Here is a 42,053-nt window from a genome sequence, read left to right as displayed (position 1 = left end):
ACCAGGACCACGGCAGCAGCCGCAGCCAACCCCGACCGCCAACGACGTCTGGATGGGGAGGTGGGACGAACCTCACCGAGGGACTTCATGGTCCGCTCCTTCGATTAGGGCCACACGTGCAGTCCGTGGATGCCGTGCGGATGTGCCGGCGTCGGGTGGTGGCGTCAGCACGTGGTGTCATGCGATCGGGTCGCCTGAATGGCCGACCAGCGTGACGACGTGCCCAGGTCGAGGCTGGCCGGCGTGCGACCACGGTGGGGAATCCGGCTCCCGGCAGCCACGAAACCCCATCCGTGACAGCGAAGTTAGCGTTAACGTCGTCATACGTCAAACGACAGAGGTCTATGCCTTGATCGGCTTCGCCGGGCCCGGTCCGACGGTCACGGAGTCCAGGACAGGTTCGGGTTGACCCGCCCGAACCAGTCGAAGACGGCCATGTTGTCCCAGCCGTTACCGGTTCCGTTGATGTCCGCCGGGTCCCATCCGTTGCCCCGGATCGCGTACCAGGTCGGCTCCCAGTAGAAGACGCCGACCGCGCCGGCGTTGCGCGCGGTGTTCTGCACCCAACTGAACTGCTGCGCCTGCCCCGACCAGGTGGCCGGGATGTCGTCACAGCGCGCGGTGCCGGAGATGACGTTCGGCTGTTGGTCGGCGTCGGCCGTGGTGAACGGGTACGCCGTCTCGGCGATCACCACCGGCTTGCCGTAGCGGGACCGCACGTCGGCGATCACGTTGTACAGATTGGCCAGCGTGCCGTGCCAGTGGCAGTAGTAGGACAGGGCGGTGACGTCCCAGGTGACCCCCTGCGCCCTGATCCCGTCGTAGAACCAGCGGGCGTTGGCGTTGCTGTCCGCGTTCGCCGTGTGGATCCACACCTGGGTGCCGCCGTGGCACGCCTTGGTGGCCCGGTAACCCTGCTTGAGCAGACTCGCCAGTGGGGCGAAGTCGTTGTTGACCACCCGCCCGGCGGGCCACAGCATGCCGACGTTGATCTCATTGCCGATCTGCACCGCGTCCGGCGTGGTGCCCTGCGCCCTCAGCGCGGTGCAGACGTCGTAGGTGTAGGCGTAGACGTCCTCCTGCAACCGACTCAGCGAGTGGTCGGCCCAGGCCGCCGGCGGGTACTGCTTGCCCGGGTCGGCCCAGGTGTCCGAGTAGTGAAAGTCGATCAGCAGCTTGAAGCCCTTGGCCTTGATCGCCCTGGCCTGCTGGAGCACCCGGGCCTTGTTGTTGTAGCCGCTGGCCGGGTTGTTCCAGACGCGCAGCCGCAGATAGTTGACGCCCTTCGAGGCGAGGATGTCGTAGGGATCGGCCTGCGCGCCGGAGGCGTCGTAGTAGCGCGCGCCGAGGTCGAGGCTGCGTTGCAGCGAGGAGACGTCGGCGCCGCGCATGGTGAGCGTGTTGGCCGCCTGCGCGGGGGCGGTCAGGGCCAGCGGGGCCGCGAGGACGACCACCGCCGCCAAGGCCCGGAGGGACGGTTTCATGGCGCTCCTTCACATCCAGGGATGCGGATGCCCGAGAGGTTCGGGCGTGTCCGGTGTGCCGCCGGACGGCTCGACACCAGGCAAGGTGGTGACATGTGTCGATGGCTTGGGTCGACAGTCAGCGTGACCCATGCCGGCCCTCGACGCCAGCCCCCAGTCTCGTAAGGGCCGCGCGGTGCGCCGCATAGCATCCGGTACATGACGGAGGAGCGCATACCCACGCGGTGGGACATCCTGGACGAGCGGTTCGCGGCGGTGGGCGGTGACCGCGTGGTGCGGCGGCTGTTCGACGGCGGGCGGTGGTTGGAAGGGCCCGCGTACTCGGCGGCCTGGCGTTGCCTGCTGTTCAGTGACATCCCGAACGACCGGGTGTTGCGGTGGGACGAGATCACCGGCCGCTGCGACGTCTTCCAGGCGTCCGCGGGCTACCCCAACGGCCGGACCATCGACCGTCTCGGCCGCGTGGTGACCTGCGAGCACGGCAACCGGCGGGTCACCCGGACCGAGCCCGACGGATCGCTGACCGTGGTGGCGGACCGGTGGCAGGGCAAGCGGTTCAACAGCCCGAACGACATCGTCGAGACCTCGGACGGCGCGTTGTGGTTCACCGACCCGAGCTACGGCATCGACAGCGACTACGAGGGGCACCGGGCCGAGCCGGAACTCGACGGCTGCCACGTCTACCGCTGCTCGCCGGACGGCCGGGTGGAGCGGGTCGCCGACGACTTCCTACGCCCCAACGGCCTCGCGTTCTCCGCCGACGAGCGTCGCCTGTTCATCGTCGACACCAGGCGTCGCCACCTGCGTCACTTCGACGTGGACCCGGACGGGAGACTGCGCGACCGGGGCGTACTCGCCGAGTGCGACGCCGGATCGTTCGACGGGATCCGGCTCGACCGGGAGGGCCGGTTGTGGGTCGCCGCCCACGACGGTCTGCACTGCTTCGACCAGCAGGGCACGCTGCTCGGCAAGCTCCGGCTGCCGGAGATCTGCTCGAACCTCACCTTCGGCGGCCGCAAGCGCAACCAGCTGTTCGTGACCGCCACGACCTCGGTCTACTCGCTCGCGCTCAACGTCACCGGCGCGGGCCCGACCGGTCGTTAGGCCGGGCCGCGACAGCGGCGTCCCGCTCACCCCGCCGGTGAGCCGCCGGGCAGGGAGACCACCAGCTCCTGGGGACGGTGGTCGGACACCGGGTGCCCGGTACCGAACCGGTAGGAGTGCACCCGCACGTCGGCCGACACGAACGCCCAGTCCAACCGCCACCACTGCGGCCAGCCGGGGCTGTCCGCCCAGCTCGCCGGGTACAGCGACGGCATCGCGTAGGCGGCGTCGCGCAGGCCGTCGGGCAGCTTGCGCAGGTCACCCATGGCAGGGCTGGTGTTCAGGTCACCGGCGAGCAGCTTCGGATGCGGGTTGGCGGCCACGTCCGCGGCCAGGACCCGCCACTGCGGTTCGCGCTGCGCGTACTGCTCGCGCAGCACCCGGTAGAAGGCCCGGTCGAACAGACTGTGGTCGGGTGACAGCTGCACGGGCAGGTGCAGGTTGTACATCGACAATACCCGACCGCCACCGACGTCCAGGTCGGTACGCAGGGTCTTGTAGCGCCACCCGTCACCCGCCCCGGCGACCTCCGGCGGCAGATCGTCGGCCAGCAGCGGCTCCTGCCGCAGCACCGGCAGGCGCGAGACGGTCACCAGTTCACCGACGGCCACCACGTGGAAACCGGGGAACTCGGCGCGCAGCCGCTCCAGGTCCGTCTCCGTCGGCCCGGCGGTCCGCGCGTACCAGTACTCCTGCAACAGGTAGACGTCGGCGTCGGCCTCCCGCAGCATCCGGTACATCGTCTCGGTCTGGTCGCCCTCGTCCCAGTAGTCGGTGTTCCACACGAAGACCCGTACCGCGTCGGGCGGCGCGACACCGTCACCGCCCTGCCACCGACGGATGTTGACGCCGGACTGGCCCGCGCCGAGCAGCAGCGCGACGGCGGCGAGCAGCGCCACCGTGCGCCGCCGTCGGCGCAGCACCGCCGCGCCGACGCCCAGGGTGAGGGGAATGAGGACGAAGGTCAGCGGCGGCACGGCGTCCACCGCGAGCCACAACCACCACCGCCCGCTGATCACCAGGTGCGTGACGGTGAACGCGAGCCACAGCGCGGCGGCGACGACCAGGAACGCCGCGGGCAGGCGACGTGGTGCCGCGCGGGTGGACGCGTCCGGTTCGGTGCCGGCCACGGCCACCGGCGCGGCCGTCGTCACGCCGACTCCCACCGGGGGGTGCTGTCGATCGGGAAGGAGGCGTCGTACAGCTGCCGGAAGGGCCGGGACAACACCCACTGCACGGCACCGGTCGCCACCCCGGCGCTGATGGTCACGTTGACCACGAAGTGCAGCGCGGCGAAGCCGAGCAGGGCCAGCAGTCCGTGCCGGCGCAGCACGAACCGGTACATCCCCGCGTCGCAGGCCAGCGACGTGGCGAGCAGGGCGACCGGGACGACGGCACCGACGGGGCCCAGCACCAGCGGTACGGCCAGCGCCGGCAGCGCGGCGAAGGCGGCGAGGCTGCCTCCGGCACGGGAGGCCGTCTCGAAGCCCTTGCTGAATCGCCGGGCCCGCGCGTACAGCGGGATCCGCAGCCGTCCCCGGTGGAACAGCTTGCGGAGCAACCCGACCAGTTCGTGATCGTGGTCGTGCCGGCCGCGTACCTCGGAGGTGAGCACCATCCGGTGCCGACGGGTCAGCCGGTAGCCGTAGTCGACCTCCTCGGTCTGCCGCAGGGCCGGGTTGAACGGCCCGACCTCGTCGTAGACGCTGCGGCGGATGACGCACATCGCCGGGAAGAGGAACGATATGTCGCCCTCGGAGCTGATCGACCAGTAGTGGTACTGCAGGCCCCGGTAGCGCGAGACGAGGGTGTCGTGGAGCAGCGGCTCGGCGTCCTGGATGCCGCAGACCGCCCCGATGGTCGGGTCCTCGGTGAGGATCCGCACCGCGGTGGCCACCGCGTCCGGTGCCAGGGCCAGGTCGGAGTCCACATAGCAGATCAGCTCGCCTCGGGTGTGTGCGGCGCCCACGTTGCGGGCGGTACCGCAGCCACCGTTGACGCCGGTGCTGACCACGTTCACACCGAGGGCGGCGGCCACCGCGACGGACTGGTCGGTGCTGCAGTCGTCGACCATCAGCAACTCGATGTTCGGGTACGTCTGGTCGAGAATGGACCGCAGGCACAGATCCAGTGACTCGGCGTAGTTGTAGTTCGGCACGATTATCGAGACCAGCGGCAGCTCGTTCATCGGGTCGCGACCTCCGGACGGTCGTAGAGCCGGCGGAACCGGGCCGAGGCCAGCCAGGCGGCCACACCGCACGCCGCGGCGACGGCGATGACTAGGTTGAGGAAGAAGTGCATCGCGATGAAGTAGATCAGAAACAGGGCGCCGCGTTCAGCCCACACGAACCGGTACATGGGCGCGTCGCCGGCGATGAACGCGATCAGCGCGGCGATCGGCACCAGGAGGAACAGCGGGCCGAACAGCAGCGGCAGCACGGTGGTCAGCAGCGCCAGCGGGGCGGCGATGCTCACCCAGGCCCGGGGGCCGCTGCGCAGGCCGCCGGGGAACTCCGGCTTTCGGGCGTAGAGCGGGATGTGCAGGGCGGTACGGGTGAACACCTTGCGCACCAGCACACCGAGTTCGTGGTCGTGGTCGTGCACACCGCGTACCCGGGGGGAGAGCAGGATCCGGTAGCGCTGCGCGAGCCGCATCCCGTAGTCGGCGTTCTCGGTCTCCCGCAGCTCCGGGTTGAACGGTCCCACCTCGTTGAAGACCCGCGCCGGGATGGCCAGCAACGCGGTGTACAGCGTCATGATCTGGCCCTCGTCGGCGATCAACCAGTAGGACTGTTGCAGGCAGCGGTACTCCTCCAACAGGCTGTCCCGGATCAGCGGCACCGGGTCGTAGTTGCCGCAGACCGCCCCGATCGTCGGGTCGGCGGTGAGCAGTTCGACCGCGTTGGCCACCGCGTCGGGCCGGGCGGCCACGTCCGAGTCGATGAAGAACAGGATCTCCCCCGCCGCAGCCGCCGCGCCCAGGTTGCGCGCCGCCGCCGGCCCTCCGTTTCGCGGGGTACGCAGCACCTGCGCCCCGTGTGCCTCGGCGACCGCGACCGAGTCGTCGGTACTGCAGTCGTCCACCACGATGATCTCCAGGTGGGGATATGTCTGCGCGCGCAGCGAGTCCAGGCAGAGGTGCAGCGCACGGGCGTAGTTGTAGTTCGGCACGATGACCGACACCAGGGGTTGCTTCATCAACTGTCCGTCCAGGTCAGCAGGTTGGGGTAACGGGCGATGATCTGGGCCAGCGCCAACGTGACACCGGCCAGCGCGGCGCACACGACGATGGTCCGGTCCCTCAGCAGGATCCGGATCGGGTCGCCGCCACCGCGCAGCACCAGGACGGCCTGGAGATAGCGGAAGGCGGCGAGCAGACCCAGCGGTACGACGATGGCCAGTGCGAGCGGCGGGTACGCGTCGACCGGCGCGTCGATGTGCAGGTACAGCAGGAAGGTGGTGCCGGCCAGCGAGGCGGTGAGCCCGAGCAGGTGGTCGGTGAGCAGCAGGTTGTAGCCGTCCAACGCCGGTCGGTGGGGTGTCCCCAGGGCAGCCAGCTCGTGGCGGCGCTTGCCGAGGATGAGCACCAGGCACCCGCTGAACACGGCGGTGAGCAGCAGGCTGGAGACCTCCGCGCCGGTGGCCGCGTACCCCTGCAACACCCGCAGCACGAAGCCGGCGGAGACCACACAGACGTCCAGCAGTGGCACGTGTTTGAGCCACCTGCTGTAGGCGGTGGTCAGCACCAGGTAGGTCAGCAGCGGCCACCAGTTCACGGCCGGTCCGGCGACGATCACCGCGACCAGCGCGACACCGAGCACGCCCGCGTACACCCAGGCCACCGCGACCGAGACGCGGCCCGCGGCGATCGGGCGGTTGCGTTTGCCCGGGTGTTCCCGGTCGCGGTCACGGTCGGCGATGTCGTTGACCACGTAGATCACCGAGGAGGCCAGCGTGAACGCGATGACCGCCCAGAGGCATCGCCACAGGGTCGCGCCGGTCCACACCGGGGTGTCGGCCAGCGCGAGCGGCACGGCGAGCAGGTTCTTCACGGCGTGGCCGGGGCGGGCCAGCGCCACCAGGGGTCGCAGCGGCGTGGGTAGGCGGGTGCTGCGCCGGGTGACCACCGGGGCGGGCGGCTCCACCGCGGTTTCGACGGACGTCATCGCGGCACCCCTGTCAGAAGAAGATCTTCGCGGCGGCCAGGGCACCCTGCTTCCAGGGGTCGCGACTCGTCCGTCCCTGCCGGGCGGGGCGGGCCCGCTGCTGTTCGGCGCGCCACCACTCGTAGGTGCGCAGAATGGCGTCCTGGTTGGACAGCTTGGGTTGGAAGCCCAGGCGTTGGCGGGCCTTCTCGGTGCTGACGTACGAGTCGGCCATCAGTTTGTGCAGCAGGCGGCCGTAGACCGGGGACAGCTTGCTGCGTTCGAGCAGGCTGAGGGCGGCCAGTGCGGGCCGGGCGGGCAGCGAGACCACCCGGCGGCCGTGGCCGGCGGCGTCCAGGACCGCCTGGAAGTCCTCGCGGAGGGTGCCGAAGCGGTCGGCGCCGAGGTTGTAGGTGTCGTTGAAGACGTCGTCCGGGGCGTTGTGGACGGTGACCACCGCGTCGACCAGGTCGTCGACGGCGAACATCTGGATCCGCACGTCGCCGCGGCCCAGCACGGGGAAGTTGCGCCCCTCCTCGGCCCATTCGAAGAGCATCGCGAACAGACCCATGCGGCCGGGGCCGAGGAAGGTCTTGGGGCGCAGCACCGCCACCGGCAGTCCCCGGGCGCGGTGCTCCTCGGCGATCTCCTCCGCTGCCGCCTTGGCCGCGCTGTAGGTGTCGACCGGGGTACGCGGGTGCTCCTCGGGGGTGGGCACCTGCTTGGGCAGTCCGTACACGGCCGTCGACGACACGTGCACCACCCGGGTGACCTGGGCCCGCTGCGCGGCGGCGAACACGCTGCGCGTGCCGTCGACGATGACCGACTTGATCTGGTCGTCGGGGTAGCTGGGCAGGGCCGCCGCGCAGTGGATGACCAGGCTGCTGCCGGCGAAGGCGCGATCCAGTAACCGTGCGTCACGAATGTCGCCGACGTCGGTGACGGTGCTCTCGTCGCGTAGGTCGACGCCGCGTACCTGATGGTTGTCGGCGGTGAGCCGTTCCACCAGACGGGAGCCGAGCATGCCGGCGGCGCCGGTGACCGTGATCACCACAGCGATCCCACCTTCTGCGCGACGAAGCGGGTGACCAACCGGGTCAGCCCCTGGTCGAGCACCTCGCCGAGGGCGTCGATGCCGCGTTGCACGTCGGCGGGCTCGGTGACCAGGGACGGTGCGATGATCAGCGGGTTGCGTCCGTTGAGGGCGTAGTAGGTGAAGATGTCGTGGTCGCGGTACAGGGCGTTGACCACGGCGGAGGTCACCAGCTTGGCCTTGAACCGAGGATCCTTGGCCACGCCGCTCGGGGCGAGTCGGGCCACCAGGTCGAGGACCTTCGGGCCGCCCTCGATCTGGACACCCCAGAGCGCCCCGGCACCGGCCACCCGGCCGACGGCGTCCGGGTACTCCTTGGCCAGCCGGTTCAGTCCCGGTTCGAGGACACGTTCCAGTTCGCGGGCCCGCGCCGGGTAGTCGTCCTCCACCACCACGTTGATCGCTTCGAGGGCGGTGACACACTCCTCCCCCATCCCGTAGTACGTGGTGCTGGTGCTCTGCAGCAGCGCGTCGGTCAGATTGTCGTACGCCCTGCGGAACACCGGTTTACGGGCCACGAAGGCCGAAATCGACGACTTGCCGCCACCGAAGGATTTGCTCGTGGTTAGCACATCCGGTATCAACCCTGGGTAGCGCATGAAGTAGAAGAGGCTACCCGTCTTACCCCAGCCGGTATAGATCTCATCGAAGATCAACACAATGTCATGCTGGTCACACAGTTCTCGCACCCCACGGAGGAACGATTCGTCACACCACTGAATGGTAGAGGCGCTGAACGGCTCGATGATGAGGGCGTAGACATCGTCCGGATGGGCGTCGATGGCCGACCGTACAGAATCTAGATCCCCGTAGGCGAAAGGGACGATTCCCGGAATTGTCGGAAAGTTGAAGTGCGGCTGCCCGGTGAGACCGCCGGAGGCCAGCAGCTTTCCGTGGAAAGCGCAGTCCGCGCGCAGGATGGTCCCACGCCGGCCACCGTGGTACTTGTAGGCCAGCTTCACCGCCCCCTCCACCGCCTCCGCCCCCGAGTTGGGCAGGAAGGACATCGAGAGGTCGCCGGGAAGCAGCTCCGCGAGATTATGACCTAGCGCCGCAAGGTAGGGCGAAAAGTACGTCTTGTGGACCTCCATCCGCTGGCGCTCGGCAAAGCGGCGGCGAGCCTCGATGATCCGTGGGTGGTTGTGCCCGTGGTTGAGCACCCCCACCCCGCCGGTCAGATCGAGGATCCGGCGGCCGTCACGTAATGTCAGGTAGGCACCCTCAGCCCGCTCGACCAATTCTCGGCCGAACCCGAACGAGGTCATCAGATTGACCTGGCTTGCGTTCACGTACCGCCGATAGAGGTCGTGCACCTCCCGAATGGTGAGACGTTCGCATTCCTCGACGCTGACCAGATTGGGCATGGCCGGGACGCTATCCATTGCCCCGAGATCTTTCCTGGACCGTTGCTGGATGCAACCTTGACTACGCAAGGCAACCCTTGCGGCAGCGCTGGCCGATCGTTAACTTGGTCGCAGTACAGAGAATTTTCTTCGTCAATTTCCTTAGCGCATTGCCCTACGTCCCGAAGGTGTTGAACATGCCGCCGACGGTCTCGGTCATCATCCCCACCCACAACAGCTCGAAGACCCTGGGTGCCTGTCTCGAGGCGGTTCGTCGGCAAGACCACCCGGTGACCGAGGTCATCGTCGTCGACGATGCCAGCACCGACGACACCCGGGACATCGCCCGACGTTTCCCGTGCCGACTGTTGGTCACCGACCGCAACGCCGGCCCGGCCGCCGCCCGCAACCGTGGCATCCAGGCCAGCACCGGCGATCTGCTGTTCTTCCTGGACTCCGACTGCGCACCCGAGCCGGACGCGCTGAGCAACGCCCTGGCGATCCTGCGCGAGCAACCCGACGTCGCCTGCGTCCACGGCATCTACGCGCTCACACCGCTGTTCGACGACGGGCCCGTCGAGGCGTACCGCCTGCTGCACGGGCACTACTGGCGGCTGCGCAACGTCGGTCGGGTGCGCACCACCCTCTTCGCGATCTGCCTCATCCGGCGGGAGGTCTTCGACGCCGTCGGCCTGTTCGACGAGAACCTGCGGGCCTCCGAGGACGTCGAGATCGGCGACCGGATGGGCGACCGCCACGGCATCGTCCTCACCGACACGGTCGTCTGCCGTCACGACGACGACAGCCAGCTCGGCGCGCTGCTGCGCAAGCAGTTCCGTCGCTCGCAGCTGCTGATCCCGGTGGCCCTCGCCGAACGCGGCCCGGCCGGCATCCGGGCAAACACCCCGGCGGGCCTGCTCACCGCCGCCCTGGTGCCGACCTCCCTGCTGCTGGCGCCGTTCACCGCCGGCTGGCCGCTGGCGACCCTGCTGGGTTTCGTGCTGTTCACCGTCGCCGAGCCCGCCCTGCTGCGCTTCGTCCTGCGTCAGCGGGGCCCCGCCTTCGCCGCCTTCTTCTTCGCCGTACACCTGACAGTCCAACTGGCCGTCGTCGCCGGTGCCGTGGTGGGCGGGCTGCGTCACCTCACCGACCGCAGCTTCGGGCCGACCCGGGTGCCCGCCGCGAAAACGTCCCGATGAACACCGGCCACGGGACGCTCGCCCGGATCCCCGCTCAGCTCTGCGCGCAGGCACTGCACTACCTGATGTTCGCCTACCGTGGCCGACAACTCCTGCGTCGCCGTCCGACCCTCGGCGGTCCACAGTGGCCCACGTTCGGCGTACCGGGTGACGACGTCGCGCTCACCATCGACGACGGGCCGCACCCGACGTGGACCCCGCCGATGCTCGACCTGCTCGACGCCCACGGCGTACGCGCCACCTTCTTCCTCATCGGCGACCGGGTACGCGAGCATCCCGAACTCGCCCGCCGGGTGCTGGCCGCCGGTCACGTGATCGGCAACCACTCCATGACGCACCCACAACCGTTCGCCGCACTGTCCCGCCCGATGGTGCGGGCGGAGATCGACCGGACCCAGCGGGAGATCGAGGACGCCACCGGGGTCAGCCCCCGGTTGTTCCGCGCACCCGGCGGCAACTGGTCGCCCACTGTTCTCCGGACCACTGTCGACCTCGGCCTCACCCCGGTCGACTGGACGGTCAACCCCAGCGACTGGCGCAGTCCGGGCGTCGACCGGATCACCCGGTCGCTGTCCCGTACCCGTCCCGGGCAGATCATGCTCTGCCACGACGGTGGCGGTGACCGGTCGCAAACCATCGCCGCCCTGACCGAGGTCATCCCGAGACTCATCGGCCAGGGGCTCCGCTTCGTCACGGTCGCGGACGACCGGTAGGTGGGGAATGCGCGAACCCCGTTCCGCAGCGGATGACCACCAGTCCACGTCAACCCGTCGACGCACCTGCCGGTGCCCATCCGCCCCGCGAAGCAGCGGGTGCCCCGCAACCGGCCGGAACCGTCGACACCGCACAAGCGCCGGAGCCGGGTCGTGACACCCGGCTCGAATGGGTGGGGGAGAAACTCTGATGTCGCACGATGACCTGTCCATACTGCTGCTCGGCCCGATCCAGGCCCGGCGAGCGGACACCCGCCTGTACCTGGGCACACCACGACAACGCGAAGTCCTCGCGGTGCTGGCGATGCGCAGCGGCATGGTGCTGTCCGTGGCCCAGATCGTCGACGCCATCTGGGTGGGTCGCCGACCCGATTCGGTGGAGAACATGGTGCACACCTACATCGGTCGGCTGCGCCGGGTGCTGGAGCCGCCGGGCCGACGTCCGGCCCTCGCCCGGGTGCTGCGCTCCACCCGTCCCGGGTACACCCTGGACGTGCCGCCGGACGCGGTGGACATCGTACGTTTCGAACGGGACGTCCGGGCGGCCCGCGCCGCCCGCTCCCGGGCCGACCTGCCGCACGCGCTCTACCTCTTCCAGCGCGGCCTGGCGCACTGGTCCGGCCAGGCGCTGCACGAGGCGACCGGCCCACTGGCCGAGGCCGAACGGATCCGGCTGACCGAGCTGCGTCAGGACGTACTGGAGGAGGTGACCGGATTGCGCCTGCTCCTGGGGGACGTGGAGGACGTGGTGGCCGAGTTGCGCTGGATGCTGGTCGAGCATCCGATGCGGGAACGGCTCTGGGAGTTGCTGCTGGTCGCCCTCGGGCAGACCTCCCGGCGCGCGGAGGCGCTCACCGCCTTCCAGGACGCCCGCGCCACCCTCGCCGACCGGCTCGGCGTGGAGCCGGGGCATCGACTTCAGGACCTGCACCGCCGCCTGCTGCGCAGCGAACCCGTGACGGTACGCCCGTGGTGGGAGCGGCGGGTTCCGGTCTGACCCGGCGCCCGGCGGCCCCAGGGCTCAGGTGCGGCGGGCCAGGCCCCCGGACCGACCCGGGGCCCCGGGCGGCCGCTCAGGAACTCGGCGCGGGCAGACGGTCAGGAACTCGGCGCGGGCAGACGGTCAGGAGCTCGGCGCGGCGGCCGGCGTCAGCACGAAGAAGGCTCCTGCGCCGCCGCCGTCGGAGTCCGTGGGCAGTTCGGTGGCCACGTCGAGCGCACACTCGCGGAACACCTCCACGAACTCCCGCGACCGCTGCACGTCGTAGATCTGCACGAGGATCCGCCCGCGCTCGGTGAGCAGGCTGGGCAGCCGGCGCAACAGCTGGGTCGCCTCCGGCACGGACAGGTAGTAGATGACCTCGCGCAGCAGGATCGCGTCGAACCGCTGCGTGGTGTCGTACGTCCGGATGTCGGCCACCTCGAACGACGCGTTCGGACGGTCGAGTGACCGGGCCACCTCGATCGCCCGTCGGCTGATGTCCACCCCGTGGTAGTGCCGGTGCCGACCCTCGGCCAGTGGCAGATTGGCGCTGGTGCCGCAGCCCAGGTCGAGGATCGTCGGGCGGGGTGCCCAGGTCTCGATCAGCGTCAGCGGCACCTCCCCACCGCCGGTGTCGTCCAGGTAGCCCCAGAACCCCAACGCGTACTGGGTGTCCCAGAGCATGGCCGTCAGCCGAGGGCTGCGCCGCACCAACGCCCGAACCGGCGCGCCGACCAGTCGGGCCATCGTCCGAAGTGGCGTGTTACCCATGATCTCCTCCGACAGGTAGGGATGGCCGTCAGCCGACGGGCGCGACCTGCTGGACCGGGTCTCGGCGACGCCGGTGCATGTACTGGGCCAGCAGCAGACCGCCGCCGCCGACCGCCACCTCGCTGAGGGCGCAGACCAGCCGACTGACCAGCACCACCGGGGTCGCCACGGCGACCGGCAGCACGGTGGCCAGGCCGATCATCAGCACCGCCTCGCGTACCCCGAGGCCGTCCGGGGCGATCATCACCGACAGGCCGGCCACCGTCGCGGCGGCGAAGCCGGCCACGCAGATCAGGTACGACCGGGCCGGCGGTGCTCCGGCGACCACCGCGAGCAGCCACAGGTGATGCCCGGAGACCAGCCAGGACAGCGACTGCGCGGTGACCGCCCGACGCACACCGCCGGGAGAGGCGGCGACCTGCGGTGGCGGTCGCCGAAACAGCCGGGCCGCCGCCGCCAGCCCCCGGTTCAGCAGGTCCGGGCGGGCCACCAGCACCACCAGCGGCACCGTGGCGACCAGCAGCCACCCGGCCGCCCCCGACAGCAACGCCGGCCCCGCCGCGAGGGCGACCGTCATCCCGGTCATCGCCACCACCGCCCAGCTGAGCAGGAAGACCCCGGCCAGCCGGACCGGGCCCACCTCGATCTCCTTGCCCATCCGCAACAGCACCGGCAGGGCGACGAAGCGACCGGGGACGAACTTGGCCAGGAAACCCACGAAGAACAGCCGGTACGCGGTCCACCGGTCGACCGGCGCGCCGAGGTCGATGAAGAGCGCCCGCCACGACGCCATGCCCAACAGCAGTCCGGCGGCGTTGATCAGCAGGGCCGCGATCAGTGCCGCCGTCACCCGCAACGGATCCAGTTGGCTGGCCAGCGTCGCCACCGGCGCCCAGTCCTGGGACCGCACGAACAGCACCAGACCGACGGTCAGGGCCACCACGAACACGGCGGTGAACACATGATTGGCCAGCCGCCACCACCGGCCGTTCACCGGCGGGACACCAGGCTCACCGGTCGGGACCGGTCGGCGCGGACCCGCCGCACCAGCGCGGCGCACACTCCCAGTCCCATCCCGACGAACTCGGTCAGGTGGGTCATCAACCGCAACCACGTCGCGTAGACCAGGAACCAGGGGCCCCGGTGCCGCAGGGCGAACGCCAGCAGGTCACGGTCGGCCACCACGGCGGCGGTGAGCAGGGCCACCGGCAGCAACCCCAGCCAGGGGGTGACGAAGACCAGCGGCATGGCCGCCACCGCCAGTCCGGTGGCGCCCATCCCGACCACGGAGCCCAGGTCGACCGGATGCGGCTGCCGCTCCTCGGCTTCGGTCTCGACGGGCGATCTCCGCCAGCGGGCCGCCACCACCGCGTCGGCGTAGGTCACCGCGCGGCGGAACAGCTCCGACAGGTACGGCCACAGCCGGTCCACGTCGTCGTGTCGGCCGACGATCTCGTCGCTGACCCGGATCTCGTACCGCCGGGGCAGCCGAGTGCCGAACTCCACGTCCTCGGCGTCCCGCAGCCGCTCGTCGAAGCCGCCCACCAGCTCGAACACGGCTTTCGGCACGGCCGTGAGCGCGAACATGGTGCTCGTCGTCACCCCGGTCGCCCGACGCCGCCAGTAGTGCTCGAACAACGTCTTGTACGCCTCGACCGGGCCGTCGTCGTAGAGCGGACGCAGGTCGTAGATGCCCTGCACCACGCCACAGTCAGGGTGCGCCTCCAGCACGCGTACCGCAGCGGCCAGCGCGTCGGGGGCCAGCGCGATGTCGGAGTCGACGAAGAACAACACGTCACCGGTGGCCCGCGCGGCACCGGCGTTACGGGCCGCCGACACGCCCCGGTTGGTGGGGAAGGCCACCAGCGTGCACCCGAAACCGGCCGCGATCTGCCGCGACCGGTCGGTGCTCGCGTCGTCGACGACGATCACCTCGGCGGGCGGCAGGGTCTGCGCGTACACCGCCGACAGGCAGTCGCGCAGGGTCCGTTCCTTGTTGAAGTTGGGTACGACCACCGAGACCCTCACCGGATCCCGCCCTCGATGGTGTCGGCGCGGTTCACCGTGGTTTCGTCCCTTCCCTCCGGTTGCGCGGCGGGAGTGGCCGCCGGTTCCGGCTGGGTGGCCGCCGCGTCGACGGACGAGCCGCCCGGACGCAGCGCCAGCCAGCCCAGTGCGGCCGTCCCGACGAGCACGTACGTGTTGGTGTGCAGCAGTTCCCAGCCCTGGAAGTGCAGGTCCGTCCCGCGTAGGCCGATGACCGTCCACCCGGCGCTGAGCACGAGCACGGCCCAGAGCGCCACGCCGAGCAGCACCGCGATCCGGTGCCCGGCCCGTCGTCCGCGTACCACCAGCAGCGTCAGGGCGGGCACACACCACACCCAGTGGTGGTGCCAGGAGACCGGCGACACGAGTAGCCCGGTGACGGCGCAGGCGAGCACACCGAGCAGCGGCTCACCGGCGCGGGCGCACCGGGCCGCGATCACCAGCCCGGCCACCGCTACCGCCGCCGCCAGCGGCAGCCAGACGGCCCGTACGTCGGCGGTGTCGCCCAGCCGGGCCAGCGCGCCGTGCAGCGACTGGTTCAGCACCGTGCGGGGATCTCCGGTGACCCGGTCGGTGTCGAGCAGGCCACCGCCCCAGAATCGGGCCGAGTCCTGCGGTCGCCAGGCGAACCCGATCCCGATGGTGGCGGCGAAGCCGGCCAGCGCCACGCCCGCGGCCCGCCAGCGACCGGTGAACACCAGGTACGCCACGAAGATCAGCGGGGTCAGCTTCACCCCGGCGGCGATGCCGACACCGAGACCGTGCCAGCGTCGGCCGGGACCGCGCAGCAGGTCCACCAACACGATCAGCATCAGGAACAGACCCACCTGGCCGACCTGGAGATGACCGGCCACGGGGAATACCGGCAGCAGCGCGACCGTGCCGGTCAGCACCGCGCCGGCGGAGGCGGCCACCCCGAGGGCGCGCAGTGTCACGCCGACCACGGCCGACAACGCGACGACCGAGACCAGCAGCCAGATTCCGACGCCCACCGAGGGGTCGACGTACGCGATCGGTTGCAACAGGAAGGCGGCGAACGGCGGGTAGGTGAAGCCCAGCACGATGCCGTCGGTGCCCTGGTGGGTGACCTCGTAGAGGTGACCGTCGCCGCGTGTGGCCGCGGCGGCGCCCGCCTGGTAGACGGCGAAGTCACCCCAGAACAGGCCGGTCGTCCGGTGCACGGCGGCAGCCGCAACGGCCAGCAGTATCGGTAGCAGCACCAGGGCTGTCCGGTGTGCTGCCAGCCACCGTCTCACGCCCGGCCGGAGGGCTGGTGCCGGAGAAAGGGCCATCACCGTCTCCCCCTTCAGGCGTCGGCGCAGGAACGGTAGCAATCGATCCATCAACGGATCCTGTAACCGATCTGGATTACCGAGGGTCCCGAAGGGAGGTGGTGTCGAGATCACCTGAGGCCCTGGCCCGCGAGGCGGGCTGATCTCTGCGTGGGCTGATCTCTGCGGCCACTTCCAGCATATCTATCGGTCAAGTCGTGCGAATCGTCCTGGATGTCGATTTTCTGGGTCTGGCCGGTACATATTCTCGTCCGGTCCCGTGTGGCGGCATCCGGCAGACCAGGGAGCGGCGTGTCCGAAACAGAGCGGCAGCTCGCCATCGAGCAGCAGGTGGTCGACAGGGTCTACGCGCGCCTGGAGGTCATGCGCGCCCAGGCGCGAGAGCTGGAGTCGGAAGGTCGCGGCCGCGCCTCGGCCGGGCCGTCGACCGGTTTGGTCGAGCGCGACGCGATGGTGCTGCGCGCCGCGACCAGACTGTCCGACCTCGACGGCCAGGAGGAGGGGCTGGTCTTCGGCCGGTTGGATTTCGACGACGGCGACACCTACCGCGTCGGCCGGTTGGGCGTACGCGACGAGAACCGGGAACCACTGGTGGTGGACTGGCGTGCGCCCGCCGCCGCGCCGTTCTACCGGGCCACCCCCGGTGAGCCACTGGGCGTGCTCCGCCGCCGGATCATCACCTGTGCGGGCCCCCGGGTCGTCGGTGTCGACGACGAGGTGCTGTCGAGCGGTGACGTCGACGGGGTGGTGGGCGAAGGCGCCCTGCTCGCGTCGCTCACCCGGGCACGCGGCCCGCACATGCGCGACATCGTCAGCACCATCCAGCGCGAGCAGGACGAGGCGATCCGGGCACCGGCGACCGGTGTCACCGTGATCACCGGTGGTCCGGGGACCGGCAAGACCCAGGTGGCCCTGCACCGTGCCGCCTACCTGCTCTACACCGACCGGGGGAAGTTCGCCGACGGCCGGGTGCTGGTGGTCGGTCCGTCGACGGTGTTCACCGAGTACATCGGCAAGGTGTTACCCGGTCTCGGCGAGGACAGCGTCCACCTGCGGGCGATCGGCGAGTTGTACGACGGTGTCGTGGCGACCCGCCGGGACCGCGCCGAGGTCGCCAGGTCGAAGGGCGACCTGAAGATGGTGCGGGTGCTCACCGAACTGGCCTGGGACACCCCACCGAACGCGCCGCGACGCCTGGGCAGGCTCGACGCCGACGACCTGGCCAAGGCCCGCCTCGACATCCGACGGCGGTGTGAGGCCCGGGGCATCAAGCCCAACGGTGCCCGCGCCGAGGCGGCGAAGGTGCTCTCGGAACTGCTCAACGGCCGGGAGATCCCGGCGTCCTTCCTGCACGCGTGGTGGCCCACGCTCACCCCGCAGGACGTGCTGCCCGCACAGGACGGGCAGTGGTCGGTCGACGACGTCCCGCTGCTCGACGAACTCGCCGAGATCCTGGGCGAGCCGGTAACGCCGACGCCGACCAGGAGCCGGTGGCAGGTACGGGAGTTGAGCAGCGGTCCGCGTCTGGCGGAGGAGTTCGTGCTCAGCCTGAGCCTCAACGACGGCTGGCAACTCTTCGCACCCGGACTGTCCACGCCGATCGCCGTCTCCGGTCAGTCACTCGACAGCTCCGACACCTGGTCGGCGCAGCGCTGGGCGGCGGCGATCATCCTGCGGGAGGGCCACACGGTGGTGGGCTGGGCAGACGGCTTCGACCCGTACGGCGAGGAGGGGTACGTACCGGAGCTGGCCGAGCCGCTGCCGGTCGCCGCGGTCCCCGAGCCGGTCGAGGACGCGTACCTGCACGTCATCCTGGACGAGGCCCAGGACCTGTCGCCGATGGAGTGCCGCATGATCGCCCGCCGAGCCGCCCACGCCTCGATGACGATCGTGGGTGACCTCGGTCAGGCCACCCATCCGCTGGCCGCCGGCAGCTGGCCGGAGTTGGTGCGGCAGCTGGGCAAACGCGGGGCCAGGATGCTCGACCTGCCCACCGGTTACCGGGTACCGCAGGTCATCGCCGACTTCGCCGCTCGGGCGTTGGCGCCCGGGATCGCGCCGACCCGCTCGTTCCGGCCCGGTGGGAGCCTCACGATCCGCCAGGTGGACGACCTGCGCGCCGCCCTCGCGGCGGAAACCGGTGCGATCATCGCGCCGGACGCGATCGCCGACTCGCTGGGGGCGATCCCGGTCACCCAGGTCAAAGGACTGGAGTACGACCGGGTGGTGCTGGTGGAGCCGGCCGACATCGTCGCCGCCGAGCCCCGGGGCATGAACCGGCTCTACGTCGCGTTGACCCGGGCCGTCGCCGAACTGGTCATCCTGCACACCAAGCCGCTGCCGGAGGCGCTCAGTTCATGATCGTCGGTCGCGACCGCGCATGATCGTCGGTCACGACCGCGCAGGTCGGAGGTTGACGGCGGCCACCGCACCGACTCGGCGACCCGCGCCACATCCGGGCGGGGCGGGAGTCGATCTCGGTACTGTTGGGTAGGAACGAGCTGTACCCAACCAGCGTCCTGCGAGGTAGCCATGCCCGATGAAGCACCCGGCCCCGTCGACCTCGCCCGCCTTCAGGACCTGCTCGACGGCCCGTGGGCCGAGGTCCGTAACGCCCACCGCAGGCACCTCGACGAGCGTTTCCTCCCGGTGTACGGCGAGACCGGCGACCAGGCGCGTGAGCGGGTCACCCGGCTGCTCGGCGAGCTTCCCGTCAAGCTGGGTATCGCCTCGGCCTTTCCCACCCAGTACGGCGGTGGGTCCGACGTCGGTGCCTCGATCATCGCCACGGAGATGCTGGCGCAGGTCGACCTGTCGCTGATGGTGAAGGCCGGCGTGCAGTGGGGGCTGTTCGGCGGCGCGGTGGCCGCCCTGGGCACCCGACGTCACCACGACGCCTACCTCCGGGACATCATCTCCGGCCGGCTCCTGGGCTGCTTCGCGATGACCGAGACCGGGCACGGCTCCGACGTCCAACAGCTGCGCACCACCTGCGAGTACGACCCCCGGACGCAGACCTTCGACCTGCACACGCCGTACGAGGCGGCCCGCAAGGACTACATCGGCAACGCGGCCCGGGACGGGCGGATGGCGGTGGTCTTCGCGCAGTTGATCAGTAATGGGCAGCGGCACGGCGTCCACGCGTGGCTGGTGCCCATCCGCGACGAGCAGGGCAGTCCCCTGCCCGGGGTGACCATCGGCGACGCCGGTCCCAAGGCCGGTCTGCACGGGGTGGACAACGGGCGACTGAGCTTCGACCACGTGACGGTGCCCCGGGACATGCTGCTGGACCGGTACGGCCAGGTCGCGCCGGACGGTACGTACTCCAGCCCGATCGAGAACGACTCGCGGCGCTTCTTCACCATGCTCGGCACGCTGGTCCGGGGCCGGGTCAGTGTGGGCGGTGCGGCGTCGGCCGCCGCCAAGGTGGCGTTGACCATCGCGGTCCGCTACGGCGACACCCGCCGTCAGTTCAGCGCCCCCGACGCCGATCGCGAGGTGCTGCTCAACGACTACCTGGCTCACCAGCGGAAGCTGCTGCCCGCGCTGGCCACCACGTACGCGCTCCACTTCGCCCAGGCCGAGCTGATCGCCGCGGTGCACGAGGTGCAGGGCGGCGACGGCCCGGTGGACGAGCACCGGCAGCGGGAACTGGAGTCGCGCGCCGCCGGGCTCAAGGCCGCCCAGACCTGGCACGCCAGCCGCACCATCCAGCTGTGCCGCGAGGCGTGCGGCGGCGCCGGCTACCTGGCTGAGAACCGGTTGCCGGGGCTGCGGGCCGACACCGACGTCTTCACCACCTTCGAGGGCGACAACACGGTCCTGCTGCAACTGGTCGCCAAGGGGCTGCTCACCGGCTACCGGGACGAGTTCGGCTCGCTGGACGGCTGGGGGCGCGCCTCCTTCGTCGCCGAGCAGGTGCGAGAGATGGTGCTCGAACGCACCGCCGCCCGGTCGGTGATCCAGCGACTGATCAGCGCCGTGCCCGGCCGCGACGAGGAGGTCGCCGTCACCGACCGGGGGTGGCAGCTCAAGATCTTCGAGGACCGCGAGAAGCACCTGCTCGAAGGTGCGATCCGCCGCCTGCGCAACGGCGCGTCCAGCAAGCAGGACCGCCCCTTCGACATCTTCAACGACGTCCAGGACCACGTCCTCGCCGTCGCCGCCGCGCACATCGACCGGGTCACCCTGGAGGCGTTCGTCGCCGGCATCGAGGAGGCTTCCGACCCGGCGGTCCGGGCGCTGCTCTCCCGGGTCTGCGACCTGTACGCCCTGAGCGTCATCGAGTCGCACAAGGGCTGGCTGCTGGAGCACGGTCGGCTCACGCCGGGCCGCTCGAAGGCGATCACCGCCGTGGTGAACGGCCTGCTCAAGGAGTTGCGTCCGCAGATGCGGACGCTGGTGGACGGCTTCGCCATCCCGGACACCTGGTTGCACGCCGCCATCCTGCGGGAGGAACCGGGCCGTCAGGAGGTCATGACCGACCACGACACCGCCGACGCGTGAGGGCGGTTGACACAGCGGTCGCCGAAATGTGCAAAATGTTGCATGCCGATCCCTGCAGGCGTGGGTGCCGTCTCCCGGTCCCTGCTGCGCGACGACGCCTTCCGGGCGATCCGCGACGCGATCGTGAACGGCACGCTGGCCCCTGGTGAGCGGCTCAACGACGCCGAACTCGCCCAGTGGCTCGGCGTCAGCCGCACCCCGGTGCGCGAGGCGCTGACCCGGCTTGAGGAGGCCGGCCTGGTCCGCACCAAGCCCGGCCGCTACACGATGGTCAGCCCACTCGACCTGCGGGCGCTGCGCGGCGCCCAGTCGGTGACGACCGCCCTGCACGAGCTGGCGGTACGCGAGGCGCTACCCAACCTGTCCACCGCCGAACTCGACGCGATGCGCGCCGCCAACACCCGTTTCGCCCAGGCGCTACGCGCCGACGACGTCGACGCGGCCATCGCGGCCGACGACGAGTTCCACGGCGTCCTGGTGGCCGCCTCGGCGAACGCGGCACTACGGTCGGTGCTCGACCAGTTCACGCCCGCGTTGCGGCGGCTGGAACGGCTCCGCTTCGCCTCGCTCAGCGGCCGTGGTTCGGTCGCCCAGCACGAGCGGATCATCGAGTTGTGTGAAGCCGGCGACGTCGACGGCGCGGTCGCCGCCACCCGCGTCAACTGGCAGACCCTGACGCCCCTGCTGCAGACCGCGGTCGACGAGGACGAGACCTAGCAGCCGCGCCGGGAGTCCTCCGCTGCCTCGTTGACCTGCTGCGTCACCCGACAGGCGACCTCACGCAGAGCGGTGATCTGCTCCGGGGTGAGCCCGTCGATGACGAATCTGCGCACCGCGGCCACGTGCCCGGGTGCCGCGGCCACCACGAGGTCCCATCCCGCCTCGGTCAGCACCGCCCGGTTGTAGCGGGGGTTGTCCGGGTCCGGCTCGCGGCGCAGCAGCCCACGCTGTTCGAGGCGCTTGAGCACGTTCGACAACCGGGACAGCGAGCTGCTCACCTGGCTGGCCAGGGCGCTGAGCCGCAGCGTACGCCCGGGTGCCATGGACAGCCCACTGAGCACGAAGTAGTCGAACAGCGTGAGGTCGTTGTCACGTAGCAGCTGCGCGTCGAGCGCGCCGGGCAGCTTGAACATGAGGCTGGCCAAGGCGAGCCACGCCTCGCGCTCACACTCGTCCAACCACCGGGGTTCCTCCGGCATGTCGCCCAGCCTAGTCGTCGACCTGACTGCGGAGGTGAGGCATCTCGCATTCGGTTCAAGCTTGAACCTCGGAAGGCTATCGTCACTTCAAGATTGAACCTCACAGCATGGGAGTTGTCGTGACCCTGTTCCGGCTGGATGCCAGCATCCGTACCCACGGCTCGGCGAGCCGCGAGATCGCGGACATCGTCGAGGAGGAGTGGCTCGCCACGCACAGCGGCGACACGGTCCAGCGGCGCCACATCGGCGTCGACGTCCTGCCCGCGACCGCCTGGGCGGCGGCGGTCACCGCCGGGACGACCCCTCCCCAGGAGCAGACCGCCGAGCAGCGTGCGGCCGTCGCCCTCGCCACGACACTGGTCGACGAGCTGCTCGCCGCCGAGGCCATCCTGTTCGCCGTGCCGCTGTACAACTTCGGCGTGTCGCAGCACTTCAAGACGTACATCGACCTGGTCAACACGGACCAGCGGGCATTCGCCAAGCCGTTCCTGAAGGGCAAGCGGGTAGCGCTGGTCACGGTTCGGGGCGGAGCCTACGGCGACGGCACCCCCCGGGCGGGTTGGGACCACTCGACGCCGTACCTGCGTCGCATCATCGCCGACTGGTGGGGCGCCGACCTCACCGTCATCGAGCGCGAGTTCACCCTCGTCGGCGTCGACCCCACCCTCGACCCGTTCACCGACCAGGCCGCGGCGATGCACGCCAGCGCCCTACAGGCCGCCCGGGAGGCCGGGCGCGCGCTCGGCGGCGTACCGATCCCGGCCTGAGACGGCGGCGCTCGCCGCCGGAAGCGGACCCGCGAGCGGGCCGGGCAGCACCCTCGGGGTACGGCCCGCTCGCGGTCGCCACGGCTGCGCAGGCCGATCGCGGGGATCGCAGGATGGTCAGAGGGTCGGAGAGCCCGCCGAACTGGAACGCCTCGACGATGTCGCCGAGACCGACGAGCGCACCCAACGCTCTAGCCAGAGTGACCGTGTGGTCGAGCGCCGCGCCCTCTCGCGGAGGGCGTTCAGGAGTGTGTGCGTACCTGCTCGAAGTGGAACTCGCGGATGAAGCAGTCTCGGGGTTGACCCACCGCGAACACCACGCAGTCGACCACCGACTGCGCGGTGAGGTCGGCATCGGCCCGCCGTGGCCCGTCCTGGACGAAGTCCGGGGGAAAGAGGGAGATCACCCGGATTCCTTCAGGTCGGAGCCGGTGCGACAGGATCTCCGCGAACCCGGCGTGGGCGTGCTTGGCCGCGTAGAACGCGGGATGCGCGCCGGACCGGCGGTGCCCCACCTCGCCGCAGGCGGAGATCATGTTGACCACGTCGGGCCGCGACGACGCGCGCAGCAGCGACAACAGGTGTTTGGTCAGCAGTACGGTGCCGGTCCCACCCGCAGCCATCACGTTCTCGATCACGTCGTCCGAGACGTCCGCCAGGTCGTCACCTTCGACGTATGCGGCACCGTTGTTGACCAGCACGTCGAGGTGGCTCGTCCGGTCGGCCAAGGTCGCGGCGAACCCACGCACCGAATCAGGTACGGCGAGGTCACAGGAGTACGCCTCAGCCCTACCCGCCCCCCGCCGGTTGATCGCCTCCGCAACCCGCCGAGCCGCCGCCAGGTCGCGGGCGGAGAGGAATACCTGCGCGCCACGTTCGGCGAACGCCTCGGCCAGACGTCGACCCGTGCCCCGTGCCGCGCCGGTGATGGCGACCCGCAAACCGTCATGATCCATGACCGACACTGAAGCACCTCAACTGCGGTCGAGGTCAAACGACTCGCCCTGACCTCCCCCATCAGCCCCGGGCCACTCTCGGTCCGGGCCCCGGCAACGCGTGTCGTTGGTTGCGGGCAAGGCATAACGTATTGCTCATGACGCAAGACGACGGCGACCTGGACGGTCTCGTACGCAAACGGATCCGCGCCCTGCGCGTCGCACAGGGCTGGTCACTGGACGAACTGGCCAGCCGTGCCCGGCTCAGCCCGTCCTCGCTCAGCCGCATCGAGAACGGCCAGCGTCGCCTCGCCCTGGACCAACTCGTCACCCTGGCCCGAGCCCTGGACACCGCCCTGGACCAACTCGTGGAAACCGCCCCCGACGACGTCGTCACCAGCCCGATGATCGACGGCGCGCACGGGCTGATGCGCTGGCCCGTCAAGGCCGAACCGGGCATGTCCGTCGTCCGTCAGCGCCTGACCGAGCCACCGCCGGACGATCCCGCGCGCATGCGCGCCCACCCCGGGCGGGAATGGCTCGTGGTCCTGTCCGGCACGGCGGTGTTGCTGCTGGGCCAGCGCCGCTTCCGCCTGGAGACCAACCAGGCGGCCGAGTTCCCCACCATGCTGCCCCACGCCATCGGCACCGACGGCCGCCCCTGCGAGATCCTGGGCATCTTCGACCGCGACGCCCGCCGGGGACACCAGCAACGCGATAGCAAGAGTTCGAAACCGTGACTGCGGCGGCTCGTACGAACGGCACCGCCGACGCCCACAAGATCCTCTTGCCCGGCGGGCATCCTGGTCGCCCATCGTCTTGCGTAGTCGGCAAGTGATCGTGCCGCAGCCGCATGACCGCCGTAACGTCGCGGCATGACCCACGCAACCCACCACGCCGACCACCACGACGCCGGGCAGGCGGAGATCCTCGACCTCGACGCTGACGTCCTCGCGGCGCAGCTTGCCGAGATCACGGCATGGCTCCCCCTCGCCGTACCCCCGCGACAGATCGTGGACCTCGGCAGTGGCACCGGAGCGGGAACCTTCGCCCTGCTGGACCGCTTCCCCGACGCTCACGTCACCGCGGTCGACTCCTCGGCCGGACACCTTCACCGTCTGCGGGAGAAGGCGTACGCCCGGGGAGCGGCAGCCCGGGTCCGCACCGTACGGACCGACCTCGACGAGCCCGACTGGCCCGACCTCGGCACCCCGGACCTGGCGTGGGCGTCTGCCTCGATGCACCACATGGCCCACCCCAAACAGGCCCTGCGGGCGGTCCACGACCTGCTGCCCACAGGCGGGCTGTTCGCCGTCGTGGAACTGGCCGACTTCCCGCGGTTCCTCCCCGAGAACGCCCCGGAAGACCGGCCGGGCCTTGAGGAGCGCTGCCACGCCGCCAGCGACCACGTCCACGCCGGGCACCTGACCCATCGGGGCACCGGCTGGGGACCGCTGCTCACCGCCGCTGGATTCACCGTCGAAGCCCAGCGCCGAATCACCGTGAACATCGAGGCGGCGACCAAACCGGCCGTCGGTGCCTACGCCCTCCGCAGCCTCCAGCGCATCCGGCACAGCGTCGCCGACGCCCTCGCCCCGGAGGACCTCGCCGCGCTCGACCGACTACTCGACCCCGACAGCCCGCACAACGTTCTGCGCCGCAGCGACCTGAGCGTCCGGACCGAACGCACCGTCTGGGCCGCCCGCCGCACCGCCTGAACGCACGGCCACTCGCCGCGCCCAGGGAACACTCGCCCGGCGCAGTGAGCGGGCCGACACCTGTCGGGGTGTAGGCGGGCGGCATGTCGGGTACCTCGCGCCCAACCCCCGTACCCCCTGCCCTGGAGGAAACCATGACCGTCGTACTCGCCGTTGTCTGCAGCGACGGGGTGGTGATCGGCGCGGACTCCCAGATCACCGACAGCGCCCGTGGTCTGAGCTTCCCCGCCCGGAAGCTGCACCCGCTGGGCTCCCACGCCGCCTGGGGCGGCAGCGGCGCCCGGGGCGTACTCAACGATCTGCGCCCCCTCCTCGAGGACTCAGCAACCGCCATCCTCGAAGCACCCGACATCGGCGACGAGTTGCAGGACCGCGTCCTGCCCGTCTTCAAGAAGCACTACGAGAAGTACATCCCCAACGTGCCCGGCGAGGACGACGGCGGCGGGGTGTCGGCGTACCTGCTCGCAGCCGGCTACAGCCAGGACAAGCCGTGGATCGTGGAGATCAACCCCAACGGGCTCATCGGCCGCTACGAGGACGTGGGCTTCCACGCCATCGGCTCCGGCGCACCCATGGCCCAGCAGGCCGGTGCGCTGCTGTCCCACTTCCGGATGATCAAACGGTCTGTCGAGTACGGCGTGGTGAGCATCGTACGGGTGCTGGAGGCGTTGGACCGGACGTCGCCGTCGGTCGGCGGGCCGTTCAGCGTCGCGGCCATCCGCGAGGAGGGCGCCCACCACCTCGACGAGAAGGAGATCGCCAAGGCGCTGAAGGACGCCAAGCGCCTGCGCGAACTCGAACAGGAAGCGCTCGACCGGCTGTTCGACTGACGCCGGATGGCGTTGGCGTTGGCGTCGGGCAGGCACGTACCGCGTGGGGGACTCGCGCGGGTGAATCCGAGCATTCCCCGCACCGTCAAGGCCGTGGACACGTCGGAGTTGATCCGGCTCGACGCGGAGGCGATCGAGCGCGGGCTGAACCGCAACCACGGTGCGGGGTGGCTGGTGGAGTTCGCCGATCCCGAAGCAGTGCACTATCTGCGGCCGGTTCTGGTGCACCGGTTGGCGCACCGACCTGCCGTCTCGCCGCACTGGCGGTGCACACTGTTGCTGATGGTACGCGACGGCCAGCAGGTCTTTTCCCTGCTGGATGTCCTGCCGGACCCCCGGGGCCACCGATGCGGGGGTGAGTTCCTGCGGCTGCACGGCGACGTCGGCACCGTCGATGGCACGTAGTCCGAAGTCCGATGTGGTCAGGACGATCCTGCCGTAGCGCTGGGTCCGCATCAGCGGCCACACCGCCGAGCAAAGCCACCATGCCGCGTCGGCGTTGATGGCCATGGTCGCGTTGTACTCGTCGGCAGTCGCTTCGCTGATGCCGTGGTAGCGGACGATGCCCGCGTTGTGGACCAGCGCGTCGATGCGCCCGTGCTCGGTGAGCACCTCAGCGATCAGTTCCTCGCAACCATGGCGCGTCGCCAGATTCTGCACATGCACGCTGGCCCGTCCCCCGGCGTCGGCTATCGCGCCAGCCACGGCCTGGGCGGGGCCCGCATCACTACCGCTGCCGTCGCGGTCAACTCCCCCATCGTGTACGGCGACGTGCGCGCCCCTGGCCGCCAGCAGCCGAGCGTAAGCCTCGCCCAGGCCGCGCCCGGCACCAGTCACGACGACCACTTGTCCGGCGAGGTCAATCACGCACCCAGCCTGCCAGACCACCAGACGTGATGCCCCGAAGACCGACCATCTACGCGGCGTCCCCGGACTCTGCCCGGCTCGAACGACCCGCGGGATCGCGGGCGCGTTCATCCGCCGCCAGTTGCACGACCAGTACGTCGTGGTCTGCCTGGCGGCGGACGAGGCGCGGGGCGTGGCTGACGCAGGTCAGTTCGCTCGCTCCATGAGGCGTACGGCTGCGCGGTTGTTGGAGAGGGTCAGACGCCGGCCTCCTCCGCGACCCTCCTGGTCGGCGCGGCCAGAGTCGCTTTCGGTGCCCGGCGTCCCGGCATCCACCAGTTGGCCTTGCCGCACACTTCCATCACCGCAGGGACGAGGACCAGCCGAACGATGGTGGCGTCGATGAGCACGGCAACGGCCATGCCGAGTCCGCCCTGCTTGACCGCGACGTCGGGGCCGAGCAGGGAGGTGGTGAAGACGGCGATCATGATGGCGGCCGCAGCCGTGATGACCTTGGCAGTCCGCGCCAACCCCTGAGCAACGGCCGTGCGGGTGTCTCCGGTGCGCTCGTACTCCTCACGGATCCGTGAGGTCAGGAAGACCTGGTAGTCCATGGACAGGCCGAACAGCACCGGAAACATCATCATCGGTACCCAGGTCGTGACCGGCATGGCGGTGGGGAATCCAAGGGCCGGGCCGAACCATCCCCACTGGACGACCGCGACTATCACCCCGTAGGCGGCGCCGATCGACAGCAGGTTCATCACAGCGGCCTGTAGCGCGATGACGACGGACCGGACCATCGCGATCAGCAGCAGCATGGAGATCGCGATGACGACCGCGATCATCAGAGGCAGGCGCGAGCCGGACTCCTCGGCGAGATCGATGGTGCCGGCGTTCGGTCCGCCGAGGTGGACCTGTTGGCCGCCGGGTGCGTTGGGCAGCACGTTGTTGCGCAGCTCGTGCACCAGGTCCGCCGTCTTCTCGTCCTGGTACCCGGTCGTGGGGAAGGCGGTGAAGCTGACGGCCTGCCCGTCCGTACTGACCCGGGGTGGCGTGACGTAGGCGACGCCCTCAGTGTTGCTGATCGCTTCGACGACGGGACGCAGTTCGGCGTCCCTGGAGTCGGTCTCGGTGACGAAGATCAGGGGTGCTCCGTAGCCGGGACCGAAACCATCGGCGAGGATCTCGTACGAGATGTAGCTGCTCCTGTCACGGGGTTGGACGCTGGCGTCGGGCTGGCTCAGCCGCATCGACAGCGTGGGCGTGGCCAGCACCAGCAAGATCACGCTGGCCAGGATCGCGGCGACCACCGGTTTGCGCTGCACCACCCCGGACCAACGCTCGGCGAGCGTAGGGCGCCGCTGGGACGGGGCAGTCGCGGACTGGCTCCGGCGGGACGTGCGACGGGGCAGGCGCAGTGAGTTGATCTTGTGACCGATGAAGCCCAGGAACGCGGGCAACAGCGTCACTGCGGCGACCATCGTCACCAGCACGATCACCGACGTGGCGACGGCCACCCCGGTCATCAGCCGCTGCTCCATGACGACCAGGCCCAGCAAGGCGATCACGACGGTCGTACCGGCGAACAGCACCGCGCGACCGGCGGTGGTGATGGCGTTGACCGTGGCACTCTCGGGGTCATCGCCATCCTGCAGGCCGTCCTTGTAGCGGGTCACGATGAACAACGCGTAGTCGATACCGACGCCGAGCCCGATCATCGCGGCGAAGATCGAAGAGAAATCCGGCGCGGGAACAACGTGCCCGACCAGTTTCATCAGCGCGAGGCCGCCGACAATCGCCAGGAGGGCGGTCACGATCGGCAGGCCCATCGCCACCAGCGATCCGAACGCGATGAACAAGATCACTGCTGCTGCCAGGAGGCCCACGCTCTCGGCCGCACCTTGCAGGGGCGTCTCGGCCTTCTCCGCCATGTACCCGCCCAGCCCCAGCTCGACTTTGTCATCGGAGGCGGCCTTGACGGCGTCCACCAGAGGCTTGACCTCTGTTCTGGTCACATCCGTGTCGTTCAGCGGGATGGTCGTACGGGCGATCCGACGATCGCCCGTCACCAGGTTCTCGTCCTGATAGGGCGAGATCACCGGCCCGGTGACAGGCGAGCTGGCGAGTTCGGCGATGACCTTCTCGATCTTCTGCCGGGCAGCGGGCTCGTCGATTCCCCCTTCTGCCCTGATCGCGAGGGTCAGCGTGTCCCCTCGCTGCTCGGGGAAATGTTTCTCGATCAGCTGCTGCGCCCTGGCGGATGGCGAGTCTCCGCCGGAGAAGTCGTTGTCGGCGGCGGCTCCGAAGCTGAAGCCGATGAACCCCACGGCGATCACGCCGACGATCCAGACCAACAGGACCAGGCGGCGGCGCCGGTAACAGAATCGGGCCAGGCCCGCCAGCGCCCCGTCCGTGCGGGGAGCCTGGGTTCTCATCATCTTCTCCTCGATGGTTGGCTGCCGCCGATCATGTCGCCGGACGCGCCGCTGGTCGTCCCGCAGATGGATGCACTTCGCGGTGCAGCCCATGGCGTAGCCGACTGCCGCAGACGCGGCAGCCGCCGCGCGAATACCGCGCACGCGGTACACGGCCACACATCCGCCGGGCAGGAGTCACCCCGGGCCGGTCGTGGTCACCATCGCTCGACGCCGCCGGGGCCGAGAGAGAAGTTGCTGCTTTCCGCCGTACCGTGACCACATGCCGAAGCAGTGGAGGTCGGCACCACCCACACCGGGGCGATCGTGTGCGCCACAACGATCGCGGCTCGGCTGTGCAGCGCCTGCCACCACCTGGTTGACGGGTGTCTGCCGAAGGCACGATTGGCAAGCTGGGTCCGTGACCGTGCGTGTGATCATGACGGAATGATCGTCGTGGAGTTCGACGCACCCGTTGATGATGCGCCACTGCAGGTCACCGGGTTCGAGTTGGGACACGTCAGCCTAGGCTGGAACGGTGGAGCCTACAGTTCCCGCCAGCTCGGGTCCCGCGGGTTGCTGATGGTGTACCTCGCCGCCGCGGACATGCTCAACGGCGTGACGACCCTGCTGGCGCATCCCGACGCCAGTTACCTGTTCACCGGCACCTCCAGCGCGTGGAGTTTCGCCCTACGCCGTACCCGCCGTCATGGATTGCAGCTGCGCACACCCGCCGGCAGGCTGCTCTGCAGCACCTCCGAGGCTGACTACGCGATAGCGGTCTGGCGCGGCACCGAGCGGTTGCTGACAGCCGGCACACCGATCGACGGCGGCCCCATGACCGACCTGCAGGCCGCCATCGCCGCCTTCCCGGATGCGTACCGGCGCGCGTCAATCGCGGGTGGGCTGTACGACGACTGACACCGCTAACTCAGGGAGCCCAGACCGAATCCCGACAGGGGTACAAGCGGCATAAACCCGGCGCCATCAGCCCTATGTCGCACCTGCGCCTGGGCGGTCGCGGTCGACCGGCCATCCTTCCGGAAACCTTCCGGAAGTAATTGACGTGTTTGAAATGCCGTTGCAATACTCCGATCGCGATGGCATCAACTCCTGTCGAATCAAGGCCATGAGTCGTCAGGTGCCATCCGTCCCAAGGAGGACCTGCACATGTACGCCAGTATCGGTGGCTCCCGCCGCCCGTCCGCCCCCCGAAAATCGCGTCTCACCGCCCGGTTGGCCGTGCTCGCCTCCACCGCGGCGCTGACGGCCACCGGTCTCGCGGTCGCCGCCACTCCATCCAGCGCCGCCGTCTGCAACGGGTACGTCGGCATCACCTTCGATGACGGGCCGACCGGCAGTACCAACGCACTGCTGTCCGTGCTTCGCGCGAACGGCGTACGGGCGACCATGTTCAACGTCGGGCAGAACGTGCAGAGCAACCCGTCCGCCGCGCGGGCCCAGGTCGACGCGGGCATGTGGGTGGCCAACCACAGTTGGAACCACTCGTACATGACCTCGATGAACCAGAGCCAGATGCAGTCGGACCTCAACCAGACCAACAACGCGATCCAGTCAGCCACCGGCGTCCGGCCGCAGCTGTTCCGCCCGCCCTACGGGCAGACCAACTCGACCCTCCAGTCCGTCGCCGCGTCGCTTGGCCTGCGCCAGGTGATCTGGGACGTCGACTCCCAGGACTGGAACGGCGCCAGCGTGAGCCAGATCGTCTCCAACGCCAGCCGTCTCCAGGACGGCCAGGTGATCCTGATGCACGACGGCATTCAGAACACCCGCGACGCGATTCCGCAGATCATGGCAAACCTGAGCAGCCGCAACCTCTGCCCGGGCATGATTTCACCGAGCACCGGGCGAGCGGTGGCCCCGGACGGCACTCCGCCGCCTACCACTCCTCCGCCCACCACCCCGCCGCCGCCGACCACCCCGCCGCCGACCACGCCTCCGCCCGGCTCCGCCAGCCAGATCGTCGCTAGCCAGTCGGGTCGATGCATCGACGTACCCAACGCCTCACAGAACAACGGCACCCGGGTTCAGCTCTACGACTGCCACGGACAGTCCAACCAGGCCTGGACCTACACGGCAGACAAACAACTACGGGTCTACGGCAACATGTGCCTCGACGCAGCAGGCTCCGGAAACGGCGCCGCCGTCCAGATCTACGCCTGCCACGGCCAACCAAACCAGCAATGGAACGTCAACTCCAACGGCACCATCAGCGGCGTCCAGTCCGGACGCTGCCTGGACGCCTGGAGCACCGCCAACGGAGCACAGATCCAGCTCTACGACTGCCACGGCGGCACCAACCAGCGATTCAGCCTCGTCGCACGATGACCATCGCTGATCCACTGTTCTCCGGCAGCCAGCCCGACAGCCTGACCGGCTAGGCCAACACCGGAGAACCGGACCGAAACCGGGCGGGCTCGACCTCACGTCGAGCCCGCCCGGTCGGCGCCGAAGGTCGTACGACCTTCGACAAGCAGCCAAAGGGTGCCGGCCGCCAGTGCGACCGGCTCTGCTCCGGTTGCCGGCCTCTGGCGGAAGTACCGCTGACGTCGGACGGGGGGCGAGAGCAGACGTCCTGGGTCTCGTCCGGACTCGGGTCCGTCGTCAAGAAGACAAGAGCAGTGACCTCTTCGGTGTGAACTCACGGCAGGCCGGTCGGATCAGGCGTCGTAGGAGGTCATCCGGCCTGGTGGCGCTCGTCCCGGTCGGGTGCGGATGGCACGGTTACTGTACTTCGCTGCTGTACTTCCGGCGGCTGCCTGGTCCAGCCGATGAAGCGGCGGTGCAGGGTGCCGGCGGGTGCCCAGGGCATGTCCTCGGCGGCCTGGATGAGGTAGGCCCCGAGGTAGAGGGCCAGCGACACCGGCGCGTCCGCGTACTCCGCGCGCAGTTCCCGCCGCCGGGTCGGACACGGCCACGGCAGGTCGCAGCCGCCGCAGCTCCAGATCGGCATGACCGGGCCGTGGGTGGTCATCGCGCACCGCCCAGAAATCGGACGACGCTCGCGTGAGCCACCCGGCAACAGACACACAAGACGGCGATCCCTCGAACATGCGCCGCGAGGATCACCCACTCCAATCCGCCGCTCATTGCTCACCCGCCTGCGGCCAGTGCCCGCGATTGATCGGTATTCGGTGCCGGGCACGGCACGGCAGGTCGGCTCCACACTGACAGATGCGCCGCCAGTGCTGCCAGGACCACACTGGCCGATGTCGGCGGGCGAGGGTCAGCGCGACGGCTAGGACGTACTCGTCGTAGGAGACCCGATTGACCGGCCCGTTGCGTGCCCGGCCCATGAGCGTTCCTCTCGGCCATGTCGAAGGGAGCACTGCCACCTCCTTGTGCCGCAGCTACTTGAAGACGTGGATGCCCGAGCGCGGGGGAATGCGCCGGACATCCACGTCGGCGAGGACGGCCCAACAGCGCCAACCGAGGGAATCGACCTCCCCGCCAACCTCCCATGGGTAGCGTTGGGTAGTCAAGGGCTGACGTAGGTGGTCTACTCGTGTTGCCAACCGAGGAGAACCACGTGCCACCGCGTTACCGCTACGAGCAGATCGCCGACGACCTCGCTGAACGCATCGCATCCGGCGAGTTCCCACCGGGCTCCAAGCTGCCCAGCCGACGAGAGCTGATCGAGCACTACGAGGTCACCGAGCCGGTGATCGACCGCGCCATGCAGGTACTACGGATCAAGGGAATGACCGAGACACTGCCAGGCGTGGGCGTCTTCGTCGCCGAGTAGGCACTTTCACAGCCAGCCGACTCGACCCGGCCCCCTCGCTTGTAAGTTCTGGGCGCTCCATCCGGGCGCGTCCGCGCACGTCTCTGACGTCGGGCGTTGATCCGCAGCCCTCCGCCGCTGGCCCTCCACTTCTGGCCCTGTTGCTGTCACCGTTGCTGTCGACAGCAACAAGGCCATCGCCGCTTGGCGGTGGTCGCCAATCGACACAGGTCCACGGAGGTCCGGCCACGGACGTTCCGGTCATCACCAGTTGGTCGCTCATCCCGGTGGTCCCTGTCCCCTAACCTGTCAAGCATGACGGCGACAAGCGTGGCGGCGTGGCTGGGACTTGCGGTTAGCATCCTCAGTCTCTGGCTTGGCGTGGTTCGTACTTGGTTAAAGGATCGAGCGGCCACTCCCCGGGTCCAGCTCGATCTAATTCTCGCTCAGTTGAAGTCAGGTCCCACTAACGAAGTTCGGCTCCTAGTCACGAACCAGGGGCCAGCCATCATGAAGCAGGTTGACGTTCAGGTGTTCGACGAAGACGGAAACTCTCTGGAGCTGACCGAGCCCGACATCTCTGCCTTGTGGCCAAAGATGCCGGTGGGGGAGTTGCACCCCAACCAGTCTCTGTATCTGACGTTCAATCGTTCGCTCTCGACACGGGACGCTCGGCAGGCGCTCGTGAGATGGCATGATCGACGCCGCAGCCAGCAGTCATCCATGATCCCACTCTCCTACAACCGGATCTGACGCTGGTCAAACACTGTCAGCTTGGGAATCGGATTGATCTGCACCTTGAGTAGCCGTGCCGGCTGGTAGATGAGCACCTAGCGTTCAGGTGGCGTGCGTCGGAGTTGCCGTTGAGTACCGGTGTTGACTGCTGGATCGGGCACGCATCGGGCATGCCGACCGACTCGGTGAAGGCCAGTCGCCGGCGATGGACTTGTCGACGTTGCTTAGGCCGGCAAGGACTTGATGGCCCGGGCTAGCTCGTTGAGATTTTCGATTACGACGTCTGCGGTCGTCAGCGATTCAGGGGCGTGGGTACCGGCAAGAGCTACGACAGTGGCCCCTGCGGCTTTGCCTGCGGCGACTCCGGCAGGGGAATCCTCGACGACAACGCACGACATTGCGTCAACGCCCAATTGACTCGCCGCTAGCAGGTATCCCTCCGGGTGTGGCTTCCCTTGGCTTACGTCATCGGCGGCCACGAAGACGGTCGGGATTTTTAGTCCAGCACCACGCATCCGTGCGGTCATGAGCGCTCGGGACCCGGAGGTGACGACCGCCCATCGGTCCTCGGTAACACTGTTCAGGACAGAAGCGGCCCCGTGGATGGGCTCCACTAGGTCGGCGTGGAGAAGCTCAAGGTCAGCTATTTCCCTCACGACCGACGCTACAAGATCGGGCGAAAAGAATTCTGGAACGACATCTTCGTCACGCCGGCCGTGGCAGACCTTCAAGATGGGCTCGGCATCGACCCCGTAGCGGGATGCAACTTCCCGCCAGATGGTGGTGACCGCCTGAGTCGAGTCCACCAACGTCCCGTCGATATCAAACAGGACAGGCCGATCCATACCGATTCCCCCTGCTTTCAGCTTTTGCGGTACCTCCCGAGTCACGACCCTACCGGCTGTTTAGCCAGGAGTGGCCGGCTCTGCCACCGGCGCACCGCCTTGCCCGACGGCGACTGAGAGCGGCGCGATGAGGTCGTGGTGGGGATGCGGCGCGCGTATCACGGGCAGGCCCCCGCCTGCCGGCAACGCCGGCCCGAGGGGTCGCAGAGGCTCCGAGGTCAAGGGCGGCCCGCAGGGCCGTCGCGCAGCGATGCGAAGCACCCTTGAGGTCGGAGGGGCGACCCCGCATCCTCCGCGCCGCATCCCCACCACGGCCGGCGGTGACTCGCCCCACGGCGCGGCGGTGCGACGGCCGCCGCGCCCCGGCCGGCTGCCGGCCCACGGACAGCAATCACACTCGTCGCTATCGTCTGCGGCGGCCCCGGGCTTCCCGCTGTCCGCGCCAGCCGCCGGGCGTAGGCGTGTCGGCCGCGTGCGACAGCTAAGCGGCCGGCGCGCGCCCAGGCGGCGGCGCGTGCGGCCCGTTGCGGGCCGCCTTGATAGACGTACAGAAAGTCCTCCCACCCCGGCCGGTAGCCGGTCCGACCCCGCTCGGCACCGGGGTTCACGACGGGTTGACGGGTCGGTACCCGGTGCTACTCTGGCGGTCGTCGAGCACGCCAGTGTGGCCTTCCTGCCGGATCGCTGGGCTCGACCACCGAGTTACTGAGCGGCCGTCCTGCCGCTGATGCGGCCAGTCCCGCCGGTTCTCGATCACGCTGGCCGCGATGTCGGCCCCGGAATCCGCTGAGTGGCCCAGCACGGTCTTCCCGCCGTCACGATGGCCCGGATTCGCATTCCCTCGACGGGTGGGGTTCGCCTGCGGCAACCAGCCGGATGCCGACCTCCAGGCACCCCACCCGTCCCGGCCTCACCCAGCACGGCAACCGGAAGGACCTCACTTCAACGGCGGTCACACCGCCCTCCGGCGTCAGCCGCCCTCCACGGCGGTGCCAGGAGACACCACGAACACCACCGACGGACAGCGTTCCGGCGATCGGTGGCGTTTCGTCGCCTGTCCCTGCCACTCGCCCTGAGGAGAGACCGTGTCCACCCTGCACCGTCCCGGCGTCGCCGCCGGTCGTACCGCCCAGGCCCTGCACCGGGCCGCCACCCCCGACTATTTCGGCTGGTTGGAGCACACCCGGACCGCCGGGGGTTGCGCCCGTCCGGTCCGGCTGACCGGCACCATGACCGCCGTCGACCGGGACACCGGGCGGGTCCTGGGCGAGCAGCACACCGACGCGCTGCCCGATCGGGTGCTCTACAAGGCGTGCGGCAACCGGCGGGCCGCCCAGTGCCCAGACTGCTCCTGGGTCTACGCCGGTGACGCCTTCCAAGTCGTCCGCTGTGGCCTGACCGGCGGCAAGACCGTGCCTGCCTCGGTGGCTCGGCACCCGGTCGTCTTCGCCACCTTCACCGCGCCGTCGTTCGGCGCGGTCCACCACCGGCACGTACCCCGGCACACCTGTGCCGACCGGCGGCGCTGCGACTGCCGACCGGCCCCCTGCCACGCCCGCCGTGACGCTGCCACCTGCCCGCACGGGCGGCCCGGGGCCTGCTTCGTCCGTCACGACTCCGCCGATCCGCAGCTCGGTCGGCCGCTCTGCCTGGACTGCTACGACCACGATCACCAGGTCGTCTGGAACGTCTTCGCCGGTGAGCTGTGGCGACGCACCAAGCAGGCCGTCGAGCGACACCTTGCCGCCCTCTGCCGCCGACGGGGCATCCCGAGGGTCGAGGTCGTCACCGACTCGGGCCGGGTTCGGCGGGTGCCGCCGGTGCGGGTGTCGCACGGGAAGGTCGCCGAGATGCAGCGCCGGGGCGCGGTGCACTTCCATGTCCTGCTGCGTCTCGACGGGGTCGACCCCGGTGACCGGCACGCCCTGGTCCCGCCGCCGGTCGGGATCACCGTGGACGACCTCGACGCCGCCGTGCACGCCGCCGCCCGGCAGATCGTCTTCGCCACTCCGCCGCATCCCGACCGGCCGCAGGGTTGGGCGATCGCCTGGGGTGAGCAGGTCGACGTGCGCCGCATCGGCACCGGCGACGGGGACGTGACCGACGCCAGGGTGGCCGCCTACCTTGCCAAGTACGCCACCAAGGCCACCGAGGTCACCGGCCACTGCTCCACCCGACTCACCCCGGGCACCGTCGACGCCTACGCCGATCCGGAGGGTGACCACCTGGCCCGGCTCATCGACGCCTGCTGGCGACTCGGCCGCCCCACCCGGCACCACACCAGCGACACCGACGCCCATGCCGAGGACCGTCAAGGCGACCTTGACACCACACCCGATGCCTACGGCGGGCTGCGACGGTGGGCGCACATGCTCGGCTACGGCGGGCACTTCCTCACCAAGGCCCGCCGGTACTCGGTCACCTTCGGGCTGCTCCGCGACACCCGCGCCACCTACCGCCGCGCCGATGACGGCTCCGTCACCGTCGGCACCCTGGCCTTCATCGGCTCCGGATGGCTCACCGACGGCGACGCGCTGCTCGCCAACACCGCCGCCGCCCAGCACCGCGAACGCCGCCGCGTCGGCCGGGAGGAACTCGCCCACGAGACGTGGTCGGGGGTGGCGGCGTGACCCGACCCCTCACCCCACGCTGGTACTCCCCCGCCGAGGTCGCCGTCCTGCTCGGCTTCGGCATCTCCAAGGTCAAGATGAAGATCGCCACCGGTGAGCTGCGCTCCATCAAGGACGGCAAGTACCGCCGCATCCTGCCCGAGTGGGTCGACGACTACATCCGCGACCAGATCGACCGGCAGGAGGCCGCCTGATGCCCGCCCGTGCCCGCGCCAACGGCGAAGGCTCGATCTTCCCGTACCGCAACGGCTTCGCCGCGTACGTCTGGGTCACCAAGCCGGACGGGAAACGCACCCGCAAGTACGTCTACGGCAAGACCCGCGACGCCGTCCACGACAAGTGGATCAAACTGCACCAGCAGGCCAAGGCCGGACCGGTGGCGACCAGTGTCCCGACCGTGGGCAGCTTCCTCGCCTACTGGCTGACCGAGATCATCGAGCCGAACCGGGCGCCGCTCACCTACGCCACCTACGAGACGTTCGTCCGCCGGTACCTCTCCCCCGGCCTCGGCACCAAGCGGCTCGACCGGCTCCAGGCGCGCGACGTGCAGACCTGGCTCAACCAGGTGGCCCGCACCTGCCAGTGCTGCGCCCAGGGCAAGGACGCCGCCCGCCGTCAGGAGAAGCGGCGCTGCTGCGCGGTCGGCCGGTGCTGCCAGGCGGTCCCGTCGACGCGCACGGTCAGCGACATCCGGGCCGCACTGCGCGCCGCCCTCACCCACGCCCAGGCCGAGGACCTCATCACCAGGAATCCGGCCGTGCCGGTCACCCTGGCCACCGTCCGCCGTCGACGGGGCAAGTCCTGGTCCAGCGACGAGGCACGCCGCTTCCTCGAATCCGCCCGCGCCGACACCGATCCGCTCTACGCCGCGTACGCCCTGGTCCTCGTCACCGGTCTGCGCAAAGGCGAAGCCCTCGGCCTCACCTGGGCCGACGTCGACCTCGACGCCGGGGAACTGACCATCGGCCGCCAACTGCAACGCGTACGCGGAAAGCTCCTGCACCGCGACACCAAGACCCAGGCATCCGACGCCACCCTGCCCCTGCCCGACATCTGCCTGGCCGCACTCCGACTGCGCAGACACCAACGCGACGAGGCGCGCGCGACGGCCGGTAAGGCGTGGCACGACAACGACCTGGTCTTCACCACCCGCTACGGCACGCCCATCGAGCCGCGCAACTTCCAGCGCTCCTGGCAGACCCGCTGCGACAAGGCCGAAACGAAGCCGATCACCGTCCACGACGCGCGGCGCACCTGCGCCACCCTCCTGGCCGACCTCGACGTCCACACAGGGGTCGCCATGCAGATCCTCCGGCACGCCCGCTGCTCCGTAACGATGGAGATCTACACGCAGGCTTCGTCGCAGGCGACGAGAGACGCCCTCAAACGCCTCGGCGAATCCCTGACGCAATGACGAACTGCTGTACAAAGCTGCTGTACGGGCAGCAGAAAGGCCACCTCCCGGAGCCGGGAAGTGGCCTGAGCTGCGTGGGCGATACTGGGATCGAACCAGTGACCTCTTCGGTGTGAACGAAGCGCTCTCCCGCTGAGCTAATCGCCCTCAGCGCGCATGACTCTACCCGATCAGGCGCGCGGACTGCGAACCCGGGGTCAGTGCGTCGCGAGGTAGTGCAACACCTGGGCGATCACGTCGATGCCGAGGCTGTACTTGATCGACATCAGGGCGACGGTGCCGACGAAGACCAGGCCGACCGAGCCGATCACGATGCGTACGAAGAGTGACTGTCGCTTCACCCAGGCTGTCCAGCCGTGGACGTGGCGGCGGGTGAAGGCGAGCAGGCGCTTGGCCCAGTGGAACTCCACAGCCCAGATGCCGAGGCCGGCGATCACCAGCAGCCAGCCGGGGCCGGGCAGTGGGATGAGCACGATGCCGATGGCGACCACGAGGGCGCCGAGCACTCCGAAGATAATCTTGAGTGCGATTCGGCCGGTGGGATTGCTCCGGACCAGTGCGAGGGTGGTGGATATGCGCTGCCGCCACGGAGGTGGCGAGCGCCGCTCGACCACGGCGACACCACCCCTCTTTTGCTTCACACCCCCGGCCATCTCCCCACGATGCCCCTTCCCGATTGATCTATCCCGGCTTCCGGCCTGAGAGACCCGGCCGTTTCGTACCCGGACCGCCGCTCCGCCACGCCGACCTGTCCGACCGTGATCGATCACTGACCGACCGTGCCGGCTCCTCCGCTTCTTCGACACCCGCACCCCCGCTGTTCGGCTGTGTGGACCGCGACGTTCGACGGGCGTCCGGTGGTCGCGACATCCACTGAGGATGTCGTCCGCGACCATTTCACGCCCCAGTGTCGCGCGGGCCCGTCACTGCAACCGCCGACTGGACGTTACCGGAGTAAGTCGACGACTCAACAAACCCGATGCCGGGCAGGATGATCCCACTGGGCAGAATCGGAAATCCTACATGAATTTTCACATTCACGAGGCCCTTCCGGACCCCTTCCCACCACTGGGTGAAGTCAGCGCATGGCGGAGCGTAGCCAGGAGTAGCGGCTGAGTATGGGAAAAGCGGGACACGCGCGTTCCGCAGCGGTGCCGGGGGGAGAACGTTCATGAGTGTCATCCGACCGACGACCGTAGAGGTCGAGACGTCGCTAAGGCTCGTCGCACCTGACGCTACCGCCTTGCCGGTGCGCGCCAGTCTGCGCTACGACCCTGCTGACCCGTATGCGGTCCACGTCCTGTTCCATGCCGAATCGGCTGGTGGCGAGGCGGTGAGCTGGTCCTTCGCCCGCGAACTGCTGGTCACGGGACTGGACGAGCCGGCGGGCATCGGGGACGTACGGGTCTGGCCCTGGGCCACCCCGCGCGGCGATTTCGTCGCGCTGGCGCTGTCGTCGCCGGACGGCAACGCCCTGTTCGAGGTGCCGCGCAGCGTGCTGGTGCGCTTCCTGCGGCGGACCTACGTCGTCGTCCCGCGCGGCCGTGAGGCCGAGCACCTGGACGTCGACACCGCAGTGAACCGGCTGCTCGCCGGTCGCTGACAGACGCAAGTCGGGCCGCGCGAATCTGCCGAGTTCGCGCGGCCCTCGTCTATCCCCACCCGACGCCCCCGGGCGCAGGACGCCAGCAGCGGAGCTGGAGGCGTCAGCCGTGGGTGGTGATGCCGCCGTCGACGGGGATGACCGCGCCGGTCAGGTAGGCACCGGCCCGTGACGCGAGGTAGATCGCGGTACCGGCCATGTCCTCGGGTCGGCCGATGCGGCCCAGCGGCACGTGGGACTCGATGGCGGCCCGGGATTCGGGGTCTTCGAGCGCGAAGGCCATCATCTTGCTCTCGAAGGGCCCGGGGGCGATCGCGTTGACGGTGATCTGCTCACCGGCCAGTTGGTGGGCCAGGCTGCGGGTCAGCATGTGCACCGCCGCCTTGGTCGCCGAGTACGCGTACACCTCCATGAGCGGCACCCGGATGCCGTCGATCGAGCCGATGTTGATCACGCGTGCCGGGTCGTCGGGGGTGGCCGCCGCGCGCAGGGTCGGCAGCAGTGCGGTGGTCAGCCGGAAGACGGCCTTGACGTTCACCGCCCACAGCTTGTCGAACGCGCTCTCCGGGTAGCTCTCCAACGGCGCGCCCCAGGTGGCCCCGGCGTTGTTGACCAGGACGTCGAGTTTGTCGACCCGGTCCTGGACGGCGGCGGCCAGCTGCTGCGCCCCCTCGTCCCGGCCCAGGTCGGCGGGGATCGCCTCGCAGCGTCCGTGCGCGGCCAACTCCTTGGCCACGGCCTCGCAGACCTCGGCCTTGCGGGACGAGATGATGACGTGCGCCCCGGCGGCGACGAACCCCCGGGCGATCATCAGGCCGATGCCCCGCGAGCCACCGGTGACCAGGACGGTCTTGCCGTCGACGGAGAACAGATCCTTCATGCCATCCCCTTGCGGTGTCCGGCTGGGGGCAGCCGGTGTCGGGGGCCGCCGCCACGGACCGCTCGGGGCGCCACGACGACCAGATCACTACCGATCAGTAACCTAATCGTCCCGCCGCATCCGGAACAACCCCGCCGGAACAACCCGCCCGAGAACCCGCCCGGGAACCCTGCCGGAGCAAACCGACATCCGTCCTGGAGCGATGCCCGCCAGCCCACGATCGGGGGGTGGCGAGAGATGCACTCCGGCCGGGCTCGGGCTAACGTCGCAGGTAATGGTCCCTTCCGGTCACCGCACCACGGCACCAACCAATGCTGCCGTCAGCCCGATCGATATCGATACAACCACCCTCGGTGATCTGGCACTCGACCCAGGGTGGCGGCGACCGGTCCTGGTGGACCGTGAGTTGATCGTCCTGACCACCAGTGGTCACGGGCTCGCCGAGGTTGACTTTCGTGCCCTGCCGTGTCGTCCCGGCACGCTGCTGCGCATTCGTCCCGGTCAGGTGCTGCGTTGTGCGCTGCCCCAGTTGGACGCGACCGTGGTCCGCTGGCACCCGGATGCCCTGCACGGGCTCGACCTCGACGCCGACCACATGCCCGGTTGGGTGCAGTTGGCCGGCGAGGACGAGGACGCGATCATCAACGAGGTCAGCCAGCTGACCGTGGACGCCAGCCGACACCGGGACACCCAGGCCGCCCGCAGCCTGTTGCGCCATCAACTGAGCGTGCTGCTGCTGCGGTTGAGCATGCTGCCGTCCGGCACCACGCGGTCGGCTCGCCCGGAGGAGGAGACCTTCCGGCGGCTGTGC

At 69.6% G+C, this 42,053-nt stretch carries 39 protein-coding genes, 1 tRNA gene and 2 pseudogenes (1 of these 42 running past the window's edge); 21 read left to right on the top strand and 21 right to left on the bottom strand.

Translation table 11 applies throughout. The annotated features are described in order from the left end of the window. Positions 1 to 380: 380 nt before the first annotated feature. A complete protein-coding gene (locus tag ACLQ2S_RS05920) occupies positions 381 to 1,484 on the bottom strand; it encodes a glycoside hydrolase family 53 protein (protein WP_155215438.1) in 1,104 nt (367 codons plus the stop codon). A 198-nt stretch (positions 1,485 to 1,682) separates the two neighbouring features. Here ACLQ2S_RS05920 and ACLQ2S_RS05915 point away from each other — a divergent pair, with 198 nt between their 5' ends. Continuing rightward, a complete protein-coding gene (locus tag ACLQ2S_RS05915) occupies positions 1,683 to 2,588 on the top strand; it encodes an SMP-30/gluconolactonase/LRE family protein (RefSeq protein WP_155215439.1) in 906 nt (301 codons plus the stop codon). A 26-nt stretch (positions 2,589 to 2,614) separates the two neighbouring features. Here the strand turns inward: ACLQ2S_RS05915 and ACLQ2S_RS05910 are convergent, their stop codons facing one another. Genes ACLQ2S_RS05910 through ACLQ2S_RS05885 form a run of 6 tightly spaced genes read right to left on the bottom strand, consistent with a single transcriptional unit; the run spans position 2,615 to position 9,091 of the window. After that, a complete protein-coding gene (locus ACLQ2S_RS05910; RefSeq protein WP_155215440.1) occupies positions 2,615 to 3,742 on the bottom strand; it encodes an endonuclease/exonuclease/phosphatase family protein in 1,128 nt (375 codons plus the stop codon). Continuing rightward, on the bottom strand, positions 3,739 to 4,776 hold the full coding sequence (locus ACLQ2S_RS05905) for a glycosyltransferase family 2 protein (protein ID WP_155215441.1): 1,038 nt from the start codon (positions 4,774 to 4,776) through the stop codon (positions 3,739 to 3,741). Before ACLQ2S_RS05905 ends, ACLQ2S_RS05910 begins: the two co-directional genes overlap by 4 nt. Then, the gene (locus ACLQ2S_RS05900) at positions 4,773 to 5,786 is read right to left on the bottom strand and encodes a glycosyltransferase family 2 protein (RefSeq protein ID WP_155215442.1); all 1,014 of its coding nucleotides are present in this window, start codon (positions 5,784 to 5,786) and stop codon (positions 4,773 to 4,775) included. The genes ACLQ2S_RS05905 and ACLQ2S_RS05900 overlap by 4 nt, the downstream gene beginning before the upstream one ends. After that, complete coding sequence (locus ACLQ2S_RS05895; protein WP_155215443.1) at positions 5,786 to 6,754, bottom strand: UbiA prenyltransferase family protein; 969 nt, start codon at positions 6,752 to 6,754, stop codon at positions 5,786 to 5,788. The genes ACLQ2S_RS05900 and ACLQ2S_RS05895 overlap by 1 nt, the downstream gene beginning before the upstream one ends. Before the next feature lie 13 nt (positions 6,755 to 6,767). Beyond that, entirely contained in the window at positions 6,768 to 7,787 is a 1,020-nt protein-coding gene (locus tag ACLQ2S_RS05890; RefSeq protein ID WP_309222774.1) for an NAD-dependent epimerase/dehydratase family protein, read from the bottom strand. After that, positions 7,781 to 9,091 (bottom strand): aspartate aminotransferase family protein, encoded by a 1,311-nt coding sequence (locus tag ACLQ2S_RS05885; RefSeq protein ID WP_230462356.1) that lies wholly within the window; start codon positions 9,089 to 9,091, stop codon positions 7,781 to 7,783. Before ACLQ2S_RS05885 ends, ACLQ2S_RS05890 begins: the two co-directional genes overlap by 7 nt. Positions 9,092 to 9,357: 266 nt before the next feature. On the opposite strand from ACLQ2S_RS05885, the gene ACLQ2S_RS05880 reads away from it, so the two are divergent. From ACLQ2S_RS05880 to ACLQ2S_RS05870, 3 genes are all read left to right on the top strand, one after another. Further along, complete coding sequence (locus ACLQ2S_RS05880) at positions 9,358 to 10,368, top strand: glycosyltransferase (protein ID WP_375335308.1); 1,011 nt, start codon at positions 9,358 to 9,360, stop codon at positions 10,366 to 10,368. Then, positions 10,365 to 11,081, top strand: a complete 717-nt coding sequence (locus tag ACLQ2S_RS05875; protein ID WP_230462344.1) for a polysaccharide deacetylase family protein — start codon at positions 10,365 to 10,367, stop codon at positions 11,079 to 11,081. The genes ACLQ2S_RS05880 and ACLQ2S_RS05875 overlap by 4 nt, the downstream gene beginning before the upstream one ends. Before the next feature lie 190 nt (positions 11,082 to 11,271). Then, the gene (locus ACLQ2S_RS05870) at positions 11,272 to 12,078 is read left to right on the top strand and encodes an AfsR/SARP family transcriptional regulator (RefSeq protein ID WP_196222475.1); all 807 of its coding nucleotides are present in this window, start codon (positions 11,272 to 11,274) and stop codon (positions 12,076 to 12,078) included. A 126-nt stretch (positions 12,079 to 12,204) separates the two neighbouring features. On the opposite strand, the gene ACLQ2S_RS05865 is transcribed toward ACLQ2S_RS05870, so the two are convergent. Genes ACLQ2S_RS05865 through ACLQ2S_RS05850 form a run of 4 tightly spaced genes read right to left on the bottom strand, consistent with a single transcriptional unit; the run spans position 12,205 to position 16,223 of the window. Continuing rightward, on the bottom strand, positions 12,205 to 12,834 hold the full coding sequence (locus tag ACLQ2S_RS05865) for a class I SAM-dependent methyltransferase (RefSeq protein ID WP_155215447.1): 630 nt from the start codon (positions 12,832 to 12,834) through the stop codon (positions 12,205 to 12,207). Between the two features lie 28 nt (positions 12,835 to 12,862). Further along, positions 12,863 to 13,828, bottom strand: a complete 966-nt coding sequence (locus tag ACLQ2S_RS05860; protein ID WP_196222492.1) for a lysylphosphatidylglycerol synthase domain-containing protein — start codon at positions 13,826 to 13,828, stop codon at positions 12,863 to 12,865. Then, on the bottom strand, positions 13,825 to 14,862 hold the full coding sequence (locus tag ACLQ2S_RS05855; protein ID WP_196222493.1) for a glycosyltransferase: 1,038 nt from the start codon (positions 14,860 to 14,862) through the stop codon (positions 13,825 to 13,827). The genes ACLQ2S_RS05860 and ACLQ2S_RS05855 overlap by 4 nt, the downstream gene beginning before the upstream one ends. Further along, entirely contained in the window at positions 14,859 to 16,223 is a 1,365-nt protein-coding gene (locus ACLQ2S_RS05850; protein ID WP_425701270.1) for a glycosyltransferase 87 family protein, read from the bottom strand. Before ACLQ2S_RS05850 ends, ACLQ2S_RS05855 begins: the two co-directional genes overlap by 4 nt. 240 nt (positions 16,224 to 16,463) lie before the next feature. Here ACLQ2S_RS05850 and ACLQ2S_RS05845 point away from each other — a divergent pair, with 240 nt between their 5' ends. The 3 genes from ACLQ2S_RS05845 to ACLQ2S_RS05835 all read left to right on the top strand — a co-directional run bounded on the left by ACLQ2S_RS05845 (position 16,464) and on the right by ACLQ2S_RS05835 (position 21,395). Then, entirely contained in the window at positions 16,464 to 18,533 is a 2,070-nt protein-coding gene (locus tag ACLQ2S_RS05845; RefSeq protein ID WP_425701269.1) for a HelD family protein, read from the top strand. 171 nt (positions 18,534 to 18,704) lie between these two features. Continuing rightward, positions 18,705 to 20,678, top strand: a complete 1,974-nt coding sequence (locus ACLQ2S_RS05840; RefSeq protein WP_155215449.1) for an acyl-CoA dehydrogenase — start codon at positions 18,705 to 18,707, stop codon at positions 20,676 to 20,678. Between the two features lie 42 nt (positions 20,679 to 20,720). Beyond that, the gene (locus tag ACLQ2S_RS05835) at positions 20,721 to 21,395 is read left to right on the top strand and encodes a GntR family transcriptional regulator (RefSeq protein WP_155215450.1); all 675 of its coding nucleotides are present in this window, start codon (positions 20,721 to 20,723) and stop codon (positions 21,393 to 21,395) included. Here ACLQ2S_RS05835 and ACLQ2S_RS05830 read toward each other — a convergent pair. Further along, positions 21,392 to 21,877, bottom strand: coding sequence for a MarR family winged helix-turn-helix transcriptional regulator (locus ACLQ2S_RS05830; protein ID WP_196222476.1), 486 nt, complete (start codon positions 21,875 to 21,877; stop codon positions 21,392 to 21,394). The genes ACLQ2S_RS05835 and ACLQ2S_RS05830 overlap by 4 nt on opposite strands. A 107-nt stretch (positions 21,878 to 21,984) precedes the next feature. Here ACLQ2S_RS05830 and ACLQ2S_RS05825 point away from each other — a divergent pair, with 107 nt between their 5' ends. Beyond that, on the top strand, positions 21,985 to 22,644 hold the full coding sequence (locus ACLQ2S_RS05825) for an FMN-dependent NADH-azoreductase (RefSeq protein WP_155215451.1): 660 nt from the start codon (positions 21,985 to 21,987) through the stop codon (positions 22,642 to 22,644). 242 nt (positions 22,645 to 22,886) lie between these two features. Here ACLQ2S_RS05825 and ACLQ2S_RS05820 read toward each other — a convergent pair whose 3' ends face one another. Further along, on the bottom strand, positions 22,887 to 23,600 hold the full coding sequence (locus ACLQ2S_RS05820; RefSeq protein ID WP_425701268.1) for an SDR family NAD(P)-dependent oxidoreductase: 714 nt from the start codon (positions 23,598 to 23,600) through the stop codon (positions 22,887 to 22,889). Between the two features lie 137 nt (positions 23,601 to 23,737). Here ACLQ2S_RS05820 and ACLQ2S_RS05815 point away from each other — a divergent pair, with 137 nt between their 5' ends. The 4 genes from ACLQ2S_RS05815 to ACLQ2S_RS05800 all read left to right on the top strand — a co-directional run bounded on the left by ACLQ2S_RS05815 (position 23,738) and on the right by ACLQ2S_RS05800 (position 26,532). Further along, positions 23,738 to 24,319, top strand: a complete 582-nt coding sequence (locus tag ACLQ2S_RS05815; protein WP_155215453.1) for a helix-turn-helix domain-containing protein — start codon at positions 23,738 to 23,740, stop codon at positions 24,317 to 24,319. Positions 24,320 to 24,454: 135 nt separating this feature from the next. Next, positions 24,455 to 25,297, top strand: a complete 843-nt coding sequence (locus tag ACLQ2S_RS05810; protein WP_425701267.1) for a class I SAM-dependent methyltransferase — start codon at positions 24,455 to 24,457, stop codon at positions 25,295 to 25,297. A gap of 134 nt (positions 25,298 to 25,431) precedes the next feature. Beyond that, positions 25,432 to 26,127 carry a proteasome protein gene (locus ACLQ2S_RS05805; RefSeq protein WP_425701266.1) on the top strand — a complete coding sequence of 232 codons (696 nt, stop codon included), beginning with the start codon at positions 25,432 to 25,434 and terminating at the stop codon, positions 26,125 to 26,127. A gap of 60 nt (positions 26,128 to 26,187) precedes the next feature. Continuing rightward, on the top strand, positions 26,188 to 26,532 hold the full coding sequence (locus tag ACLQ2S_RS05800; protein WP_425701265.1) for a hypothetical protein: 345 nt from the start codon (positions 26,188 to 26,190) through the stop codon (positions 26,530 to 26,532). Positions 26,533 to 26,568: 36 nt separating this feature from the next. On the opposite strand, the pseudogene ACLQ2S_RS05795 reads toward ACLQ2S_RS05800, so the two are convergent. Together ACLQ2S_RS05795 and ACLQ2S_RS05790 are read right to left on the bottom strand one after the other, a co-directional pair. Then, positions 26,569 to 27,105 (bottom strand): annotated as a pseudogene (locus ACLQ2S_RS05795) (SDR family NAD(P)-dependent oxidoreductase); the annotation flags it as partial. Between the two features lie 125 nt (positions 27,106 to 27,230). Beyond that, positions 27,231 to 29,564, bottom strand: a complete 2,334-nt coding sequence (locus ACLQ2S_RS05790) for an MMPL family transporter (RefSeq protein WP_425701264.1) — start codon at positions 29,562 to 29,564, stop codon at positions 27,231 to 27,233. Between the two features lie 273 nt (positions 29,565 to 29,837). On the opposite strand from ACLQ2S_RS05790, the gene ACLQ2S_RS05785 reads away from it, so the two are divergent. Continuing rightward, positions 29,838 to 30,311, top strand: a complete 474-nt coding sequence (locus ACLQ2S_RS05785; protein ID WP_425701263.1) for a hypothetical protein — start codon at positions 29,838 to 29,840, stop codon at positions 30,309 to 30,311. 249 nt (positions 30,312 to 30,560) lie between these two features. After that, entirely contained in the window at positions 30,561 to 31,739 is a 1,179-nt protein-coding gene (locus ACLQ2S_RS05780; protein WP_155215458.1) for a polysaccharide deacetylase family protein, read from the top strand. A gap of 349 nt (positions 31,740 to 32,088) precedes the next feature. Here ACLQ2S_RS05780 and ACLQ2S_RS05775 read toward each other — a convergent pair whose 3' ends face one another. Then, the gene (locus tag ACLQ2S_RS05775) at positions 32,089 to 32,385 is read right to left on the bottom strand and encodes a hypothetical protein (RefSeq protein WP_425701262.1); all 297 of its coding nucleotides are present in this window, start codon (positions 32,383 to 32,385) and stop codon (positions 32,089 to 32,091) included. Then, a pseudogene (locus tag ACLQ2S_RS05770) lies at positions 32,382 to 32,726 on the bottom strand (hypothetical protein). The gene ACLQ2S_RS05775 and the pseudogene ACLQ2S_RS05770 overlap by 4 nt, the downstream one beginning before the upstream one ends. A gap of 214 nt (positions 32,727 to 32,940) precedes the next feature. On the opposite strand from ACLQ2S_RS05770, the gene ACLQ2S_RS05765 reads away from it, so the two are divergent. Beyond that, entirely contained in the window at positions 32,941 to 33,156 is a 216-nt protein-coding gene (locus ACLQ2S_RS05765) for a winged helix-turn-helix domain-containing protein (protein WP_254876763.1), read from the top strand. Positions 33,157 to 33,450: 294 nt separating this feature from the next. After that, positions 33,451 to 33,888: a hypothetical protein gene (locus ACLQ2S_RS05760; RefSeq protein ID WP_425701261.1), complete on the top strand. Its 438-nt coding sequence runs from the start codon at positions 33,451 to 33,453 to the stop codon at positions 33,886 to 33,888. Between the two features lie 206 nt (positions 33,889 to 34,094). Here ACLQ2S_RS05760 and ACLQ2S_RS05755 read toward each other — a convergent pair whose 3' ends face one another. Continuing rightward, positions 34,095 to 34,715 (bottom strand): HAD-IA family hydrolase, encoded by a 621-nt coding sequence (locus tag ACLQ2S_RS05755; protein WP_425701260.1) that lies wholly within the window; start codon positions 34,713 to 34,715, stop codon positions 34,095 to 34,097. Between the two features lie 1,085 nt (positions 34,716 to 35,800). Here ACLQ2S_RS05755 and ACLQ2S_RS05750 point away from each other — a divergent pair. Genes ACLQ2S_RS05750 through ACLQ2S_RS05740 form a run of 3 tightly spaced genes read left to right on the top strand, consistent with a single transcriptional unit; the run spans position 35,801 to position 38,759 of the window. Then, the gene (locus ACLQ2S_RS05750; protein WP_425701259.1) at positions 35,801 to 37,345 is read left to right on the top strand and encodes a replication initiator; all 1,545 of its coding nucleotides are present in this window, start codon (positions 35,801 to 35,803) and stop codon (positions 37,343 to 37,345) included. After that, on the top strand, positions 37,342 to 37,539 hold the full coding sequence (locus ACLQ2S_RS05745) for an excisionase family DNA-binding protein (RefSeq protein ID WP_233220221.1): 198 nt from the start codon (positions 37,342 to 37,344) through the stop codon (positions 37,537 to 37,539). Before ACLQ2S_RS05750 ends, ACLQ2S_RS05745 begins: the two co-directional genes overlap by 4 nt. Continuing rightward, positions 37,539 to 38,759, top strand: a complete 1,221-nt coding sequence (locus tag ACLQ2S_RS05740) for a tyrosine-type recombinase/integrase (protein ID WP_425701258.1) — start codon at positions 37,539 to 37,541, stop codon at positions 38,757 to 38,759. Before ACLQ2S_RS05745 ends, ACLQ2S_RS05740 begins: the two co-directional genes overlap by 1 nt. A 75-nt stretch (positions 38,760 to 38,834) precedes the next feature. Here ACLQ2S_RS05740 and ACLQ2S_RS05735 read toward each other — a convergent pair. Together ACLQ2S_RS05735 and ACLQ2S_RS05730 are read right to left on the bottom strand one after the other, a co-directional pair. Further along, positions 38,835 to 38,906 (bottom strand) — tRNA-Val (locus ACLQ2S_RS05735). Positions 38,907 to 38,956: 50 nt separating this feature from the next. Next, on the bottom strand, positions 38,957 to 39,412 hold the full coding sequence (locus ACLQ2S_RS05730; protein WP_425701257.1) for a TIGR02611 family protein: 456 nt from the start codon (positions 39,410 to 39,412) through the stop codon (positions 38,957 to 38,959). Positions 39,413 to 39,930: 518 nt separating this feature from the next. Here ACLQ2S_RS05730 and ACLQ2S_RS05725 point away from each other — a divergent pair. Continuing rightward, complete coding sequence (locus ACLQ2S_RS05725; protein WP_007457244.1) at positions 39,931 to 40,362, top strand: SsgA family sporulation/cell division regulator; 432 nt, start codon at positions 39,931 to 39,933, stop codon at positions 40,360 to 40,362. A 103-nt stretch (positions 40,363 to 40,465) separates the two neighbouring features. Here the strand turns inward: ACLQ2S_RS05725 and ACLQ2S_RS05720 are convergent, their stop codons facing one another. After that, on the bottom strand, positions 40,466 to 41,242 hold the full coding sequence (locus tag ACLQ2S_RS05720) for a glucose 1-dehydrogenase (protein WP_425701256.1): 777 nt from the start codon (positions 41,240 to 41,242) through the stop codon (positions 40,466 to 40,468). A 274-nt stretch (positions 41,243 to 41,516) separates the two neighbouring features. On the opposite strand from ACLQ2S_RS05720, the gene ACLQ2S_RS05715 reads away from it, so the two are divergent. Next, positions 41,517 to 42,053, top strand: the 5' portion of a protein-coding gene (locus tag ACLQ2S_RS05715; RefSeq protein WP_155215462.1) for a helix-turn-helix transcriptional regulator. Its footprint extends 363 nt past the window's final position; the window shows 537 of its 900 coding nt (coding positions 1-537); it begins with the start codon at positions 41,517 to 41,519; its stop codon lies off the right edge, out of view.

The organism is Micromonospora sp. DT48 (assembly GCF_049844495.1).
Taxonomy (GTDB): domain Bacteria; phylum Actinomycetota; class Actinomycetes; order Mycobacteriales; family Micromonosporaceae; genus Micromonospora.
Note: the sequence above shows the minus strand (reverse complement) of the source record. Positions and strands in the feature narration are given on the sequence as shown.

Excerpts from the sequence above, each read along its gene's own strand:
- ACLQ2S_RS05920 (WP_155215438.1), bottom strand. The coding sequence starts at position 1,484 with ATGAAACCGTCCCTCCGGGCCTTGGCGGCGGTGGTCGTCCTCGCGGCC.
- ACLQ2S_RS05915 (WP_155215439.1), top strand. The coding sequence starts at position 1,683 with ATGACGGAGGAGCGCATACCCACGCGGTGGGACATCCTGGACGAGCGG.
- ACLQ2S_RS05905 (WP_155215441.1), bottom strand. The coding sequence starts at position 4,776 with ATGAACGAGCTGCCGCTGGTCTCGATAATCGTGCCGAACTACAACTAC.
- ACLQ2S_RS05900 (WP_155215442.1), bottom strand. The coding sequence starts at position 5,786 with ATGAAGCAACCCCTGGTGTCGGTCATCGTGCCGAACTACAACTACGCC.
- ACLQ2S_RS05895 (WP_155215443.1), bottom strand. The coding sequence starts at position 6,754 with ATGACGTCCGTCGAAACCGCGGTGGAGCCGCCCGCCCCGGTGGTCACC.
- ACLQ2S_RS05885 (WP_230462356.1), bottom strand. The coding sequence starts at position 9,091 with ATGACCTCGTTCGGGTTCGGCCGAGAATTGGTCGAGCGGGCTGAGGGT.
- ACLQ2S_RS05875 (WP_230462344.1), top strand. The coding sequence starts at position 10,365 with ATGAACACCGGCCACGGGACGCTCGCCCGGATCCCCGCTCAGCTCTGC.
- ACLQ2S_RS05870 (WP_196222475.1), top strand. The coding sequence starts at position 11,272 with ATGTCGCACGATGACCTGTCCATACTGCTGCTCGGCCCGATCCAGGCC.
- ACLQ2S_RS05865 (WP_155215447.1), bottom strand. The coding sequence starts at position 12,834 with ATGGGTAACACGCCACTTCGGACGATGGCCCGACTGGTCGGCGCGCCG.
- ACLQ2S_RS05850 (WP_425701270.1), bottom strand. The coding sequence starts at position 16,223 with ATGGATCGATTGCTACCGTTCCTGCGCCGACGCCTGAAGGGGGAGACG.
- ACLQ2S_RS05840 (WP_155215449.1), top strand. The coding sequence starts at position 18,705 with ATGCCCGATGAAGCACCCGGCCCCGTCGACCTCGCCCGCCTTCAGGAC.
- ACLQ2S_RS05835 (WP_155215450.1), top strand. The coding sequence starts at position 20,721 with ATGCCGATCCCTGCAGGCGTGGGTGCCGTCTCCCGGTCCCTGCTGCGC.
- ACLQ2S_RS05830 (WP_196222476.1), bottom strand. The coding sequence starts at position 21,877 with ATGCCGGAGGAACCCCGGTGGTTGGACGAGTGTGAGCGCGAGGCGTGG.
- ACLQ2S_RS05825 (WP_155215451.1), top strand. The coding sequence starts at position 21,985 with ATGGGAGTTGTCGTGACCCTGTTCCGGCTGGATGCCAGCATCCGTACC.
- ACLQ2S_RS05820 (WP_425701268.1), bottom strand. The coding sequence starts at position 23,600 with ATGGATCATGACGGTTTGCGGGTCGCCATCACCGGCGCGGCACGGGGC.
- ACLQ2S_RS05815 (WP_155215453.1), top strand. The coding sequence starts at position 23,738 with ATGACGCAAGACGACGGCGACCTGGACGGTCTCGTACGCAAACGGATC.
- ACLQ2S_RS05810 (WP_425701267.1), top strand. The coding sequence starts at position 24,455 with ATGACCCACGCAACCCACCACGCCGACCACCACGACGCCGGGCAGGCG.
- ACLQ2S_RS05805 (WP_425701266.1), top strand. The coding sequence starts at position 25,432 with ATGACCGTCGTACTCGCCGTTGTCTGCAGCGACGGGGTGGTGATCGGC.
- ACLQ2S_RS05785 (WP_425701263.1), top strand. The coding sequence starts at position 29,838 with ATGATCGTCGTGGAGTTCGACGCACCCGTTGATGATGCGCCACTGCAG.
- ACLQ2S_RS05780 (WP_155215458.1), top strand. The coding sequence starts at position 30,561 with ATGTACGCCAGTATCGGTGGCTCCCGCCGCCCGTCCGCCCCCCGAAAA.
- ACLQ2S_RS05775 (WP_425701262.1), bottom strand. The coding sequence starts at position 32,385 with ATGACCACCCACGGCCCGGTCATGCCGATCTGGAGCTGCGGCGGCTGC.
- ACLQ2S_RS05760 (WP_425701261.1), top strand. The coding sequence starts at position 33,451 with ATGACGGCGACAAGCGTGGCGGCGTGGCTGGGACTTGCGGTTAGCATC.
- ACLQ2S_RS05755 (WP_425701260.1), bottom strand. The coding sequence starts at position 34,715 with ATGGATCGGCCTGTCCTGTTTGATATCGACGGGACGTTGGTGGACTCG.
- ACLQ2S_RS05740 (WP_425701258.1), top strand. The coding sequence starts at position 37,539 with ATGCCCGCCCGTGCCCGCGCCAACGGCGAAGGCTCGATCTTCCCGTAC.
- ACLQ2S_RS05730 (WP_425701257.1), bottom strand. The coding sequence starts at position 39,412 with ATGGCCGGGGGTGTGAAGCAAAAGAGGGGTGGTGTCGCCGTGGTCGAG.
- ACLQ2S_RS05725 (WP_007457244.1), top strand. The coding sequence starts at position 39,931 with ATGAGTGTCATCCGACCGACGACCGTAGAGGTCGAGACGTCGCTAAGG.
- ACLQ2S_RS05720 (WP_425701256.1), bottom strand. The coding sequence starts at position 41,242 with ATGAAGGATCTGTTCTCCGTCGACGGCAAGACCGTCCTGGTCACCGGT.